The organism is Nocardioides sp. NPDC057772, from assembly GCF_042798075.1.
Lineage (GTDB): Bacteria > Actinomycetota > Actinomycetes > Propionibacteriales > Nocardioidaceae > Nocardioides.
On the sequence record NZ_JBHVKN010000002.1, the window covers coordinates 1 to 56,211 of the forward strand.

At 65.6% G+C, this 56,211-nt stretch carries 55 protein-coding genes (1 of these 55 only partly in view); 15 read left to right on the plus strand and 40 right to left on the minus strand.

The annotated features are described in order from the left end of the window. Positions 1–237: 237 nt before the first annotated feature. Both ACFVJS_RS00555 and ACFVJS_RS00560 read right to left on the minus strand, forming a co-directional pair. On the minus strand, positions 238–1,011 hold the full coding sequence (locus ACFVJS_RS00555) for a hypothetical protein (protein WP_378876355.1): 774 nt from the start codon (positions 1,009–1,011) through the stop codon (positions 238–240). A gap of 337 nt (positions 1,012–1,348) precedes the next feature. Then, positions 1,349–1,708, minus strand: a complete 360-nt coding sequence (locus tag ACFVJS_RS00560; protein ID WP_378876357.1) for a hypothetical protein — start codon at positions 1,706–1,708, stop codon at positions 1,349–1,351. Between the two features lie 148 nt (positions 1,709–1,856). Here ACFVJS_RS00560 and ACFVJS_RS00565 point away from each other — a divergent pair, with 148 nt between their 5' ends. After that, on the plus strand, positions 1,857–2,243 hold the full coding sequence (locus tag ACFVJS_RS00565; protein ID WP_378876359.1) for a hypothetical protein: 387 nt from the start codon (positions 1,857–1,859) through the stop codon (positions 2,241–2,243). A 40-nt stretch (positions 2,244–2,283) separates the two neighbouring features. Here the strand turns inward: ACFVJS_RS00565 and ACFVJS_RS00570 are convergent, their stop codons facing one another. Continuing rightward, positions 2,284–2,883, minus strand: coding sequence for a hypothetical protein (locus ACFVJS_RS00570; RefSeq protein ID WP_378876362.1), 600 nt, complete (start codon positions 2,881–2,883; stop codon positions 2,284–2,286). A gap of 94 nt (positions 2,884–2,977) precedes the next feature. Here ACFVJS_RS00570 and ACFVJS_RS00575 point away from each other — a divergent pair, with 94 nt between their 5' ends. Further along, on the plus strand, positions 2,978–3,322 hold the full coding sequence (locus ACFVJS_RS00575; protein ID WP_378876364.1) for a hypothetical protein: 345 nt from the start codon (positions 2,978–2,980) through the stop codon (positions 3,320–3,322). Between the two features lie 183 nt (positions 3,323–3,505). On the opposite strand, the gene ACFVJS_RS00580 is transcribed toward ACFVJS_RS00575, so the two are convergent. The 12 genes from ACFVJS_RS00580 to ACFVJS_RS00635 all read right to left on the minus strand — a co-directional run bounded on the left by ACFVJS_RS00580 (position 3,506) and on the right by ACFVJS_RS00635 (position 17,934). Then, positions 3,506–3,643, minus strand: a complete 138-nt coding sequence (locus tag ACFVJS_RS00580) for a hypothetical protein (protein WP_378876366.1) — start codon at positions 3,641–3,643, stop codon at positions 3,506–3,508. Between the two features lie 255 nt (positions 3,644–3,898). Continuing rightward, positions 3,899–4,579: a DUF2290 domain-containing protein gene (locus ACFVJS_RS00585; RefSeq protein WP_378876368.1), complete on the minus strand. Its 681-nt coding sequence runs from the start codon at positions 4,577–4,579 to the stop codon at positions 3,899–3,901. Continuing rightward, positions 4,563–6,722: a DEAD/DEAH box helicase gene (locus ACFVJS_RS00590; protein ID WP_378876370.1), complete on the minus strand. Its 2,160-nt coding sequence runs from the start codon at positions 6,720–6,722 to the stop codon at positions 4,563–4,565. The genes ACFVJS_RS00585 and ACFVJS_RS00590 overlap by 17 nt, the downstream gene beginning before the upstream one ends. 444 nt (positions 6,723–7,166) lie before the next feature. Then, complete coding sequence (locus ACFVJS_RS00595; RefSeq protein WP_378876372.1) at positions 7,167–8,993, minus strand: type IV secretory system conjugative DNA transfer family protein; 1,827 nt, start codon at positions 8,991–8,993, stop codon at positions 7,167–7,169. Continuing rightward, the gene (locus tag ACFVJS_RS00600) at positions 8,990–9,445 is read right to left on the minus strand and encodes a hypothetical protein (protein WP_378876374.1); all 456 of its coding nucleotides are present in this window, start codon (positions 9,443–9,445) and stop codon (positions 8,990–8,992) included. Before ACFVJS_RS00600 ends, ACFVJS_RS00595 begins: the two co-directional genes overlap by 4 nt. Beyond that, positions 9,442–10,527, minus strand: coding sequence for an ArdC-like ssDNA-binding domain-containing protein (locus ACFVJS_RS00605; protein ID WP_378876376.1), 1,086 nt, complete (start codon positions 10,525–10,527; stop codon positions 9,442–9,444). Before ACFVJS_RS00605 ends, ACFVJS_RS00600 begins: the two co-directional genes overlap by 4 nt. A gap of 158 nt (positions 10,528–10,685) precedes the next feature. Continuing rightward, complete coding sequence (locus ACFVJS_RS00610) at positions 10,686–10,946, minus strand: hypothetical protein (protein ID WP_378876378.1); 261 nt, start codon at positions 10,944–10,946, stop codon at positions 10,686–10,688. Between the two features lie 24 nt (positions 10,947–10,970). Continuing rightward, entirely contained in the window at positions 10,971–11,546 is a 576-nt protein-coding gene (locus ACFVJS_RS00615; protein ID WP_378876380.1) for a DUF2716 domain-containing protein, read from the minus strand. Positions 11,547–11,568: 22 nt separating this feature from the next. Beyond that, a complete protein-coding gene (locus tag ACFVJS_RS00620; RefSeq protein WP_378876382.1) occupies positions 11,569–12,018 on the minus strand; it encodes a hypothetical protein in 450 nt (149 codons plus the stop codon). Continuing rightward, positions 12,015–16,787, minus strand: a complete 4,773-nt coding sequence (locus ACFVJS_RS00625; protein ID WP_378876384.1) for a putative T7SS-secreted protein — start codon at positions 16,785–16,787, stop codon at positions 12,015–12,017. The genes ACFVJS_RS00620 and ACFVJS_RS00625 overlap by 4 nt, the downstream gene beginning before the upstream one ends. Then, the gene (locus ACFVJS_RS00630) at positions 16,787–17,440 is read right to left on the minus strand and encodes a WXG100 family type VII secretion target (RefSeq protein WP_378876386.1); all 654 of its coding nucleotides are present in this window, start codon (positions 17,438–17,440) and stop codon (positions 16,787–16,789) included. Before ACFVJS_RS00630 ends, ACFVJS_RS00625 begins: the two co-directional genes overlap by 1 nt. Then, positions 17,440–17,934 (minus strand): hypothetical protein, encoded by a 495-nt coding sequence (locus tag ACFVJS_RS00635; protein ID WP_378876388.1) that lies wholly within the window; start codon positions 17,932–17,934, stop codon positions 17,440–17,442. The genes ACFVJS_RS00630 and ACFVJS_RS00635 overlap by 1 nt, the downstream gene beginning before the upstream one ends. Before the next feature lie 95 nt (positions 17,935–18,029). Between ACFVJS_RS00635 and ACFVJS_RS00640 the strand changes: the two genes are divergently transcribed. Beyond that, on the plus strand, positions 18,030–18,584 hold the full coding sequence (locus tag ACFVJS_RS00640) for a hypothetical protein (RefSeq protein WP_378876390.1): 555 nt from the start codon (positions 18,030–18,032) through the stop codon (positions 18,582–18,584). 121 nt (positions 18,585–18,705) lie between these two features. On the opposite strand, the gene ACFVJS_RS00645 is transcribed toward ACFVJS_RS00640, so the two are convergent. Beyond that, the gene (locus ACFVJS_RS00645; RefSeq protein ID WP_378876393.1) at positions 18,706–19,353 is read right to left on the minus strand and encodes a TetR/AcrR family transcriptional regulator; all 648 of its coding nucleotides are present in this window, start codon (positions 19,351–19,353) and stop codon (positions 18,706–18,708) included. 512 nt (positions 19,354–19,865) lie between these two features. Between ACFVJS_RS00645 and ACFVJS_RS00650 the strand changes: the two genes are divergently transcribed. The 3 genes from ACFVJS_RS00650 to ACFVJS_RS00660 all read left to right on the plus strand — a co-directional run bounded on the left by ACFVJS_RS00650 (position 19,866) and on the right by ACFVJS_RS00660 (position 21,678). After that, entirely contained in the window at positions 19,866–20,648 is a 783-nt protein-coding gene (locus ACFVJS_RS00650; protein ID WP_378876395.1) for a GntR family transcriptional regulator, read from the plus strand. Beyond that, positions 20,645–21,193, plus strand: a complete 549-nt coding sequence (locus ACFVJS_RS00655; RefSeq protein WP_378876397.1) for a GNAT family N-acetyltransferase — start codon at positions 20,645–20,647, stop codon at positions 21,191–21,193. Before ACFVJS_RS00650 ends, ACFVJS_RS00655 begins: the two co-directional genes overlap by 4 nt. 86 nt (positions 21,194–21,279) lie before the next feature. After that, the gene (locus ACFVJS_RS00660) at positions 21,280–21,678 is read left to right on the plus strand and encodes a hypothetical protein (protein WP_378876399.1); all 399 of its coding nucleotides are present in this window, start codon (positions 21,280–21,282) and stop codon (positions 21,676–21,678) included. Between the two features lie 664 nt (positions 21,679–22,342). Here ACFVJS_RS00660 and ACFVJS_RS00665 read toward each other — a convergent pair. Further along, entirely contained in the window at positions 22,343–23,614 is a 1,272-nt protein-coding gene (locus ACFVJS_RS00665; protein ID WP_378876401.1) for an ATP-binding protein, read from the minus strand. Between the two features lie 200 nt (positions 23,615–23,814). Continuing rightward, a complete protein-coding gene (locus ACFVJS_RS00670; RefSeq protein ID WP_378876403.1) occupies positions 23,815–24,222 on the minus strand; it encodes a hypothetical protein in 408 nt (135 codons plus the stop codon). Between the two features lie 324 nt (positions 24,223–24,546). On the opposite strand from ACFVJS_RS00670, the gene fxlM (ACFVJS_RS00675) reads away from it, so the two are divergent. Together fxlM (ACFVJS_RS00675) and ACFVJS_RS00680 are read left to right on the plus strand one after the other, a co-directional pair. After that, positions 24,547–26,256, plus strand: coding sequence for a methyltransferase, FxLD system (gene fxlM / locus ACFVJS_RS00675; protein ID WP_378876404.1), 1,710 nt, complete (start codon positions 24,547–24,549; stop codon positions 26,254–26,256). Between the two features lie 350 nt (positions 26,257–26,606). Continuing rightward, on the plus strand, positions 26,607–27,149 hold the full coding sequence (locus ACFVJS_RS00680) for a hypothetical protein (RefSeq protein ID WP_378876405.1): 543 nt from the start codon (positions 26,607–26,609) through the stop codon (positions 27,147–27,149). 415 nt (positions 27,150–27,564) lie between these two features. Here the strand turns inward: ACFVJS_RS00680 and ACFVJS_RS00685 are convergent, their stop codons facing one another. The 5 genes from ACFVJS_RS00685 to ACFVJS_RS00705 form a co-directional block, all read right to left on the minus strand. Further along, positions 27,565–28,380, minus strand: coding sequence for a hypothetical protein (locus ACFVJS_RS00685; RefSeq protein WP_378876407.1), 816 nt, complete (start codon positions 28,378–28,380; stop codon positions 27,565–27,567). A gap of 153 nt (positions 28,381–28,533) precedes the next feature. Beyond that, the gene (locus ACFVJS_RS00690; protein WP_378876409.1) at positions 28,534–31,317 is read right to left on the minus strand and encodes an NACHT domain-containing protein; all 2,784 of its coding nucleotides are present in this window, start codon (positions 31,315–31,317) and stop codon (positions 28,534–28,536) included. A 228-nt stretch (positions 31,318–31,545) separates the two neighbouring features. Next, a complete protein-coding gene (locus tag ACFVJS_RS00695) occupies positions 31,546–32,991 on the minus strand; it encodes an SCO6880 family protein (RefSeq protein ID WP_378876411.1) in 1,446 nt (481 codons plus the stop codon). Further along, positions 32,988–34,274: a conjugal transfer protein TrbL gene (locus tag ACFVJS_RS00700; protein ID WP_378876413.1), complete on the minus strand. Its 1,287-nt coding sequence runs from the start codon at positions 34,272–34,274 to the stop codon at positions 32,988–32,990. The genes ACFVJS_RS00695 and ACFVJS_RS00700 overlap by 4 nt, the downstream gene beginning before the upstream one ends. 13 nt (positions 34,275–34,287) lie before the next feature. Then, entirely contained in the window at positions 34,288–34,599 is a 312-nt protein-coding gene (locus ACFVJS_RS00705) for a DUF6112 family protein (RefSeq protein WP_378876415.1), read from the minus strand. Positions 34,600–34,731: 132 nt separating this feature from the next. Between ACFVJS_RS00705 and ACFVJS_RS00710 the strand changes: the two genes are divergently transcribed. Both ACFVJS_RS00710 and ACFVJS_RS00715 read left to right on the plus strand, forming a co-directional pair. Next, positions 34,732–34,968 (plus strand): DUF6933 domain-containing protein, encoded by a 237-nt coding sequence (locus ACFVJS_RS00710; protein ID WP_378876417.1) that lies wholly within the window; start codon positions 34,732–34,734, stop codon positions 34,966–34,968. A gap of 43 nt (positions 34,969–35,011) precedes the next feature. Further along, entirely contained in the window at positions 35,012–35,221 is a 210-nt protein-coding gene (locus ACFVJS_RS00715; RefSeq protein ID WP_378876419.1) for a DUF6933 domain-containing protein, read from the plus strand. Between the two features lie 4 nt (positions 35,222–35,225). Here the strand turns inward: ACFVJS_RS00715 and ACFVJS_RS00720 are convergent, their stop codons facing one another. The 8 genes from ACFVJS_RS00720 to ACFVJS_RS00755 form a co-directional block, all read right to left on the minus strand. Beyond that, positions 35,226–35,513 (minus strand): DUF6112 family protein, encoded by a 288-nt coding sequence (locus ACFVJS_RS00720; protein WP_378876421.1) that lies wholly within the window; start codon positions 35,511–35,513, stop codon positions 35,226–35,228. A gap of 101 nt (positions 35,514–35,614) precedes the next feature. Then, positions 35,615–36,766, minus strand: a complete 1,152-nt coding sequence (locus tag ACFVJS_RS00725; protein ID WP_378876423.1) for a M23 family metallopeptidase — start codon at positions 36,764–36,766, stop codon at positions 35,615–35,617. 9 nt (positions 36,767–36,775) lie between these two features. Further along, positions 36,776–37,444: a cell wall protein gene (locus ACFVJS_RS00730; RefSeq protein WP_378876425.1), complete on the minus strand. Its 669-nt coding sequence runs from the start codon at positions 37,442–37,444 to the stop codon at positions 36,776–36,778. 53 nt (positions 37,445–37,497) lie between these two features. Then, entirely contained in the window at positions 37,498–37,932 is a 435-nt protein-coding gene (locus tag ACFVJS_RS00735; RefSeq protein ID WP_378876427.1) for a hypothetical protein, read from the minus strand. 42 nt (positions 37,933–37,974) lie between these two features. Next, complete coding sequence (locus ACFVJS_RS00740; RefSeq protein ID WP_378876429.1) at positions 37,975–38,307, minus strand: hypothetical protein; 333 nt, start codon at positions 38,305–38,307, stop codon at positions 37,975–37,977. A gap of 113 nt (positions 38,308–38,420) precedes the next feature. After that, a complete protein-coding gene (locus ACFVJS_RS00745) occupies positions 38,421–39,398 on the minus strand; it encodes a ParB N-terminal domain-containing protein (protein WP_378876431.1) in 978 nt (325 codons plus the stop codon). Further along, a complete protein-coding gene (locus tag ACFVJS_RS00750) occupies positions 39,391–40,281 on the minus strand; it encodes a serine/arginine repetitive matrix protein 2 (RefSeq protein ID WP_378876433.1) in 891 nt (296 codons plus the stop codon). The genes ACFVJS_RS00745 and ACFVJS_RS00750 overlap by 8 nt, the downstream gene beginning before the upstream one ends. 337 nt (positions 40,282–40,618) lie before the next feature. Then, positions 40,619–41,551: a bifunctional DNA primase/polymerase gene (locus tag ACFVJS_RS00755; RefSeq protein WP_378876435.1), complete on the minus strand. Its 933-nt coding sequence runs from the start codon at positions 41,549–41,551 to the stop codon at positions 40,619–40,621. Between the two features lie 861 nt (positions 41,552–42,412). On the opposite strand from ACFVJS_RS00755, the gene ACFVJS_RS00760 reads away from it, so the two are divergent. Next, positions 42,413–43,207, plus strand: a complete 795-nt coding sequence (locus tag ACFVJS_RS00760) for a hypothetical protein (RefSeq protein ID WP_378876437.1) — start codon at positions 42,413–42,415, stop codon at positions 43,205–43,207. Positions 43,208–43,453: 246 nt separating this feature from the next. Here ACFVJS_RS00760 and ACFVJS_RS00765 read toward each other — a convergent pair whose 3' ends face one another. The 9 genes from ACFVJS_RS00765 to ACFVJS_RS00805 all read right to left on the minus strand — a co-directional run bounded on the left by ACFVJS_RS00765 (position 43,454) and on the right by ACFVJS_RS00805 (position 51,589). Further along, entirely contained in the window at positions 43,454–43,912 is a 459-nt protein-coding gene (locus ACFVJS_RS00765) for a dCMP deaminase (RefSeq protein WP_378876439.1), read from the minus strand. After that, complete coding sequence (locus ACFVJS_RS00770) at positions 43,909–44,559, minus strand: RibD family protein (RefSeq protein WP_378876441.1); 651 nt, start codon at positions 44,557–44,559, stop codon at positions 43,909–43,911. Before ACFVJS_RS00770 ends, ACFVJS_RS00765 begins: the two co-directional genes overlap by 4 nt. 23 nt (positions 44,560–44,582) lie before the next feature. Next, a complete protein-coding gene (locus ACFVJS_RS00775) occupies positions 44,583–45,305 on the minus strand; it encodes a multiprotein-bridging factor 1 family protein (protein WP_378876443.1) in 723 nt (240 codons plus the stop codon). A 234-nt stretch (positions 45,306–45,539) separates the two neighbouring features. Continuing rightward, the gene (locus tag ACFVJS_RS00780) at positions 45,540–46,460 is read right to left on the minus strand and encodes a phosphotransferase (RefSeq protein ID WP_378876445.1); all 921 of its coding nucleotides are present in this window, start codon (positions 46,458–46,460) and stop codon (positions 45,540–45,542) included. Then, entirely contained in the window at positions 46,460–47,746 is a 1,287-nt protein-coding gene (locus ACFVJS_RS00785; RefSeq protein WP_378876447.1) for a helix-turn-helix domain-containing protein, read from the minus strand. The genes ACFVJS_RS00780 and ACFVJS_RS00785 overlap by 1 nt, the downstream gene beginning before the upstream one ends. Positions 47,747–48,070: 324 nt before the next feature. Beyond that, positions 48,071–48,745 (minus strand): acyltransferase, encoded by a 675-nt coding sequence (locus ACFVJS_RS00790; protein ID WP_378876449.1) that lies wholly within the window; start codon positions 48,743–48,745, stop codon positions 48,071–48,073. Continuing rightward, complete coding sequence (locus ACFVJS_RS00795; RefSeq protein ID WP_378876451.1) at positions 48,742–49,530, minus strand: alpha/beta hydrolase; 789 nt, start codon at positions 49,528–49,530, stop codon at positions 48,742–48,744. The genes ACFVJS_RS00790 and ACFVJS_RS00795 overlap by 4 nt, the downstream gene beginning before the upstream one ends. 5 nt (positions 49,531–49,535) lie before the next feature. Continuing rightward, complete coding sequence (locus ACFVJS_RS00800; RefSeq protein WP_378876453.1) at positions 49,536–50,339, minus strand: glycosyltransferase family 25 protein; 804 nt, start codon at positions 50,337–50,339, stop codon at positions 49,536–49,538. Further along, complete coding sequence (locus ACFVJS_RS00805) at positions 50,336–51,589, minus strand: hypothetical protein (protein WP_378876455.1); 1,254 nt, start codon at positions 51,587–51,589, stop codon at positions 50,336–50,338. The genes ACFVJS_RS00800 and ACFVJS_RS00805 overlap by 4 nt, the downstream gene beginning before the upstream one ends. Positions 51,590–51,791: 202 nt before the next feature. Here ACFVJS_RS00805 and ACFVJS_RS00810 point away from each other — a divergent pair, with 202 nt between their 5' ends. The 4 genes from ACFVJS_RS00810 to ACFVJS_RS00825 form a co-directional block, all read left to right on the plus strand. Continuing rightward, positions 51,792–52,502, plus strand: coding sequence for a TetR/AcrR family transcriptional regulator (locus ACFVJS_RS00810; RefSeq protein WP_378876456.1), 711 nt, complete (start codon positions 51,792–51,794; stop codon positions 52,500–52,502). A gap of 544 nt (positions 52,503–53,046) precedes the next feature. Then, on the plus strand, positions 53,047–54,288 hold the full coding sequence (gene fxlM, locus ACFVJS_RS00815; protein ID WP_378876458.1) for a methyltransferase, FxLD system: 1,242 nt from the start codon (positions 53,047–53,049) through the stop codon (positions 54,286–54,288). Between the two features lie 71 nt (positions 54,289–54,359). Then, on the plus strand, positions 54,360–54,539 hold the full coding sequence (locus tag ACFVJS_RS00820; RefSeq protein ID WP_378876460.1) for an FxLD family lanthipeptide: 180 nt from the start codon (positions 54,360–54,362) through the stop codon (positions 54,537–54,539). A 92-nt stretch (positions 54,540–54,631) separates the two neighbouring features. Next, positions 54,632–56,211, plus strand: the 5' portion of a protein-coding gene (locus tag ACFVJS_RS00825; RefSeq protein WP_378876462.1) for a lantibiotic dehydratase. It continues 1,273 nt past the right edge of the window; only the first 1,580 of its 2,853 coding nucleotides appear in the window; it begins with the start codon at positions 54,632–54,634; its stop codon lies off the right edge, out of view.

Consider the following 56,211-nt stretch of genomic DNA (forward strand, 5'->3'; position numbering starts at 1 on the left):
ATCGCCCGTGGCTTCCGCAACCTGGACCACTACCGACTCAGGATGCTCCTCATCGCCGGCGGCCTACGCCACCCCCACCTCAGGTAGGAAGAGCCCCTTTCCCAACTCGTACAACGCTTTCACTGTCGCTGAGTGGTAGTCGCGCGGGCCCCTAGCCATGACGGTGAGCGTACTTTGCGCCAACGTCATGGCGCGGAACATGTACCGCGTGGACCGCCTCGGCCAGGCGGCGCGAGTTCAGGAGACCTTCGTGATGTGGCAGCCCGCGTCGAGCGGCGCTGGCACGAAGTCGTCGAAGCCGACGTCCCACGTCGCGCCTTCGCGGGTGCGGTGCAGGCCCCGGTGCTGGCCACTCAGCGAGCAGTTCTGGACTTCGACCTGGCCGTCGATCTTCACATGCAGGTACGCCTGACAGAACGGGTCGTAGGAGCCGGGCGGGTTCCGGAAGCCCTTGCCCTCCGCGACCAGCTCGGCGCATCGAGGGCACTGCCCCGCCGTTCGCGGGTCGTCGGCGGGCACGAACTCGTCACCGAGGACGGCGCGCATGTGCGACCTGCCGCAGGCTGCGCGCGGTCCGCTGTTGATCGGACCGCCGAAGAAATGGACGGCGCCGGGCACGACCTCGCCGCTCCACGGGTCGCCGTCCCAAGTCCCGACCAGGTCCATCGCGTGTATGAGGCCTGGGCTGGCCAGCAGCCGCTTCTCCCGGTTCCTGGCCGCGTCGCGTCCGGCACCAACCCGCTCGTGGGCGACTCGCATGACGTGAGGCTTGGGCTTGCGGACAAGACGGGAGGCCGTCGGCTCAGCGTCCGACTCGGCGGTGAACGCTGCGGGCGGCCTGGGCCGGGCCGCCCGTATCTGGTCGCCGAATACCGTCTCGAAGCAGGTGATCGTCGGCGAGGGGACGGCGGTGTCGGGCTTCGCGTTCTTGAATCCGATCCTGTCGAGCGCACGCACCATGAACGCTTCGCTGACCCCGTAGTGCTCGGCTACCTCGTGAACGGTCATCATCTGGCACCACCTCGAACGTGTGTTCTCAGGGTAAACGAGGGCACCGACAGTTCTGGGCAACACGAGACTCACCTGTGGAATGGGCTCCGTACGGAGCCTTTGTCCGTGACACTGAAAGTTCCTGGTGAGGAACGCCGCGTACCCCGTACCAATCTGTATGCGGACCATGCCGTCAGCTCAACGACTCGTTCGCAGATTGAGTCACACCGCCTCGAGTGACTGTCATGCCGGAACACGCCACGCGGTGCTGCCGGCAACTCAGATGCCGAGTTTCCGATGGCGGGTCGGCGGTCAGCCACCTGCCAGCGGCGCCGAGATGCGATAGTGCGGGCCAGCCTCAAGTCCCGCGAGTGAGTCGGGTGTGAGCCTCTTCGGTCCATTCCTCGACTACGCCAGTGGACAGGTCGAGCCAGTAGGACGGTACGACCTGGTTGGGGGTGAAGCCGTGAGCATCGACGGCGCTGGCGAGCACGATGTCCCAGAGGAGGTCAAGCGCGGCGAGCTCGCAACCGTCGAAGGTGAGGATGTCGAGGGGTGCGAAGCCGGGGTCGGGGTGGGTGAGAGCCCCTGGTTTCGGGTCGAGCATTGCGAGAGTTTCGGGACGCACGCTCAATTTCCACGACCACCTGGGCTGCTCCTGGCGGGCATGGGCGACGAGGTCCCGGACTCGCTCCTGTGTCCAGTCGTTGGTGGTCATGCTTCTCATCGTAAAGCCTTGTCACGGGTGTCAGCGGCGCTCGCGAAAGCGGGCCGGTCGTCATCCACAGGCGGCGAGACCGGGGAGGTTTTCCACAGGCGCCAGGTGCAGGCCACTGAGCGTGGGCGATCTGGGGTTCCCTAAGGACATGGAAGACATCAACACGAACGAGGCTTTGACCATCTGCCGGCGGGTGAGCTCCCTTCTCGTGGGGCTCGCGGATCACGCCGACGAGGCCGGGCTGGGGGACCTGGCGGTGTATCTGATGACTGCGCGCGCGGAGTTGGTGCTAGGACCTTGGCGCGCGCCGTGGGCCGAGCAGGTTCCTATCAAGGGGCTGAGTCTGAGTCGGGGGATTGCGATGGTCCTTGACCTGCTCGATGGTCTCCGGGAGGAGACCGAGGACATGGACGGGATCGTTGCGATCGCGATGGCTCGGCTGTGGGTGGTCGACGGGGTCAGGTGGCTGGACGGTGCGGCGCGGAAGATCGCTGAGGCTTACCGGGACAGCGTCGTCGAGCAGTGGCGGAAGTGACTGCCGACGGTCCCCTCGCAATGACGGCTCGGATCCGGACCTAAAGGGCGACTCCGCCCCCGCCGGTGGTTCGACGGTAGTTGATCGCCTTGCGGAAATCGGCGCGGTTGATCGCGGCGACTCCGGGCGGGGCCATCCGGACCGGGTCGGTGCGGAGGTAGCGGCGCGCGACGGCGACCAGTGGCGTACGTCCTTGGTGCTGGAGGGGTTCGAAGATCTGCCGTGCCAGGTGGGGTTGGAGGCCGTCGGTGGGGTCGATGCGGGGGAGGGTGTTGCGCACGAGGTAGATGCGTGTGTTGAAGCCGTGCTCGATCGCCCGGTGCAGGGCGTTGTCGACGTGGCGGAAGAGTTTGTCGAGGTTGCGGAACGCATCGACTTGGACGGGATCACCGACGGGGATGGTGACGAGGAGTCGTACGGCTTCGGCGCTGTGCGCGGTGGCGTCGGCGCCGGTGCCGGCGAGTCCTCCCGCCGTGCGGGCGGCTTTGGAGACCTTGGCCAGGTTCTGCTCTCGAGTGCGGAACTGAGCGGCCTGCTTGTTGCGGCCGAGCTTCCGGGTGAGTGGCGTACGACGGAGGTGCCGGTACGCCCGGATGGCTCCGTGTCTGATTCGGAGATGTCTGGATCCGAGTGCCGACAAGTCACTCGCGAGCTGACGGACGAAGCCTCACGATGGGGTGCAGCCGACGTCAACGTCGAAGATGCTTGGGCCACGCCCCGACGGCGCGATGTTGTTGAAGCAGGAGATCGCCTCCGACCGTGCCCTTGAGCCTGGTCGTCTCGTCGAACTCCTTGGACGTCAGGTCAACGAGTGCAGCGATGTCATCGCTGTCACCGACGATCTCACAGTCGAGTCGCACATGCGAGCCTGTGACCTGGGTCGCGGAGAAGTCGGCATACAGATCGTGCAGTCATGGACCGCGAGCAGCGGCAGCTCGGGCTCAACGCGGTTCGCGTACATCGGCCGGGGACACATCCTGATCGTTCTGACGCTCACCGCCGAGGATCTAGGCGGTTCGTGTGAGCACGGTGTCTTCGACCACGCCGCCGCGGCCGCTGTGGCAAAGATTGCCCGATAAGACGTTTAGTCGGCACGCGTTCTGCGCGTCTGACAGCGGAACGCCAGCTCGGTTGTTTCTCTGTCTCGCGCGATCCACCGCAGCCGTCTGTGTTCCCGCGTGCAGCCGGCATGCTCATGTGGAGGTGGGTGCGTGGCTTGAATCTGGACTGGCGCTAGCTCTGGTGACCAGTACGAACGCTGGTCACCCGGGCGCGCCGGAGATCCGCACCCGGTAGGTCCAGCGTGCCTGTTCGAGGTGGCTTCCGGCGACGGCAGCTGTCACGACGGCGGTGGCGCGGCTAACGGTCTGGTCCTCGTCGTCGGCATCGAGCTCGAACACGAACCGGACCTCAGGCAGTGTGGCTGAATCGGTCGCAGCGAGCCGGATGGGCGGGTCTGCATGCACCAGAACTGCTGCGGCGGCGAGCGCTGCGCGGCGATATCAGCGAGACGCGGGCTGTGTACTGAACTCAGGTGGGTCCAGCGCTACCAGGCCGCCCGGTTCGTTCGACGTCGTGGCGACGAGAGGTGGGGAAACGCCTCGATGGCTGATCTGCCGGCCGTCGTGGACGCCACCCCACCCGATTCCAGCTGGTCAGGCTGATAGCAGCTTCGAATGTGTGTCCCAGGCGACGTGGAGTTCTTGGCGCTCGACGTCCGTGATCACGGCTGGACCAAGGTGTCGGGCTGTGGCTGCGCTAAAGAACGGCTGGTGAGCGACCCAGAGTTCAGCGTAGAAGTTGCGGAAGACGAAGTCCGCGAACCGCAACGCATGGACTGGTGCAACGGCTGCGATCCGACAGTCAACACCGTTGAGCGTCATGTGCGCCGCGGGGTGCCCGGCCTTGCTAGCTTCAGGGTCGAAGTCGAAGCGAATTGGGCTGCGTAGGAGCGCGTCGCCATCCCGGTATATATCGATGATGTCCGCGAGGGGTTCACCTGACGCGAGAAGATCGGGGTCGACCGCGAACGGACAGGGTATGTAGGCGAGTCTGTGACCCGTGACTTCGCCGCCCTCGAGGGTGTACGTGAACTGAAGCAACGCGCCGTCAAGGAGGACGGCTGAGTATGAGCCGGACGTCACCCACGCCATGTACTGATCGATTCCTGGATGCTCTCGGTCGATCAAGAACGCCGCATCCGGCTGGTAGCGAGTGAACGTAACACGGCCGGGGGAGACTGCCACGGCGGTGGTGTATAGCGCGAGGTCAGCCTCGATCAGGTAGTCCAGAATGTTCTGGACTGAGTCGGCAATTGCCCTAGCGGTCGTCGTCATCGGCCCCGGTCTGATCATCGACCCGGAGGCGGGTCAATCGGGTTCTGATGTCTGGGGGAAGGTCGTAAAGGTCCATATCGCCCCGCTCGAGGGCTTCCAGGAAAGTGGAGACGCCCTCGGTGGCTCGGCGCACGGCAACCTCGGTTCCTTCTGGCCGATCTCGATGGATATGGCGAAGCTGGGCCAACTCGGGGGCCGTTGGGATCGTGAAGCGTAGCCGATATCCGTTGGTCCTAACCGCAGTCACCTCGTCCTCGACAAGCTTCATCCGATCGCCGTAGCCCGTGACGCGTACCCATGCCCGGCTACGTGTGATGGCTGTGAAGAGCTTGTTGCGGTTGGTGACTGCGTTGAAGCTGGCTGCCGTCTGGTGCGCATCGATCGCGTAGACCATCGGCGCCTCGTTGCCCTTGGCCCGGTAGATGTGGGCAATCGCCACCGAGTCTGGCTGGAAGATCTGATCCGTGCTGGTGTTCACGCCGGCCAGGTGGGAGTCGATCCCCCGGCGTTCGAGCTCACGCTGTAAGCGTGGCGCCCGGGTCTTCGCACGGTACGTGTCAGGAAGGACGATCAGGATGTCGTCATAGTCCAGTTCGTCTTGGGTGATGTTCCTCTTGATCTGGTCGGCAACCCAAGCGTCTTGCGCGTCCCGGTCCTCGAAGGACCGGACCACAACTGCATCATCTGGGTTCAGCAGGTCCGGAAAGTACGACGGATAGCTCTCCTGCGAGCGCTCGAGAGTGACGCTCTCGCCCGGCGACAACTGGCCATGCACGACGCTGTAACCGATGTCAGACCAGAGTTGTGGCTCGTCGGGGTGCTGGAGTAGCCCCTCGTCCCGGTAGACCCCAATTCCGAGCGCATGTGCAGTCGCGAGTGCCCACGGTGTGTTTCGGTAACAGACAGGCAGGACGATGTCGCGCTGCGGACCGTCGGGCGGTGCCTCCAGGCTGATGAGCTGTTCGCCGTCGAGTCCTGTTCCGAAGAGTTCCGCCGTCGATGGCATTGCCGCCTCCGAGAGACGCTGGAGTTCGTCGTATCCCCACACGATCCTCTTCGGGTCACGGGTGAAGCGGTAGACGAGTTGAAAGAACTCGGGGGGAAGGTCTTGGGCCTCGTCGATCAAGACAGCGTCGAAGATCGGCTCGACAGATCGCGTCTTGGCTAAGGACAGTAACTCCCGGCAAACACCCTGGAACGCGTCTTCCATCCCGTACTTGCCTCGTGCATACGCCCAGTCGCGCGGTGTTTCACCCAATGCCACGGCGATCATGCTGTAGACGCCCGGGCGGCCGCGTGAGCCCCACGAGTGAATGATCCGGAGCCGCTCGGGGTCTGGCCTGTCATTGCCGTGCTCAAACGTGAAGCGCGTAACCAGATCGTCGATCTGCTGGTAAAGGGCCCGCGAGTGGAAGGTGAGAGCGATGTTCCACTCGGGATGGGTGGTGTGCCAGTACGCAGCCTTGAGTGCGAGTACCACTGTCTTGCCCGAGCCAGCGAGGCCCCGGATTCGCTGTGGACCTTCAGGGCTCTCGATGGCCGCCATCTTCTGCCAGCGGTCGAGGTTGGCGATCCCCTTCTCGATCTCCTTTAGTACAGCACCGCGTGAACCTGCCTTGGTGACCGTAGACCGCTTCTTTGTCGGCTTTATGGTTGTCACCCTCTGGAGGGCGGCGTGGAGGTTCAGTTCCAATCGCTCAGTGATCGGCTCGAGATCGGCCAGCCAATCCGTTAGGTCCCCAAGTTCGCCATAGAACCCCTCTTCTGCTTCACGTAGGGCCGCAGGCGGGGGCGATGGGAAGAGTGTGGCTGTATTCGGAACTAGCGCGAGGGAGCGTCCCTTCCTCAGGCCCTCATGGCGGCTCAGGTAGCCCTCCAGCACGGCGAACAGCCGGTCCTGGGAAGCGATGGCATCCGACTGGGACTCTGGCGAGGTAGGAACATCGCCAGCGACAAGGAACGCGACCAGCCCATGGGTGCGGCTGACCAAGAGTGCATCTACCTCAACGCGCTCGTCGGCAGTGGCGAGCACCGGATAGCCGAGGTAGACGGTTCCGTCCTCTATGACCTCGCCCAGCTGCTTTGCGAGTGCGCGGGCGGCGTTGCGGTTGCGACTCGCGCCGTGCACGACTTCAAGTGCCATCTCTACCTACCCCCACAGTTGTTGCGACCGGCGTACGCATCTACCGATCGCCCAGACACTAGCGCGGGCGTGTCGCGTTACGCTGATCATCCCAGCAGAATCGCCTTGGCGCCCGCCGTCGATCTGTCACCGCAGGTCGCTTAGCCCCGTTCGTCCCTGGTCAGGCATGGGCGGCGGATACGCGCCCCGTAGCCGGCGTGGTCCATGCGGATGGGGTGTGTCTGTTCTCGGGCTGGAACTGGAACGCGTGTTCCGCCAGCGGTGCAGGACGATCCCTGGCCCGAGGTCTTGCCCGGCCTGGAATGTGACGAGATCGCGCGGCGGGACGCCGAGCGCTGCTAGCCATACATCTCCGCAGGCATCGACGAGCGCCTTCATCGCCGAGCTGGTCCGGGTGTGCTGCGGCGGAGTGCTCGGTCGATGTCGCGAAGCGTTCCATCCGCGTCAACGGTCACGGGGACTCCGTGACGATGGTCGCCGGGGCAGTCCAGGACCGAGCCGAGTCCAGGCGGTATCGTGACAAGGACTTTGGTGTGGGTATGGAAGGCCGCATTCGGAGCGATGCGCAATCCGGTGATCGAGTTCGCCGCGATCAGTCCAGCGGCGAAGCTCCGTGACGATGGGTGGAGTGCTGCGAAGGAGGATCAGCCCAGTCCCGAAGGGCAACGTCCGAATCGTCTCGGGCGGCATGACGGGGACCCTGCGCACAGATCGCTGCAGTGAGCGCGAGCCGTGATCGCCAATGATGAGCGTGTCAGTGTCCTCGTCGCGTTCGCCGATGAGGGCGGAGAGGTCTTGGAGGTCTTTGGTGGCCGAAGCGCCGCCGAGGATGACTTTGGTGATTGCGGCATCCCAGATTGCGTTGGCGGCGTGGTCGCCCCACTTGTCGCGGGCCTGGGCTAGGGACTGGAGGACAGGCATGGTGGTGATGCCGGTGCCGCCTCCTTCGGCCATCAGCACGGGCATCGAGGGCAAGGGGGAGAGGTTGCCGATCTCGTCAAGTGCGAGGAGGAGAGGAGGGTCGAGTCGGGCACCAGGAGAGCGGGCGGCGAGGTGGCGAGCGGTCTCGACGAGGTCTTCGATGAATGCGGCAACCAGGGGCCAGGCCGCCCCGGCGCCGGCCCCGGTAGCGAGCAGGTAGAGAGTGCCGTCGCTCGTGAGGAAGTCTGTCGGGTCGAACTCCTCGCCTTCGCGCGGGGTGACGGTGTCGAGCACGCGGGGGTCGGAAAGAGATGAGAGGGCGAGTGAGACGCCCATCCAGATCGAGTCACGAGTTCGTGGGTCGGCGCTGATCATGGCGTCGAGGGACTCGCTCCATCCGTCGGCGGCGGTCGGTGAGCTGCGCAGGATAGCGACGGCGTCGGTGGCCGAGGACGGGTTGAGTGTCCAGGCGTAGAGGTCGCTCGCGCTGCGGTGGTCGAGGGCCGCGGCATGGAGCAGGGCCTGGAGGGCGGTGCGGGTCTTGCCCTCCCAGAAGCCACCGCTCTCAACCCCACCCGCGGAGAGGCCGGTGGCGGAAGCGAGACCGGTGGCTCGAATCATCGCGGTTAGGGGGTCCTCGCATCCACGTACGGGGGACCAGCGAAGCCCGGATGAGGTGGCCCTGGTCAGACCCTGCGGGTCGAAAACCGCGACGGGTCCGACCTCGGCACGGGCGCTGATCGTCGCGGTCAGGTTGTCGGGGCGCGTCGACGTGGTGACCACGGCACCTGGCGCGTCGAGGATCGCGTTGATGACGAGGTGGAGCCCTTTGCCCGAGCGTGGCGGGCCGAGGACCAGCATGGAGTCTTCGACTGAAGACCAGACGCGGCAGTTGCGGGACCTGCCGAGCTCGTAGCCGACGTCCTTGGGGCGAGGATTGGCGAGGCCGGGGCGCAGATTCGCGGCACGCTTGAGTAGCGCGCGGCTGGAGGATGAGGCGCGTACGTCTCTGGCGGTGGCGATTCCGGCGAGGCGTCGAGGGTCTCTGGAGGTTCGGTGGCTGGTGAATCCGATCAGCTTCCATCCGAACCATGCGCTCGCGCCGAGGATCAGGACGCTGATGGCGGTGATCAACCAGTATGCGAGAGGGTGCTGCCCGGCCGGGTGAAGTGGGTCTGCGAGCACGTCGAGGCCAGTGGAGAAGCCGCTGCCGTGGGCGATGGCGCCGGTGAGGTAGCCGCAGGCTTCGGCTGCTGCCCACAGGATCGCGAACAAGCCTGCGAGCCCGGCGACGAGCAGGAGTCCGAGGTTGACCAGCGCGTCATCGATGGGTCGGGCGTTCGGGTTCACTGCTTCGTCCCGAGAAACGTGAGCGTTCCTGACGAACGCCCAAGGAGCATCAACGAGCTGCCGTGTCGAGCAAGGACGGCAGCTGGTAAGCGGATGTTGCTGGTGCCGTCTTCGGAGGCGGGATGTTCGCTGAGGATTACCGCGACGGCGACCAGTTCTCCTGGGAGAAAGCCGGATGCGTATGCGTTCGTGTCGGTCGTCGCGGCGGATGTGCTGTCGGCATCGCCGGCGAGGAGAATGTCGCTGTAAGTGCTCCCGTCGGTTTCGACGATCTTGACTCGGATTGGTCCGAGGTCGGCGCGGATCGCCTCGAGGATGTCGCGGATAGATGCCCGTTCGGGTGGGTAGGGGCCGCCCGGTGGCACGTACTCATCTTCATCGAGGGTAAAGGTGGGGACGCCGGATCCGTCGAACTGAATACGTAGGAGGGGGAGCATCTCCAGGGTGCTCACAGCCCGATCGCCTCGCTCGGTTGGACTCTGGTCACGGGACGGGTGAGGTCGGCCGAGTTGCTCGGAGGCGACTGGGGGCGCTCGAGTCCAGGAGGTGCGCCGTCGCTGACCTTCGCCGTCTCGAGTCCGTCGAGGATGCCGAGTGCAGTCCTGCGCACGCGCTCCGCGGTGGCCTGGACGACGTCAACCGGGGAGACACCGGGAACGGTGGTTGCCCAGTAACTGACATAGGGGACGGTGAAGTCGGTGGTGTCGAGACCGTGGGCAGCGAGCACCATCAATGAGGTCCCCTGGGCCTCGGCTTCCCGTACGCCACGGTGTGCCATCGCGTCCGCGCTAGCCTCGGGGTTCTCTGGGCCGTGGAGGATGCAGTGCGCGAGCTCGTGGCTCAAGGCGGTGACCTGGTTGAGATCGTCCATGTCGGTCCGGATCGAGACCTGGCGGGTGAGATAGTCAGTCAGCCCGTCGGACCCGCCGAGCGATTCGGCGTTCGAGACCAGGCGTAGCTCGAACCCGCGAGCGGTGATCTGGTCAGCCAGCCCGTCCCAGAGCCCATCGGGTGCGCTGCCGGCCAGCGGTGCTGGTCGCGGGAGGGTCGGGATCGGGGCGCCCTCGGTTTGGGAGATGTCCCAGACATACGCCACTCGGACCCCGACCATCCGGGTCCGCGCCGTCTCGCCAGCCTGCGGCTTCTCGTTGGTTGCAAGCCGCCGCCAGGACGCCTCGACCGACGGCGTCGCCGATGCGAACCGGGCCGTGCTCGGCGCGAGAATCTGATAGCCCGCTTGCCCCTTCACCACAGTCCGGCCCAGGCCGAGCCACTGCTTGAAACCGGCCACGTAGGTCGGGACCGGGCGGGGCACGCGGCCCTGCTCGTAGGCTTCGGAGTGCTGCGCCGCGATCAGCATGGTGTTGCGAAAACTTCTGCTTCGGAAATCGGCCGAGAACTCCAGAGCACGACGCCAGTCCTCGCCTGTCACCAGGCCCTCCACGGCTGACGTCAGGCGTTGTTGGAGGGCTTCGAGCTTGGCTTCGCGTTCAGCTTGCTTGCGCGCTTGTCGCTCGGTGGGTGTTGTCGACATCGTCGCCTCCTGCTGTGCTGTCGAACAGCAGGTGCGCGCATCCGACCGTGCCAGGTGCTTCTATGCCTGCCTGGCGCCGAAGAGCGCCTCGTCCACATCAGCCTGGAAAAGGCGGCCTCCGCCAGAGGTCTAATTCGATGACGACGAGTGCCTAGCCGTCAGATTGGAACTGATCCACTGTCTACCGCCTCGAGGAACTCCTTGAGCGGGAGGGTCTCGGTGATTGTGGCATCGAGCACGTCGTAGACCGATGCGGTGTGGGAATCGAAGTCGAGCTGGATCTCGATCACGTTGTAGGTCAACTCCTCGATCCCAGACACGCGCCGTTGCGGGACGGTGAGGATCCGGGACCGTTCGGGCTCACCGAGATCAGCCAGAAACCGGCGCAACAAGGGGTATTTCGGTGTCTCCGGACTCATGCAGGCATCCTCCCGTGAGCCCGCTCAGACGCGGCTCTGGTCGTGTTTCGGGAGCCAGGTCAGCAGGTCGGCGCCGAGAGTGGCGATGAGTTCACCGCCCCACAACGTCAGCGTCTGCTGCCAGGGATGGCCAAACGTTCCCCACGCGAGGTCGGCGGGCATGTGGGCGTAGTAGTCGCCATCAGGGAACACGGAAGTGGCGTATCCGGTGTTCGCGTCGACCTGGACACGGGGCGAGTAGCGGTAGGTGGGATGCTGCCAGTCGATCGCGAAGATCTCGCCATCACCAGCGAGGTCCGCGAACGCCTGGAATGCTGCCTGCTCGAGGCGATCCTCATCCGCAGCGCAGCGCGCAGGCGAGCCGCTGCAGATTGGTGCCAGGTCGATCACGAGACAGCCAGGATCCAGCCGGATGGCAGGCCGACTCCGTTCGTAGTAGTTCGCCTTGAAGGCGAACCGCTGGTTGAAGCGGGCCCAGATGGCGGCGTCATCAACGACCTCGTGCCAGACATCGATCGTCGAGAGGTGAGGAGCTTCTGGTTGCACGTCGTAGGACCCCGGTGTCCTCGCGGGTGACGGCTCATCTGACTCGACGCTCATTTTCGTGCTTCCCACCGAAGCATCAGCAGATGTGTGCTCGCAGCCTGGTCAGCAGGCCTGCCCAGTCTGCAGATTGACGTCGAGCGTCGTCGAGGGCAACGGAGACTCCGTCGCTGTCCGCCACACCATAAATCTGGCGGGCGGTGTCGGGGGTCAGCAGGTGGTCGAAGTGAAATGATCCTTCGAAGCCGAACCACGCGACGACCGCACCGGCGTCGACGGCGCCAGATAGCCAAGATTCGACAACTGTCTCGAGGTCGTCCGGAATCGCGGGGTAGACGAGGTCGATTTCCCGGACGCGCAATCCATCCAGTACGCCATCAGGAGCATCCAAGTCGTACTGCCGTACTTCGCTAGGGGGTGTTCCGCCACCCAATGGCTGAAGCGAGTTCGTCGCGTTGGTCACGGTGAACAGACACAACTCGACGGCCGTGACGCTCCACGTCAGTGCCTCGGTGAGCGCATTGGTCATAGTCCCCACTTTGCTATCTGCCCGGCGTCTGGCACCACTGCGGACAGGACTTTACCCTGGTGCGGGCCTTCCTTGGCCACGAAGAGCACGACCTGGTCTCCATCGCGGGTGGTCCCGGCGAACGCCCGTGCTTGGGTGTCGCCGATCTTCCAATCGAAGCTCTTCTCCGGGGTCGTGAGTACGTCCCGGGTGAGCTGTCTGAAGTTCTCGACTTGGGACTGGAGTGATCCCTTGTTCGGAATCAATCCTTCGTCACGAAGGTGCCGAATGGCGTGCCCACCGCCCTTGTTCATGTCCTGGTACGCGGAATCGACGGCGTCATTGGCGAAACCCGGAGGACGGCATGGCGCGAGACCCAGCGGGTCGATCGCAGCAGTCGGGTTTGCGACGTACGTTGAAGGGTTGGGTGCGGGAGCTAGCCCAAAGGGGTCTTGAGATGCGTAGCGCCCCGTTTCAGGGTCGTAGTAGCGCAGGTAGTTGTAAGACAGCCCGGTCTCTGGGTCGGCGTACTGTCCAGGGAATCGCAGTGGGGTGAGCCAATCGGCTGCGTTGGCAGGGGTACCCCAGAGGGTCCGCTTAGCGTGCCAGGCGAGGTTGCCGTCGGGGGTGATGAGTTCGGTGGGGGTGCCGACGAGGTCGGTGATGATGGAGTAGAAACGAGCGTCGACGTCATCGTCGGACAGTTCGAGCTGGGCGACGGGACGGAGTCCGTCATGGGTCCAGGAGCGTGACCCGCCTGAGGTGGTCTCTTCGATGAGGGTGGTGCCGTCCCATGCGAAGACGATCTCTTCGGCTACCTGGCCGGTGTCGTCGAAGCGGTGTTTGGCGATACGTCGGCCGAGGATGTCGTAGAGGTAGCGCCAGTGGGTGCCATCGGGGGTGCGCACGCTGGTCATACGATCGTCGGCGTCCCACTCGTACGTCCAGGTCTCCGGTTTGCGGGAGAGCCGGATCTTGGTCCTTCCGACCAGCCGGCCTTGGTCGTCGTAGCGATACCGGTTGCGGCCTGAGCGGGTCAGCAGGGTTCCGTCGTATTCGCGACGTTCGCTATCGGCGGTGCCGTTTGTAAGAGACCGGGTGATGTTGCCCATCGGGTCGTAGGCGTAGACCTCGGTCCAGTCGGGGCCGGACACGGAGGTGATCCGGTTGGCAAGGTCGAGCTCGAAGCGGCGGGCGCCGGTGAGTTGGTCGTCGATCCAGATGAGGTTGCCGCCGGCGGCGTAGGTATAGCCGCGTTGCTGCAGGACCCGCGGTCCGGCACCAGCCGAGAGTCCAGGGACGGAACCGCCCAGTCCGCCGAGGCGGTCCGCGAGCGAGTTCCCGGCGGCTTCGGCTTGGGGAGTGGTGGTGAGGGTCTGGCTGGTGAGCTGGCCGAGCTGGTCCCAGGTCTGGTCGAGGGCGGCGCCGCCGAGGTCGCGGCGTACTTCCCGGCCGAGGAGGTCGCGGTCGATGCCGAGGTGGTGCCCGTTGACGGTCACGCCAGTGGGCTGCGGAGCGGAGCCATAGGTCCAGGTGGTCTGGACCCCGGCGGGCGTGGTCCGGGCAAGTCGTCGGCCCAGCTCGTCATAGGTCGAGGTAACGGTGCGGCCGTTGATGGTTTCGGCGGTAATCCGGCCAAGCGGATCGCGCTGGAGGACGAGCTCGACCTTTGGTCCGGTCGCACGTAGCAGCCGCCCGAGTGGGTCGTAGGCCATCGTCGTCGTGACGTCACCGACGTGCTGGGTCGTGATGTTCCCGAGCTGGTCGCGCTCGTAGGCGATGACCTCGTCGGCGCCGTTGATGCGGCGGGTGAGCTGTCCGGCGCGGTCGTAGTCGTAGCGCAGGGTTCGGCCGTTGTAGTCGGTCTCGGCGACCAGCCGGCCGGCAGGGTCGTAGTCGTAGGTCCAGGTGCCGCCCTGAGGGTTGGTGACCTGCCGCAGGCGCAGTTCGGGGTCGTAGGTGTAGCGGGTGGTGGTGCCGTCGGGTGCGGTGACCGCTGACGGGAGGTCGAAGTGGGTGAACTCCGTGCGCGTGATGCGGCCTGCCGGGTCGACGTGTTCGACGGGGTTGCCCTCGCCGTCGTATCTCCAGGTCTCGGTGGTTCCGTCGGGGAGCGTGCGGGAGGCGAGCTGGCTGTCCGGGGTCCAGGTGAGGGTGACGGTTGCTCCGAGTGCATCGGTGATGGTCGTGACCCGGCCGAAGGCGTCGCGCTCGCGGCGGGTGGTGTTGCCATCGGCCTCGGTGATGACGAGCGGGAGGCCGGCCGGATCGGTCTCGATAGTGCGTACGTTGCCGAGCGCATCGCTCATCGCGGTCAGGTGCCCGCGCTGGTCGAAGGTGAAGGTGGTGGTCGCACCGAGCGGGTCGGTGGCGGCGGTGCGGTTCCCGTTCTCGTCGTATTCGAAGACCCACACGGTGCCGTCGGGCAGCACCGTCCGGGTCGGCTGCGGCCGGCCACCGAAGGCGGCGTACGCCACCGTCTGCTGCAGTCCGTCGGGCCGGGTGATGGCGACCAACGTGCCGTCCGTGTCGTAGGAGAACGAGGTCGTCCGACCCAGGGGGTCGGTTCGGGACAGCAACCGGTTGCGCTCGTCCCAGACCGAACGGGTCTCACCACCCAGGGGGTCGGTGACCGAGAGGACCTGGGACCGTTCGTTGATGAGGAAGCGCGTGGAGTGTCCGGCCGAGTCGGTGACCAGGGTCTCGCGCAATGTAGGACTGATGACGGTGTAGGCGAAGGTGTTGGCCATGACGCCGTCGGTGCCAGCCTGATCGACACAGCGCCCGGCTTCGTCGTAGCGGTAGGTGTAGACGGTGTCGTTACGGTCGGCCCACTCGACCAGCCGCCCGATGTCGTCGTACGCGAACCGGAGTGGGTGACCGGAGGCGTTGATGACACCGACCAGGTGCCCGGCATCGGTGTCGCCGAGCCCGTAGACGTACTCGGCGACCTTGACGGGAGCTGCCCCTTGTTGGGTGCCGTCGTCGCGGACCACGGTGAGGGCGGTGATGCGGGAGCCCTGGGTGTCGATGAGGATGCGGTAGCCGCCGGTGTGGCGGATCTCGACCGGTGCACCGTAGGGGTCGCGCGCGATCATGTAGCGGTGGCCGGTCGGGTCGGTCAGCGCCGCCATCATCGACCGGCCTTCGACCGGGGGCAGGTAGTGACGTTGCTGTCCCGTGGTCAGATCGGTGAGCGTGTAGCCGCCGACCTCGCTGACGCTCAACCGGGTCCCGCCTCCCGCGACAGGTTCGGTGGGCTCCTCCGGCGTGGGTTGAGGGAAGACCTGTGCGGTGGCGTCGGCCCGGACCACGACGACGTGTTCGCCGTCGTCGTCGAGGTCGATGCGCTCGTCGAAGGTGGAGGCCCAGGTGCGGCCGAACCAGAGCCCGTAGGTCCAGTCCGAGGAGTGCTTCCGCGTCACCACGAGGGGGAGTACGCCGGGGAGGTGGAGGTCGGTCTGCTCGAGGAACACCGCGCCGGTGGCGACGTCGACCGGGTCACCACATACGTTCTTGCATTCGTCTGGAACTCCCCGCCGGGCGGTGTCGGCGGCGTCGTCGCCGATGCGGGCGGCGTCATCGGCGAAGCGGCTCGCGTCATCGCCCAAGCGCGCGAGGTCGTCGAGGGCGCCGGCTCCCTTCGCCGCGGCGCCGCCACCGGCGGTGAGTGCGGTGATGATCGCATCCGGTGCCAGGCGACCGGCGGCTTCGGCGGGGTCGGTTGTCCAGCCGGACCCGACCAGTGCGGAGGCGAGCTCGCCGGGGTGGGCGGTGGCGTAGACGAGCCCGGCGGCGGTGTTGGACAGCGTCTCGGTGTACTCGGCCGGGTGGAGCAGGTTGTAGGGGTCGGTCGGGTTGATCGACCGTGCGAATCGGGCCATCCCGGCCAGGCCCTTGAGGGCGCCGCCGGTGAAGTGCATCTTCTGGGTCTGTCCCCAGGCGGCCAGGTCGGTCGCGTTGGCGCTCATCCGGCCCACGAAGTCGGGGGACTCAGGGGCGGTCGCGGCTGCCGAGTTGATCGTGGAGGCGGCCTGGTCGCCGGCCTCGTTGCGTTGTCGGCGGGCTTCCTTGAGCGTCTGCTGGGCGGCCTCGAACAGGGCGGGCCCGGGGTCGACGAACTCACCGGGCGCGGTCGGCTTGGTGCCGGGGTCACCACCGGCGGCTGCGGTGGCGTTGTAGCGGTCCACGGCCGCGTTGTAGTCGGAGACCTTCGCGTTGTGGGCATCCAGCGCTGCCTGCTGCTTGGCCTCGGCCTCCTTCCACTCCCGGATCGCCTCCGCGGCCTGGTCCTGCGCCCACGTCACCGTCGACGAGTACGACTTCAGCGCACCCGAGGCCTTCTCGCACGCGGCCTGGGCACGTGCCCAGTCGGCGGGAGTCTTGGACCATTGCGCGTCGTACGCGTCGCCGGCCTGGCCCTGCCAGCTGCCGGTGTCGATGCTCGACATCCCGGCTGACACGTTCCCGAACGCTTTGGCCAGGTCATCGAGGTGGGAGACATCCTCGTCGATCTTCCCGGTGTCACCGTGGACGAGCTGCTTGGGGTCATCGGTCTCTCCCAGCTGCCTCTCGCCGACATCGGCTCCGAGGTGGTCGGCCAGCTGGTCGCCGTGCTCGCGCACCCAGTCTGCGGCGGACTCGGCGCCGATCGCGTTCAGCCCGTCCTCGGCGACGTGGGAGAGTTCCTCGACGCCCTCGCCGAGAAGCTCGGCGCCATCGTCGATCGCGCCTTCGACCGCCTCGCCGACATCGTTGGCGCGGTCTCGCAGCCAGCCTCCGATCCCCATCAGCGACCACCCCGGTCGACGTCGCCGGGGTGTCCGTCGATGGAATCCTCGCCGGAATCCTCGACTGGTTCGGTGCCCTCGGGCGGTCCGGTCACGCCGTCCCAGGCCGACTCGACCTCTTCCTGGGCATAGCCCAGCGGGTCAGTGAGCTTCTCCTGCTGGGTCTCGACCCAGTCGTCACCGACCGTGCTCCAGGTCTCGCCCATGCGCTCGTTGGCCGCGATCTGGGATTCGACGGAGTAGTCCGGCTTCCAGTCGTCAAAGTTCTCGCCCCACGACTGTGAGGTGATCTCAGCTTCCGACAGGTGTGGGTTGCCGGCGACCGAGGTCGCGATGATCTTGCCGGCGTCCGCGACGTACTGGTCCTGCTCGTGGAAGAGCCCGGCGGCCATACCCAGCGCCTGCGCCATCTGGTTCGCATCCTGCACCAGAGCCCGTACGCCCCAACCCCACCGCTCACAGAATCCGCCGAACGCATCGGCGAGCCCGGAGTGCCCGGCCTCCATCCCCGACAGCGCCATCGACCCGAACCCGCGTCCGTGGCTGCCCGAGCCGAGCATGCCCATGTCGTTGAGCTCACCGATGGTCGCGTTGATCCCCGACTCGGCGCGCTTGAGCGCTTCAGGGTCGACGTTGAGATTCTCGCCACCCATCAAGCTGCCCCGTCCACGTCACCGGCTGCTGCGTCATCGGCGGCGCCCGCCTCGGCCACCGGTAGCGATGGGACAAGCATCGGAGCGCTGCTGCCGATGTCGAGGGCAAGCCCGGTCGGCAGCCCACTCGCGGCGGCCAACTCCGGTAGCGCGGCGTCGAGAAGCCGGTCCGCGCGCACGGTCATGAAGTCGACAGCGGCCGTCTCATCGGCCCCTCGCATCGTGGCGTACCTCGCCAGGTCCCGGATGCTGGTGAACGCGTACAGCCACCGCACGCCGTCCTGGTCGCCGGTGAGCAGTTCGGTCTCGCTCCACCGAAGCACGTAGAGCACGCTCTCGCGCAGCGAACGGTCGAAGCTCGAGGCGTCACCCACCCCGCCCCGTACGAGTTGGATCTCGGTCCGCAACGGCGCATTCCGACGATCGATCTCACGGTTCGATGCGTCTGCTGGGTTGCTGACAGCCGGCTCCTGCTCCAGTTGATCAAGCGTCATCGTGGGTCCCTCCCGATCGGGGCGAACGACATCGTCCTAGAGGTCTTACCTCGAACCCGGATCCTTAAACTATCGAAACAGTAAAATCTCGTGGCGTGGACATGCCCGCGCGACGCAGCACCCTTCCGGTGGCCGAGCGACGGTATCCGCTGGTGGTGCTCACTGGGGCCTCCGGTGCTGGCAAGTCCACGATCGTCCCGTTGCTGATCGAGCGCCTCGCCGGGACTTGTGTCGTCTTCGATGGCGACTGGCTGATCGACCCACTGCGCGGGGCCTCGCCCGACCGCGGCATCGAGTGGGGCGCGTTCCGCGACACCTGGCTCCACGTCGCTGCAGGCCTGGCACAGAACCGGATGCCCACGATGCTGGTCGGCCCGTTCATTCCGGAACACCTCGAAACCCTGCCCGGTCGAGAACTCCTCGGCGAGATCGCGTTCGGCGTGCTCGATTGTGCTGACGACGTGCGCCGGAAACGGATCGAGGCCAGGCCTTCCTGGCGTCTGCGCGACATCGACGAGCAAGTTGCGTTCGGTGCCTGGTTGCGTACAAATCTCACCCCAGTGTTCGACACGGACACGGCGACCCCAATGGCAACCGCAGACACCGTCGCCGAATGGATCCGAGAACTCCAACCCGAAACCGGGCGGTAGCCCAGTAAGCGGCGGCGCCGAGGTGACGGCGCGGTGTCGGTCGGTTGGTCGAGTTGGTGCCGCGCCTCGTCGGCGGTCGGCGGGTGCCCATCCTGGGTAGGCGTCGTAGCCTCGCTGGGAATCAAGTCTCCAGAGATCCGACCAGATCGCCTGCCCTGGCGGCGGCCTTGTCGATGCGTGACTGGTCGGCCCGACAGGCGTGCAGACATGACGTAGCGATGATCGACTCGATGTTCTGGTTGATGCGGTGCCCGTTGGACCGCATTCCGATGACGACCTCGACCATTTCGAGGAGCAGGTCACCCAGGAATTCGTCGGCCGAAGGGGCGCTCGTCGCTGCGTCGCCCTCGTTGATGACCTGAGCTCCAAGCCGCGCATAGGCGTCCGCGAGGTTCTGACGCGCGGTCCCGAATGGTCCGAATACGTCCTTGCATTGGACCTCTGGAAGGACTGCGAGGACACCCGCGTTGTGCGGCGCTTGCGCCAACGTGCGTACATCGAGTGTGACCAGGAGATACAGGAGCACATCGGGTTCGGCGCCGGTTTCGGCTCCCAGTGCCTCGAGTTTCTCGATCTTGTCGAGAGTGGGTCGGATCGAACGCTGCAACAGATCGGCGAGGATCTCGTCCTTCCCGGACGGGAAATGATAGTAAATCGAGCTCTGCCGAATGCCGACCGCGTCGGCGATATCCCGGGTCGAGGTCGCCGCGACACCGAGGTCCACGAACAACCTCGCCGCAGCGTCAAGGATCTCCTCGCGCGGCTCCATCCGTGACCTGTCCGCGATCTGCGGAACGAGGCGGGGTCGGCCCGCCCGACGTACCGGCAGTCGTCGCTGGAGACTCATCGTGCCCACATCGCTCACCACGCCACGGCTCCGTCATCCAAGCGGTGAAGACCGTTGAGAACCGCCTGCAGTAAGGCGGGGTCATGCGCCAGGGCGAGCGGGCGGTCTGGGGAAGGGCAGCCAGACGAACCCGCAGTACGCCGCGGCAGGACCGCCGCCTGCTGAGCGTGCATCTGTTCGTGCTCCGTGTCGAAGAAGAGCTCGGTGGAGTGATTCACGTCTGGATGCTCCTGCGTCGTCACTGTCCTGGGTCCTTCCCAAACCCGCGGCCATGCAGATGGTTGTGGTGCGCCTCCAGATCTGGCACGGGCCAGACCTGGAGGCTTTCCCCACCCGCACACAACTGGCTTGAGCCAGTTGGCCCGATTGACGCTATAGTGGCTTAAGCCAGTTGTCAACGACTGGCTCAAGCCAGACTGCGATAGGTTCGAACAGTGAGCGATAGAGCCCCTCAGGGACCGGAGACCGCGAGCCGCAAGATCGCCGCGATCCTTCGAGCCGCGATCGACCGAGGAGACCTCCAGCCCGGAGACAAACTCCCGTCCGAGCGCGAGCTAGCAGCGACGCACGAGGTCGCCCGCAACACCGCACGAGAGGCCGTGCGCCAACTGGCCGAGACAGGGCTGGTGGTGGCTGAGCACGGGCGGGGCGTCTTCGTGCGGACCAAGCCACGGCTGATGCGCTTCGGCCAGCGGCGCTACTCGAAGAAGCTCCGCGATGAGACCGGCGTGTCACCGTTCCACGCCGAAGTGATCGCTCAAGAGCGAACGCCCAACGCCTACATGACCAGCATCGATCAAGTCGTTCCGCCACCGGAGATCGCTGAACGGCTCGGGGTCAGCGACGACACCCCAAGCGTCGTATGCCGCGAGAACTGGTACTTCGCCGATGCTGAACCGATGCAGCGTGGGGTCACCTACATCCCATGGGACATCGCCAAGGACAGCGTTCTCGGACGCAGCGATGACCTTGGCCCCGGCGACCTCTATGCCCGGCTCGAGGACAAAGGACACCTCATCACCTACACCCGCGAAGAAGTCACCGCTCGGATGCCCACACCTGAGGAAGTCGCAGGGCTCCACCTCCCGGACGGCGTCCCCGTCCTGGTCGTCCTTCACACCGGGCTCGACCAGGACCGTCGGCCGTTCGAGGTCACCGAGTTCGTCATGCGTGCCGACTACACCGGCCTGGACTACACCATGAAGGTCGACGAATGAGTCCAGTGAGTGGCCTTGATGTCCGACCCCGCCGCAGCGAAGACCTCCCCGAACTCGCCGAAGTGCTCGTGAAGGTCCACGCGCTCGATGGGTATCCGGTCGAAGGCGTGGCCGATCCCATCGGGTGGCTGACCCCACCGAGGACCTTCGGCGCATGGACAGCCGTCTATGGCGGCAGACCTATCGGCCAAGCCACCATCACCCGTGCAACTGCCGACGACGACGCGGCACGCATCTGGCACGAGCACACTGGGGAAGATCTCGACCAGCTCGCCATCCCCGCGAGGCTCTTCATCGATCCCGACCACCGCAAGAACGGTGCCGGCGGCGCACTGCTGGCTGTCATCCGGAATCACGCCGAGAACCATGGCCTCGAGGTCGCCTTCGACGTAATGCTCAAGGACCGAGCGGCCATTCGGCTCTACGAGGCATCCGGATGTACACGGATCGGACTCATCGAGCATCACCACGGGGATGGAAAAATCGAGCCCGCCGCGGTCTATGTCGTTGACCGTCCCGGTCCAAGAGGCGGACGGATTCAGTGACCGAGCGTACCGAGCGATGGGCCGCCTTCCGAGAGTAGTTAGCCGTGGCACAGCCGTATCCGCCACACGGTCAGAAGGAAGCTAACGTGACACTGCAGAGGAAGTCCTGGGAGCCCAAGTGGGAGACCCCGGTCGACCGCGCGTACCTCCGTGACCTCGTCGCGCTACTCGACGACGTCTATGTCGCTGCAGGGTTCTTCAGGAGCGGCATCTATCGACTATCGGTTGCGCGGCCCGACGATCCGGACGACCTTCTCGACGGCATTGCCGCCTGGGAGCGCCACACAGAAGAGTCCAACGACCGCCACACGTTCAACGGAGCCTCCGTCTTCGGAAACGGGCTTGTCCACGTCTCACTCGACGAAGGCCGAGGGCTGACCCTATTCGCCGACGACCGCACTCCCGTTCAGCACTTCGCAGCCGTGGTCGCCGAGTTCATCGCGATCACCGACGACGACTGCGCGACGGTCGTCGCTCAACGTTGACTCTGTTGGAGATGGGCATTCTGGCGAGAACAAGCTCTGAACACTGACGCCCCATCGGTTCTGCCCGGCAAGTTGCAGGGTCGCTGGGCATCAGGTGGACAAGTGTCGACGTCGCTGGATGTCTCTTCAGAGGCCGAGTGCGTCGGGCCGACTTGGAGCAGGACGTTCACTGATGGACCGCGGTTCCGCGAGGCGGGTCCTGCGGGACCTGCGGGTTGCGTCGTGGGCGGCGTTATACCTCGTCACAGCCAGGGTCAGCGCATCCCGAAGTGCTGCCGCGGCCCGATCTGCGCTACTGACGGGCACGTCGAGTGCGTGCGCGACCTCGCGAGTCGATAGTTCTCGGAGCGGTGTCTGAGGGCTAGTTGGCGACATCGTGAGTTGGTCACCAGTCACGCGGAAGCTCACGCCAACACGTTGGTCGGTTGGGTACGCGCAGATGAACGCGCCCCGCATTGGGGCGTGCAATCTGTCACTCCAAAACCGGAAGAAGTCCCACTCGACGTGGTCCGGCGCGAATCCGGGGAGACCTTCGATCACGTCGAGGGCCTCGACGACAGGAGCGTTCCAGGACAGGGAAGGCCCAGCGAATCTTGGCAGCGACCCTTGGGGTTGTCCGTGACTATGTTTCATACCCATGAGGTGTCCTCGATGGTCCGGCCGGTCAGCGTGGTGACCGCATCCTGGCGGCCGTATCGAACAGGGCCAGCTCGGACGGGTGTAGCTGATGTTGCGTCAAAAATCCTCTCTCTTTGATCCGCCACAGTCCCTGCCCGGTGCCCAGCGTGGGTAACAGTTCCTGCTCGGTCGAGGTCAGACCTAACGCCGCAGCGGTGGCGCCGATCTGGTCAGACTCCTGCCTGTAGATAACTCGGGTCTCGGCGTTGGCGAGCAGAGATGAGGCTAGGGATCGCATGGCGGAGCCGGAGTCACCGACGTTGTCGAGGTCGCTGAGCTTGTGGAAGATCAGCATGTTCGCGATCCCGTAGTGACGAGCCAGACGCCAGTGGGCGTCCATTCGCCGCAGTAGCGCCGGGTAGGACATGAGGCGCCAAGCCTCGTCGTACACGACCCAACGCTGCCCGCCGTCGGGGTCGAGGAGCGCGGACTCCATCCACGCTGAGGCGCACGTCATCAGGACCGAGATCAGCATGGCATTCTCGGTGACGCGGGAGAGATCGAGGGAGATCATCGGAAGCGTCGGGTCGAAACGTACGGTCGAAGGGCCGTCGAAGAGGCCAGCGAGGTCACCGGCGACAAGTCGGCGAAGTGCATGGGCGACGAGTCGGCCGTCTTCGCTGAGTCGGTGATCGTGATCGTCGGCGGGGTCGGGGGAGAGGAGTCGGTCGACCACGAGCGGGAGGACGGGCACGTCGGAGGAGCGGACAGTGCGGTCCAGAGCGACGTCGATCGCCGTGTGCTCCAAGGGCGTGAGTGAGCGGTCGAGCACGGTCTCAGACAGCGCGCCGAGGAGATCCCGACGCCGAGCAGTGACCTGGGCTGCCCACTGGGTGTCGTCGATGTTCGCCGGTCGATGGCCCTCGTCGAGAGGGTTGAGGCGGGCCGGCATTCCGTGGCCGAGTGAGATCGCTCGCCCACCGACGGCTTCGGCGACCGGGGTATGTTCGCCTTTCGGGTCGCCTGGGACGTACACGCGTCGTCCGAACGGGATGGATCGGCTGTAGAGGCTCTTGGCGAGGGAAGACTTCCCGGAGCCGACGATGCCGGCGAGCACGACGTTGGGCGCGGTGATCTGGCCGCGGGCATACAGGACCCAGGGGTCGTAGACGAAGGAGCTCCCCGAGTAGAGGTCTTGGCCGACGAAGACACCGTCCGAGCCGAGGCCGCCTTCGGCGAGAAAGGGGTACGCCCCGGCCCAGGTCGCGGAAGTGTCCTGGTGCTTGGGGAGACGAAGCCGACCGGGCGTACGCAACACGGCCGGTCCAGACTCGCCGGACCGGCCGACCACGGGCTGATTCCGAGCCAGCTCCACCTCTGTTCTATCCGCGTCGCGGATCCGCACAGACCGGCCATCAGCGAGCATTCGGGCGGTCGCTCGATGCCGCTTCCTACGGTCTCGGGGGCGCTCGTGGGCGGGAGCGACCAGGGTGGCCGCGTGCAGACGCTCGTCCCAGGTCACAGCGAGATCCCGTTTCTGGAAGTCGCGTTGGCTCGTGCTGTGGGCTCGACGGGTCGTGAGTACGCGATCCGGGCCTCGAGTTCGTGAGCATGGTCGACCGCTTTGCCGACTTGCCGCGTGATCTCGGCAGCTCGATGGAGTTCCCAGGACACCTGGAAGGACGTGGCGTACCCGGATTGGGCGCTGTCGGCGACGACGGGACGAAGGTCTCGTCGCTTGAGGCTGTCGTGGAAGGCTGCGATCTGGTGGAGCGTCTGCTCCATCGAAGCGATCGTCTGCGACAAGGTGCCGAGCAGGTTGTAGACCGATGCAGGGTCATCGATCTCTCGGGTGGCATACGCGAGGCCGCGCAGTGCTTGACGGGCCTTCTCGGCATCTTTGACCGGGTCGTTGAAGGTCGGCATTGGTCCTCCTGCTGATTTCGATGGGCGTCAGCAGGCAGGTGTGACCAAGGAGCCACCGGCAGATGGAGGAGTTCGTTGTAGGTGCCGGTCTGGACGAGCGGCAGCGGTTAAAACCGTGAATCCCTTCCACCCCGCGCAGGGTCTGGAGGCGGGGCAGCGGAGTCCGGGTCCGAGTCCGCTACGGAAGTCTCACGGACTATCGGACTGTCTAGGACGGCATTCTGGACGAGGACAGATTGCCGGAGCCGTGCTACCCCGATGCTGACGCCGTACGCCGTAGCCTGCTGTGTCCCGAGAACGAGTTGCGAGCAAGGAGCTGCGTAGATGTCCGTCATTCAAGTCACCACCAACGGACCGCGCGAAGAGGCGGTACGTACGGTCCCAGCAAACGTTCATGGTGGGCGGCACTCGGCGCGCGCCATCTTGATCGACGACTCAGGGCGATTGCTGTTGATCAAACGAACCAAGCCAGGACAGGCACCGTATTGGACGACGCCCGGTGGCGGTGTGGAACCAACCGATGCCTCGGTTGAGGACGCGCTTCATCGAGAGCTCGCCGAGGAGCTCGGCGCTACTGCTGCTGGAGTTGGGCGGGTCTTCCTCCACAGTTCGCGCTCTCCGGACGGCGTACGCATCGAGCACTACTTCATCGCTCGTCTCGTCAGCCTGGATCTGAGCCGCCGCACAGGGCCCGAGGTCGAGGACCCGTCCCGGGGGACGTACGACCTCGATCAGATCGAGCTCGGAGAGGGCTCGTTGGATGCCATCGATCTGAAGCCCCAGGCGCTAAAGTCCTTCATCCTCAGCAACAGCGGTGCACTGCTGGGCGAAGTTGCCGCGCATGGCCTCCGAGACGCTCGCACCGCGATGGTGGGGAAGATCGCGTCGCGCGGACAGGTGACGTCGCCCGCCGTTCTGGGCGCGCTACGGACGGTGCCACGAGAAGAGTTCGTGCCGGCGGGCACGCCGCTCTCCCAGGTCTATGACCCCGACGACGCGGTCATTACCCGCCGCGATGATCGCGGCGATCCACTCTCCTCGGTCTCGGCTCCTGGATTACAAGGTCGGATGATCGAGCAGGCCGCCATCACGTCTGGTAGTCGTGTGCTCGAGATTGGATCTGGCGGTTACAACGCTGCTCTCCTCGCCGAAGTCGTCGGCGAGGATGGCGTGGTCCTCACCGTCGACATCGATCCCTGGGTCACTGACCGGGCCCGAGAGTGCCTGGCCGCGACGGGCTACCGCGACCGGGTCGAGGTGATCACCGCCGACGCCGAGGAGCCGTTGTACGGCCACGAGGCCTTCGACGCGATCATCGTGACGGTCGGGGCCTGGGACATCCCGCCCGCTTGGATCGATCAGCTGGCGCCCGCCGGGCGTCTTGTCGTTCCGCTGCGGATGCGGTCGATCACGCGCGCCATCCGGTTTCGGCGCGACGACGATCATCTCGTCTCTGAATCCGCGGAAGTCTGCGGGTTCGTGCCGATGCAGGGGATCGGGCGGCACGACGAGCTGGAGGTTGATGTGAAGGGAACTGACGTCGGCCTGACGCTCCGGTTCGACGAGCAGCTTCCGACACAGGCCGACGAGCTCACCCGCGCCGTCGACTTCGCCCGGGTTGACGCATGGGCAGGTGTCACGGTCGGTCGAATGGTCGACTTCTCGGGGCTGTACCTGTGGTTCGTCTGCAGCCTCGAAGGGTTTTGTCGCGCCATCCCGGCAGCGGACTCCACCTTGGCGTCCGAGCTGGGGATCCGCTACTTCCCGTTCGGCGCAGCAGTCGGTGGATCGTTCGCGGTCTTGAGGATGCGGCAGAACGGCGAGGAGTTCGAGTTCGGTGCGACGGGTTTCGGGCCCGATGCTGGTCGCGTTGCTGCACACGTCGTCGAACAGATCCAGGCCTGGGATCAGCGTGGTCGACCTGCAGAGCCCAAGTTCACGTACTGGCCACGACGCACCAAGGCGCACACCTCGCCATCCGGAGTTACAGAGCTGCAGAAGAACCATGGCGTGCTGACCATCTCGTGGGCCTGAGATCCAAGGACCAGTGGTTCCGGTCGCCCCGCATCCAGGCAGTAGCCGGTCGCACGCTCCAGGCATGGACACCAACCCGCTCTCGGTGCTGCTTCCCAACGATTTCGATCCGAAGCAGTACAAGGTGCACTTCGCCGTGAAGAACGAACTCGGCACTCAGCCCCTCGACGTGCTCGTGAGCGACCCAGCTGAGTGGGAGGGCTGGAATTCCTGGCGGAGCCGCAACGACGACTTCAACCGCCAGTTCATCTTCTCCTTGGCTCAGGACAAGCACGACCCGTCACTGTGGCTGTTCGGTGGCATCTGGGAGGTTCTCGAGCGCGGCCGGAGCAGAGGCGCATTCCCACAAGGTGAGTCTGCGCGAGGACCTGATGCGTCCGTTCAGCCGCCGTCTCTACCTCCGGATCAAGCTGACCGGCCGAAACATCCGTCGATCCATGGAAACTGTCATCGACGACATGACGGTGTCGTCCCTCCTGGAGGAGCCATTCGGTGGTGATCCGTTCCCCGGACATGACCAGATCAACCACCCGCTCGCGGACCTGCAGACCGTGGTTGCCCAGAACCGACCCGACTGGCGCATCGCGCTCGAGTCTATGAAGGCGTCTACGTCATCCACGACAAGGAGACGGGCCGCCGATATGTCGGATCCGCATACGGGGACACGCGGCATCTGGCAGCGCTGGAGCACCTACGCCATGACCCTCCACGGCAACAACGTGGGCCTCAAGGAGTTGCTGGCTGAGAAGGGTCGGGACGCCTGCCGCTCGGACATGAAGCTCGCACTCCTGGAGTATTGGTCGATGCGAACTGACGACGATCACGTGCTGGAACGCGAGTCGTACTGGAAGGGAGTCCTCCACGCCCGCTCGCTCGGGCACAACAAGAACTGACGTCACCCGACGCCGCCGTTGACGTGCCCCCTGGAGCTTTCCTGTCCGTAAGTCCACCGTTGGCGCGCCGCTCACCACCATCGGACTTCGGACGAGTCGGTGTGCGGTATGTGGCTGGTGACTAGTGTTCGCACCTGCGCGGGACTGATCGGCTGCTCCGTGATTTTTCCGACTAGGCCGCTCGGACTCAGAGCCTTCGCTGAGCGGGAACTCGGGGCGGACCTCTGGGCCGAAGGCCCGAGATCCGACGTGTATCGCGGGGCCTGGATCACTGCTCGATCGGCAGGCAGCGATGGGGCCTTCTCGAGGTCTTGCTTGTCGGGCGCATTGATGGCGATGGGTAGGCAGTGTCGAGGATGGCACTGCCGCTGTTGCCGGTGGAGGATCCGGGCACGTCAGCGAATGAGCCTGAGCCTCAAGACCGGAACTTGGCGGGAAGGTTGTCGTAGATGGCGTCCGCAATCTGTGCGGGTGAAACCTCCCCTACACGCCCCGGATGGGCCTCCAGGAAGGGGCGGCGTCGCTCGTTCTGGCCGGTCGGCTCGTCTTCAACAGCTCGCTCGCCATTGCGTTGCACGTCGAAGTACTTAACCAACCACCAGCCTCGACGCGACGTCACGGTTACGTGCACGCGGTCTGTGAGGTCTGCCTCCAAGATCACCGCACTGTCATCTTGGGTGTCGTCCTGGACTGGTCCCAGATACCAAGAGACGTTGGCGTGCTTGCTGGTCAACATGATGCCGAGCTCATGCTCAAGCGAACCGACCCCGTAGGTCACCGGCGGCATCTCCACCCTCTGTTTTGTCTTACGGGCCGCGGGTAGTGTCGCGTGGCCGACGTTCTTCGGTGCCTCCGCGCTTGCAGGAACGAACGTTTGGGTGGACGCGACCGGCACGTTGGGCAGCGCGGGCGGTTCTGCGACAGCAACTGGATTTGGCCGGTCCCAGGACTCAACGCGGCCAGATGGCCGCTGCCTATGGACAGCATTCACGAGTAGCGCCACGGGAAAGAGTAAGAGAGCGAAAGCCCAGTACGCGACCGTCAGAAGGATCGGTTCGCCGATGAACAACATGAACAACCCCAGAAGCAGGCTGCCGTCAGTGGAGACGCCGATGAGCGGCATGGTGCCACCGAAGAATCCGACCCAGATGCACCACAGCCCCCAAAAGCCGGCCACCGCGGCACAGAGCCGGACCAGAAGCGCGAGCCAGGCCGGGAAGTCGTCGTCCATCGAATCCCTACTCTCGAGGCTGGGCTGCCCGAGACCGCAGCGATTATATCTACGGCTGATTCGCCGAGTAACGACAGCGGAGTGCGTGGACAGCATACTTGGAAGTCACCTCCGCGCCAGGTTGCTCGCGCTGATTTCAGCCTCGGCTGGGGCCTATGCCCGATCGTCAAATACGCGCTCTCGCCAGATGGGCGGTAGCACGTTGTCGCGCAGCGTCTCCACGAGGAGCGGTGATCCTTCCGCGACCGGTCCGAGTGCTTCGTCGAGGATGAGGGCCATGTCGGGGTCTCTGAGGGTGCCGTGAAGCTCTTCGGTCCACTTGAGCCCAGGCATGAGGGCATTCACCCCAGAGGCAAGGTCCTGCATCAGGATGCCGAAGTGCTCCAATGCGGCATTGTTGGTGTCGTCGGCGTACGCACTCACGGTCTCCCAGAAGGTTTCCCAGTCGGCATGCGGATCGGGCTGTATCGGCCGCGCGGGGTCTCTCTGTATGGCGTGGAGGACCCAGATATTGGCGCTCTCCTCATTGTCGACGTTCACGAATGAGCCGATGGTGTCTTGGACTTGCTCTGTGGTTCGGCGTGCCTGCTGCGACCCACTCAAGGCTGTTCGGATCCCGTCGGCGATCCGAGTGCGCGCGTCCTCGCTGGCCGCAGCGATGCGCACCAGCGTGGCGACGAATCCGGGCAGATCCGCGGGAGGGGGGCCGTTCAGGATGGTCAATGCGTGATCGAGAAGCCGGTTGACGTGGACAGGTTTGGTTGCCATACCGTCGTCGAGGATCTCGAGGGCCAACTGGGGCCCGACCTTGACCACCGATCCGAGCCGCTCGGGTGCAGCCTCGTCGATGCCGATCACCAGGTCGGTGATTGCGGTCTGTTCGTGGGGCTGGGGTGTGGCGAAGTATCTGCCCGTGGCGAACAGGAGCGTGTTGCGCCAGTGCGGAGATGCGGCGATCTGCCGTAGCCGAGGTTCGACCTCATCGAAGGGGCCAGTTGTCAGCGCAAGTGCCGCCATCAATTCCTGTAGGGAGCGGACGTCGAACCCGAACCCACCCTCCGGTTTCGGGGCGAGGAGAACGAGCCTCGTGGTGGACGCAGCCATCAAGTCATCCAGCAGACGTCTGCCTTTGCCCGCCGGGTCGTATCCGGCGTCTTGGAGGACTTGCCAGGTGATTTCGCGCAGGTCATCGGGAGCGAGGACGGATTCGGCGCCGTAGGAGGTCTCAGCGAGGCGCTGCAGGTGCAGGCCCGCACGGCGGTGCAGGTCCAGTACCTCTTGGGCGTGTTCGCGGATCAGGCGCGACTGTCCCATGGATTTGCGCTGCTCGCGCTGCTCGATCGTTTGATAGTAGCCCCAGAAAAGGGCGTACCTGCTGGGTGAGAACCGGCCCGCGGACTCGGCGATGATGCTCATGATCAGCACCTGCAGCGGGGTACGCATCAGACGCCGTAGCGTCGTGTCCGCCGCAGCCTCTTCCAGCAGGGCGACGACGCGCTCTCGGCGAGTGGAGTCGTTGCGGATCCGGACGCTGGCGACCTTCTTCCCATAGGCAAGTGCGTCGTCCACGGTTAGATCGGCTAGGTCAATGCGCTCGAACATGCTTGCTGGCATGTCGTCGGCGTAGCCGGTGGGGCGGGTGGTGACCACGATGAGCATGTCGCAGTCTTTGGACTCGGCGTCGGCGGCAAACGCTTGCACGTGGTCGATCACGGTGCGCCGGACGGCCGGTTCGGTGACCTCATCGAGGCCATCCAGGATCAAGAACGAGGGCCACGCCTGCAACCACGGCCACAGCGCCCACCGAGGCACGTCCTTGCCGCCGACGTGCGCCGTGATGCGCTTGGCGATCCAGTGCATCAGTGTGTAGTCACTGTTCGATGCCTGCTCGACGGCGAACTCTGCCAGATCTACCCGCATCGGCCAGCGCCGGTTCGCGGGCGCTGGACACGCAAGTGTGGCAAGCGCCTCCTCAGCGGCTCCCACTGCAGACTGGTGTTCATCACCGAGGTCCACGCTCCCGGTCACGAACGTGGCGCGGTAGGCGTGGGTGAGGAACTTCGAGAGGGTGGTCTTACCGTTGCCCGGCGCTCCCACGATCACCAGGTGGCGGGGCTTTCGTGCGATAGTCAGGCTGGGCTTGAGCAGATGCTCACCCCGCTCCATGACGCTGCTGATGATGTACTCGGACGCCCCGGGGCGATCTGTGGCCGCAGACGAACGGGCAGTCTCCCTGGCGGCGCTCGAGGTGAGAATGGGCAGGTCGTTGATGAGCGCGTACCTGGCATGTTCACCGAGCACGGCGCCGAGCTCTCCTGCGGAGACGTTGGTCGACAGGCCCGCGAGGACGTCACCTGCTGTCAAGAACGCATCGAAAGCTCGACGTACCTCGCTGTGGGCCGTCAAGAGGGCGTTGATATGGTTGCCGTCCCAGACCCGCCAGGTTCGCAGGCTCCTCATCCGGTTGCGACGCTCAGCTGAACTGACCCCTTGGTCTGCGTTGTCGCGGACTCTTGCCAGCCAGTCGGTGATGTTGCGCTCAATCGTGTCGTATCCGCCTGAGTCTTGCGTCGGAGTGAGGGGCACGTTGGTGATGAAGACCAGATAGTTGGGGGCCTCGCCCCGCGTAGACGTTGGAGAGGCCCACTCGTCGAGTTCGCTCTTGATCTGGCTCCATACCCAGGTCGCGTCCTGGCGCGGGCTCGTCAGGGTGTCCTTGTGCTTGGCCTGGAAGACAGTGCGTCCGTCCCAGCGTTCGCCTGTCCCGGATTGGTCGCTATTCGACCAATCGATGGTGCCCTCGCACAGCATGTCCCGGCCGCCATCGCGTCCGCGGCCCATTGCATGCACATGAGCGCCGAGTGCTTTGATCGCTAGAGCGGCGGCAAGGTCTTGGAAGCCCACCGGCCCCAGGCGTTCTAGATCGAATCTCACCATGCTTAACCTTCCCTGCACACGCATCGTTCTGTGGATGCATCGTTCCGTACCTGGCACCGGTCCGCCTGGAGCTTTTGCACGTGGCGGCAACAATCTGTGAAGGAAGGGTCAGAGAACTGCGGCAACGCACCGTGTTGACACCGCCGTGCCCATCAAACAGCGATCACATCGCGACAGGAGGTCCATCGTCGTCATCACCTCGTCATCGGTCCTCGGGAATCAAACTGGTCACGCTCCGAGCCGACGGCCGAGAGGTAGGGAGGCAGCGAAGCTCTGGGCTTGCTGGCCCCAAAGGCGACGTGTCTCGCAGGAGGCTTGGATCGCGGCTTGCTCGACGGTGGCGATCGCCTGCTCGAGTTCGTGCTCGTTGGGGGCGCTTATGGTGATGAGACCGATGGTGCGGAGGAGGCCGTGGCCGGCGGTGAGTTCGGCCTCTTGTTGGAGGACGTCACGGTACTCGGCGCTTTGCTGGGCGTCTTCAATCTGGCCGATCTTGGCGCGTTGAGCAGCGTCTGAGACGTACTCAGTCTTCTTCCGGCGAATGTCCCGTGCCGCGGCGTCGGTACGGAGCGGTTGGAAGAGCATGGTGAGGGTCCGGCGCACACCAGGGGAGAGCAGGAGTGGGGCGAGGAATCCCGGGTAGACCTGCGAGCGTGGCCATTCGCTGATCCACAGGACGGCGTGGTGGGCGGAGTCGGAGCGGAGGGATCCCCAGGTCTCGGCGATTGCGAGGGGGCCTGCGTCGGTGAGTTCGCGTCCAAGGACGGGATGGCGTTCGAGGACGGGCGCGGTGTCCGGGTCGTAGGCGGATCGGAGCACCACGGCGAGATCGGCAGGGGTGAGCCATCCGTTTGGGATGAGATCGGCTGAGCGCAGCGCGGCGGCGATGGTGCTCATCTCCTGGCGGAGGACCGCGGCGGCGCCTTTGCGGCCGCCGCCGGCGGCTCGGATCGCTCGCGATGCGGCTTGCATGTCGAGGCCGATCGAGATGGTGGTCGCGTGGCGTTCGGAAGCTGGTCCCGCTCGGTCGATGAGTTCGGTGTAGGTGCGGGCGGCCCAACTGTCGTCGTGCGTGCCGTGGGCCGACCACCACTCCGTGAGGCCCTTGCCGGAGTCGGGCAGCGTACGTTCGGTGACCTGCACAGTGGCGAGGCGGCCGGAGCGACAGGCCGAGGCGAGTACGCGACCCCAGCCGGTCACACGGCGCTGTTGGTCTGCTGGGTCGAGGAGGACGAAGGCTGGGTGGGTGACCGACACGATGGCCGTGAGTGTGGCGGCATGTGGATCATGGACCATCACGGCTCCGGTCTGCGTGTCTTCCCATTGCTGGAGGCGCGCGGCGTCGCCGGGGAGCGCAAGGGTTCCCGCTGGTCGTGGTCGGCTGAGGTTGCGGCGGTAGTCGAGTTGGCCGGTTGTGGAGCGTTGGAGCCATACGGCACCGATCGGAAGCCATGTCACGACTGGTCGTCCACCGACCTTCAGGAACGCGATCGTGGTGCAGCCGCCGATGACCGGTACGGCGATGGCCGTGGCTGGGGTGCCGCCGGCGTACAAAGCAACCACGAGCGTGATCGCGCTGATCCCGAGCGCGGAGAGCTGGCCGGGGGAGAGGCCGAGGAGTACGCCGCGGCGGGAGAGCCTGGAGAACTTGACCGGTGCGATCTCGGCGGTCATCGCTGCTCACCCGGCGTTGGGTCGGCGACTTGTGGCAAGGGCGCAGATCGAGGAGGGTCGTCGGCTGATGCCTGCTCGCCTGCGGCTTCGGCGATCGTCTGGCCGGTCTTTTGCCCTGCCTGGGCGGATGACTCAACGAGCTTGGCGCCCATGACAGCGACCGCCGCCGGGCCTGCGTTCGCGGAGGACATCTCCGGTGTCGAGCTCGGTGTCGGTGCTGCCGTTTCCTTGGGCGGCTCATGAGCAATCGTTGAACTCCCGCTGGGCGTGGGTGGGCGACTCACTGGTGGCGTACTGCTCTCTTCTTGGCCGGAGTCGTCGAGAACCTTGCGGGGCTGGATGCCGGGGCTGCGGGCGGGCAGAGGGAGTGGCCTGTTGAGTGCGTTCTTGGCCTCCTGCTCGGCCGACATCGCGTGGTACATGTCGAAGCCGATGAAGCTGATTGCCTTGTAGGCGATGTAGGGCGCGAACCCGGCGACGAGCAGGAGCACGATGCCCGAGAGTGGCTCGCTCAATGACTTCAGATCCGCGTCGATCGGGGCTGAGACCTGGGTGCTGGCGATCAGGAAGATCACCACAATCACGAGTTTCGACAAGATCAGTGCGATCACGAACGACGCCCATCGCCCGGCCCAGGCGCGTGCGTGGTCCCACGAGGAGCCGGCGAGGGCGACTGGCGCAAAGACGATGGCGACGAGCAGCAGAGCTTTGCGTACGAGCAGGCTGATCCAGATGAAGAACGTCGCTCCAACCGCGAGACTGGTCAGGAATACGCTGGCCAAGGTTGCGGCGCCGGGATTGGCGACTCCCGCCACGGTGCCGACCGCCACCAGGACGGCGATCCGGTCCCCGAGTTCGCTCATCGTCATCCCGGCAGCGCGCACGATACCGAGGCAAAGTTGGTCGGTGATCTCGAGCGCGGTTCCCACCAGGGCGAGGGCAACGAAGGACCCGAGGACCGACTTCGCCATTCCGAGCGCTGCTCGAGTCAGCCCGGCGGGCTCGCGCCGGATCATCGCGGCCATGACCTGGAGGAGGAAGAAGCCGAGCATGAGTAGCAGCGCGATGCCGAAGATGAGGTTGTAGACCTTGGTGTAGCCGCTGGAGGTGACGTCGACGTACGTCGTGTCGTCGAGCACCTTCCAGGTCAGCTCGAACATCATCTTGGCCAGTTCGCCCATGGCGTCGGCGAGCCAGCCGAAGGAGCCCTCGATGGCGCTTGTGGTCGCCTCCGTGGCTTGGTTGCAGACCTCGTTGATGCCGGGTGCGTCGCACAGTCCCATCGTCGTCTCGCCTTCAGACGGCCTGGCCGACTTGCCAGAAGAAGTTGACGAGGCTGACCGACGCGCCGCACACGATCGCTGCCCCCAGCGCAATCAGGACACCGAGCTTGCCTCTGCCAGCAAGGTGAGGATTCGAGGTGTTCGACCCGAGAGCCCACACGACCGCGGAGATGATCAACGCAAGCACGGCGAGGATCAGGCCGATCGTCATCGTCGCGCCGACGATCTCACGCAGTTGAGCGATGCCGGGCAGGCCGTCGGAGTTCGGGCTGATGTTGATCTCGGCGGCGAGCGCAACGTAGGTCGTCTGTGCGTGAATGCTCACGGATGGCTCCACTGGTGAAGAGGGGCGGGACGCCCGCTAGGTGTCTTCACTCACCCAGACCGACCAAGCCTTTGGCCACGAGCCGCGGCGAGATGATCGTCGGGAGGCGCTGACGGGGGGAGGATGACCTGCGTGCTTGTGCTACGCGCGACGAAGAAGCTTCGCGACCGCATCGACGGGCCTCCTCCCGCCCCTGGCGAGATCTCGACGACCTTTCTCGGCGACTGGTACGCGAACCTGCTGCCCTGGCGTCCCCAGGCCGCGATCCTGGTCAATTCGCGCACCCGCTTACCCGTGCTCACGCCTCTCGCTCCCGCCAAAGGTCTGCCGGGCCGGGTCGCCGACGTAATCGCGATGGCGCCTGCGTGACCAGAACGTCCCCGAGCAGATAATTGCCGCCGAGATCGAGCAGATGAAGGACGTACGTGTCGGTCCAACTGCCGACCGGAGCGTCGTCGGGTCGATGAACGACTTCATCTTCCTCGCCGACCACCGCCGGGATGGAACGCCTGATCTGAGTGAGCTGTCGCAGGCGCTGGCTGGTGTCCCGTGCGGGCCGCTCTCCAAACGGCATGTGCGACCAGATGCGGAACTGGCGGCATTGATCGCGGAGTATCGCTGATCGTTCAGAGGCGTGCGCCGATGTCGATGAGCCAGTTCGCCCAGGCGAGTGTGCTGCCGGTGAGGACTGCGCCGCCGAGCGCGACGAGTACGCCGACCTTCGCGCGCGTGGTGCCGTGCCAGCTCCCGGCACTGGACGCGACAGCCCAGGCGATCGAGCTCACGAGCAGCATCGTGATTGAGATCAGCAGCCCATAGGTGAGTAGCGCTCCGACGATCTCACGCAGATCACTGGTGCCGGCAATGGCGCCGAGATCGGGTCGGACCTGCCGTAATAAGAGGGGAGCGCTCATGAACACGAGGTGGATGCTGCGTCCCGGGGTATGAAGAGCCCCGCTGGCGTCTCGGGTCACCAGCGGGGCGTGAAGATTCTGCAACATACCCCCAGGGGTTGTCAGCAGTTTTCTGAGGATTCCTTCGGGGAGAAGGTCGGCTGGGTGGTTGCTCTGTGCTCAACCAGCCAGCGGTTGGCGTCGGTGGGTGTGCCGTACGCGCCTCCGCGCCGAATTTCGAAGTGCAGATGGGGGCCGGTGGACTTGCCGTCAGTGCCGACGTCGGCGATGTGCTGGCCTGCAGAGACCCGCTGTCCTGCGTGAACGTGGATGCCGGTCGCGTACATGTGGGCGTAGCCCGAGTGGACGGAGCTGCCGTTCACGGTGTGCTTGATGAGGATGAGGTGGCCGTAGCCGGAGGACACGTTCCCAGCGAACACCACGCGGCCGTCGGCGGCGGCGAGGATCGGCGTGCCCGCCGGTGCGGCGTAGTCAGACCCGGTGTGCAGCGAGTGCGCGCCGGTGACTGGGTCGGTGCGCATCCCGAACGGGCTGGTCGGGGTCCACGATCCTGCGGGAAGAGGAAAGACGACCTGGCCAGTCTCGGGGACGTCAGCGTGGCTGCGATCCGCTGACTTGGTCAGCGCTGTCACGATGCGCTCGGCGACCGGCTCGAAGCGGGCGTACCGGTCGGGAAAGGCGGAGACCTCAACAGCTTGGGCTGCCGCACCTTTCGGGAGGCTGCGCCAGCCAGGGATGTCGAGGAGGCCGCGCGGTGAGCCGTGGTTGGGGCCGTTGGGGCCGCCGAAGAAGGCTCGCGCCTGGTAGGTCGGGTCCATTAGTTCGGTGACCGTGCCCCAGCCGGTGAGGGGGCGCATCTGGAAGAGTCCGAGGGAGTCGTGGTCGCCCCCGTTGCCGTCGTTCGGGAGCTGCGCTGACTCCGGCCAGGCGCTGGTGTTGGCGAGCATCCGCAGACTCGACTCGGTCAGCGCGGCCATGAGCGCGACGAGGACGCCCTCGCGTCCGATCCTAGGCGTGCGGCCGCCGACCCTGATGATCGTCGCAGCGTGCGCGAGCTGCTTACGGTCGAGCCGGATCGTGACGCCGTCGGCAGTGGTCGCGGTCAGGCTGGCGGGGATCGGGCCCAGGGCAGCGAGGCCGCAGGTTGCCGTCGATGCTGCGGTGAAGGTCGCGGCGAGAGCGACGCCAGTGCCGTACGTGGCTGGGGTGAGCAGGAAGGCGACCAGGACAAGGAAGACCACGACCTTACGCATCGGTGGTCCTCAGGGGAGCGGGTGGTCGAGCCGGGAGAATCGAAGGAGATAGCAGGTCGGGTAGCGGGGACGGCAGATGGTGAAGACCGTGAAGGTCACCTGATGGCGGGTGGCGACGCGATCGCCGTTCCAGGTGCCGGTCCGGTGGCGGATGCCGGTGATCGTGTACGCCGTGGTGCCACGCTCGAGGCCGAACGCCTCGCCCTTGCGGGCGGTCGCCTCCCAGGTAGCGGGAACCGTCGCCGAGGTAACCTCGAGACGCTGACGCGTCCGGTACTCGCGCAGCTCAAGCCACGCCTCGGGGGAGGGGACATACGCGGTGAGGTCGGAGACCAGTCCGTCAGACTCGATGCCGCCCGGATCAGCGATCGCGACGACTCGAGCAAGGTAGCCGTCCGTGTTGGTGCTGGTCGTCGTGTCCCACTCGAAGACCAGTTCCGCTGCCGCGACCGCGAACCGCCGCGGATCGCTCTGCTCGGTTGACGCAACGGCCGGCGCCGGTGAACTGGGAGCCGGCATCGGCGTTGGGCGTTGGTTGGGTATGTCCTCGCGCTGCCTGGCTCCGTCGGTCACGATCAAGATGCCGCTAGCCGTGAACAGCGCGGCTGCGAGTACGCCGACGAGTAGCGCGGCAAGAGTGAGCCGCCTGCGGCGGGATGTGTAGGTTCTGGTCCGCATCACTTCTCCTGAGCTGGGCGTCGGAGGAGAGGTGCGAGGCCGCCGCCGGAACCTCAAAGAGTGGGGGTGTCACCCTGCGGCGAGCGTTTCTCGTTGGTGCGGCGGCCCCTGGACGCCAGGTGCTCCAGATCCATTGCGAGGACCTGGAGTTCGTCGGAGTTCATGTACGCCGCTTCAGCCACTCCTCGCCGGAACAGGTGTTGGTTCTCGGACTGACCGCCGCGCATCGTGTGTCCGTACGCCTCGCCGGCCGCGGAGACAAATGACACCAGCGTGGCGAGCGCTGCGTGCGCGTCGACGGGGGCGCCAACGCCGGAGTAGAGATCGGTCCCGATCACTGGCCCGTCGGGAGAGTCGGTGTCGTCGACCTGATATCGGTAGCAGCGCCGGACCCCACCGTCTTCATCCGGACTATCGCCTATGTAGCGGACGCTGAGGTGGAGGGATCCAGCTGACCCGGATGCGCGGTCTGTCGAGGGTGCGTTCATGCCACCAAGGTGTCCGCGATCACCACCCCGACGGAGAGGCGCTCAGGCGAGTTCGCGCCAATTGCTGTTCGCCTCCTTCACCAGGTCGGCGAGCTCACGGCGGGTGCGGTGGCGATCGGCGCGGCGTTCGGCGCGAAGGCCAGCGCCGTCGTGGCACATGCTGCAGCAGCAGGACATGGTGCCGGTGAAGTGCATCGTCCAGTAGCAGGACGAAGCAGCACGAAAGCCGCCGGTGAGGGCGTACGAAGAAAGGTCCTCGCGGACGTCGGCGGGAAGGTCGCAGACGCCGTCACGGTGGTCGTGGACGGCGGTGCGGGCAAGGGTGCCGTCCCACAGGCGGACGCGGTACGGCTGGGTCTTGTCGGTACGGGACATGTGACGCTCCGGGCTTCTGCGACGGCGTCCATCCCACGGGATTGCAGGTAGGTCACCGCCGCCTGGGTAGGAGCCCGGCGTCACGTGGTCTGCGCATCAACATGCTCTGCATCCTAGGACGCCGTCGCGGCCGTCGGCATCGTGGTTTTTCGCGCATCCCTGGCCTCTTCGACGAACGCCGTGAGGGTCTCGTGCATTCGCTTGAGGAGTTCCCACTCGGCATCCTTGAGTTCGGTGCCGATCTCGGCAGCGTCGTAGTGGGTCCACCAGCCGTCCATGTCGGTCCACATCAGGACGAAGGACCGGGTCGACCACTCAGACTTACGTGGCGTGCCCGAAGGGTTGGTGCGTCGCGTACGTGGCTCGCAGATCCGCTTGAGCGCTTCCTCGGCGAGGGCGTCGAGGTCGGGCAAGGATGGGTCTGCCTCGGCCTGGCGAGCGAGGTCCATGACCCGCTCGTAGGTGGAGGAGACGGGAGCTCCGTTGTTGATCTGATCGAGTGAGTCACTGGCCAGTTTGCGTACGTGCGCGGGGCGGGTGGGGTCGTCGGCGACGTCCTTGATCCGGCCGATCCGTTCAAGCCGCTGGTGGGCGTTGGCGCCGGTAACCAGAATTGCAGCCTGGTCTCGCGCATCGCCAGGTCGCGACGGTGCCGATGAATCATCGGCACCGTGGTTCTCCCCGTTGCCCTCGGCCGCGCCGGCGCCGAACTGAGTCGCCTCCTGACGTTGGGCCGCGTCCTCGGCGAGCACCTTTTTGAGTTCTCGGTAGAGGGCCTCGGACTCGATCGGGGAGAACGGCTTGTGCAGCAGGTTCTCGTCCTGGAGGGCCATCAGGCCTTTGAGGTCGTCGGAGATCCCGGAGCGCACCCAGACACGTACGCTCCGCCAGCCAAGCTCCTTGACGGCCTCCAGGCGTCGACGGCCGCACAGCAGTGTGCCGTCAGGTGTGATGGTGATGGGCTGGAGCAGGCCGAGGTTCTCTATGGACTCCTTGAGCGCTTGAAGGTCGCCGAGGTCCGTGCGGTGGCGTACGCCGATGGTGATGGAGTCGATGGTCCGCTCGACCTCGAAGTGGCCGGGGTCAGACATGAGATCTCCTGCGGCGTACGTAGCGGGCTGATGTCACGAGCGCCCGGCGGAGGGAGGGATCGGCGAGGACTTGCTCGGCCTCGTGGCCTTTGCAGAACCGCCACCACATGCCCTTGCCGGTGAGGGTCTTGGCGCGGTCCGGGTCGGGCGACCCGAGTACGGCACGTAGGAGGGTGCCCCAGACCTCCAGGTCGAGGTCGAACCGGAGCCACGGCTGCCGCTCGCGGCGTAGCCGTTCGTATGCCGCTTGCCGAGATCCCGACAAGGTCAGACGCGAGCCGATGTACTCCAGCGCCCCACGCGCGGTCGGCTCCGGCCATCCGAACCCGACGAGCACGTCAACGATCTGGTCGAGCGCCATGAAGGCGTTCGGTGTTCCCTTGTGCTGTGGCTCGGGATCGACTTCGCCAGCTTCTTCGCGGCGGGCCTCAGTCTTCTTCTCCCGTTGTGCGTCGAGGACCAGGACCGCGAGATCCTGAGCAGGCGCTTCCTGAAACGCGGGGTGGTAGTCGGCCAGAGAGTTCTCCCGGTCGCTGAGCCGCTTGGCGTCGTGGAACCCGGCCATGTCCGCTCGCCGAACACGCGAATCCGAGCAGAGCATCCCGGCCGCACGGTCCTCAGCGATCATCGAGAGTTGGACCGCATGGGTGACCACCGCCCACGGATCCTCCGCCTTACGGACCGGTCGGGTGCGAAGAACCTCGTACGCTGCAGCCGCCGCATCAGCAGGCTCGAACCCGTGCCGCCGGGCCAGCGCGCCGTACTTCTCCATCGTGTACGTCATGAGTTCGGCAACCTCGGGATCGTCGCGCCAGGCATTGGGGCCGGCGCCGTAGAGCCGGTAGAGCAGTGACCGCAGTCCTTCGGAGTCGACAAAGCTCATCGCGCGATCCCTCCCTCATGATGCTGGGTGGCATTCCGTTCGAGCTGCGACCTGGCGATGCGGGTGCGCGCTATCGCACGGCTTGGTAGGTTTCGCACCTGACGCACAGCGGCCGCGTTCGCATCGACGACCTGACGTACGTAGCGGTTGGCCACCATCGTGGGCAGTTCGCTCGGCCGGACCCATCTGATCGAGTTCTGATCCCGCTGTGGATCCTGCTGCCAGGCGATTTGGGACGGGTCGCCGTGGACGGCGAGCTTGGAGACTTCCGACGGGGGAGTGTCGACTGGTTTCTGGCTCGGGGGCATCGCGTGCCGCCGATAGAACACTGCGTTGTTCACAGCGCCACCGCCTCAGTTGTCGTCGCCGTGCGGGTCTGGGTAGGGCCCAGGCGGCTCCCCGGTCCCAGGCGTGATGCGATCCGGTAGGCCGATCGGATGGTCGACTCGACCTCACGATCGCCCAGTCCGGCGGACTTGGCCGCATCTCCGAGAACCGACAGCGTCGCGTCGTAACGCTGCCCGTCCTCGGCCATTCGGCAAGCCGCCCAGAACAGTCCACCGTTCCGCGTGCCCTCTGGACGATTGGCGAGCCAGGCCGCCAGACGGTCCGGGCGAGCGCCGGCGGCGGGCATCCCGGTAGGTCGAGGGATCTGGCGAGGCGGGGTGAGGAAGGCACGGAGACGGTCTGCGTCCAGCGGCTTGCCGGGGTGCTGTGCGATCGCGATCAGCTCGTACGACCGTGACCTGTAGTCTGCTGCGCTCACCTGTGAGGGCGGCACGACGACGTACCCTCCTTCACCACGAAAGTCGACGTGGGTGCCGTTCGCCTGCCAGTTCCTCTGGCCATCGTGGCCTGGTGCGAAATAGGCGTGCAGACCGCCCGACGGTGTGCGGACCAGGAAGGACCACTGAGACGTGAGCCCGGCTCGTTCGGTCCGTGCGAAGGCAGCGAACCCGCTGCCTCCGGAGTGGACATCGACATCGACGACCACCAGGCCGGAGGCGGCCCCGGTCGGCATCCCGATGTTGGCGGCGGGGGAGCGGAGCCACCACCGGGCGACTTGGCGAGGGTCGGTGGTCGCGGCGAGGAAGCCACTGTCGGTCAGTGGCCGCTTCCCGCGCGGCACACACGGGAACACGGGTACGCCGGCATCAGCGAGGATCAGTGCAGCGTCACGGAGTTGCTGCGTCTGCGCCTCGCGCATCGCCTCGGCGACCCGCTTCGCGGTGGGTGTGGATGGGACCTTCATGTCCTCCACGATGGACATCCCCCATCCCCCGACTCCTACCTCCAGCCACGGGGATGTTGGGGGAATCTCGTGCGTTCTCGCAGGTCAGATGGCATCCCCCAAGAGACTGTCGCCCGGTCTGTGATGTCTCAAGACATCGGTGACAGTTTTGCCTCACGACTCTGGTTACGGTTGGTGTGTCTCGCCCGCGACCGCCGATGGATCCGACGGTGTCGTTCGCTTCGGCGGTCGAGTACTCCCCGGCGCCAGTAGCCGCGCTGAGAACGCTCAAATTGGAGGTTGCCGTCGGTGCTGTGCCCTCGACCCTCCGCAAGTGGAGCTGACTACGCCGCGGGGGCGCGACAACGGAACGCCCGCGGTGAGCCAGGCCCGTGTATCAAAGCGGTCGGCCACCACCGCTTTGCCGAGTGCTCGAGGGCCCCTTGAGCCTGTTTGCCCGACCGTCGACCAGGAAATGACCGAGCGCGACACGCGTGTTCGATCCGGTCGAGCCATCTTGGTCGACCTAGTACGGTGGGTGCGGGCAAGGAGTTCGGGAGTGCGCCTGAACCACCGCCGGTCGATCTGCGGCACGGAGCGTTGGACTGCACCTGCGCTACCGCCGACCTTCCATCATCGTTCGCTACTTCAGGTTGGCGCGCGCACTTGGGCTGTGTGCCAACCGAAAGGGTGTTACCTGAAGTGACTATCTATTCCCACCACGCCCACCGGGGCAGGGTCCAGATCCTGGCGACGTTCCGAGGACCGTCCGGACTCACGTCATCCACGGTCACGAGCGTCGAATCCATTGGGCTCGCGGAGCCGATTGTGGACGCACTGAACCGGGCCTCGGCAAGCGCGACCATGCCGGTGAGTACGTGGGACACACGATTCGGACCTGTGGACGACTACCCGCGTGACCACCTCGATGCAATGTCTAATCCGAAGGAACGCTCCTTCCTTCTCGAGGGGGCTCACAGCCTCTGGTACGTCCTGGCGACATGGCGTCTTCACGATGCGCTCGCCGACCTCGACAAGGCCCTGGCTGCGGTGCCTCCGCCCGTGCGAACGGCGGTCGAGGCCGAGCTCGCAACCGAGGCCAACTGGCTCCAGGTAGCTCTCGCGGAGGCCGAGGGCGAGGAAACGTCAGACACAGAAGGCCGGCGCCTCTGGGAGCACGGCGATCCGTTCATCTACGCAGAAGACCTCGGGCTCTCCGAGCGGGACCGAGAGCACCTCGAAGAGCACGACGACTACGACACGGATGCAGACCGGCAGCTCGCCGCCGACGATCTCCGGATGATGCTCGACGCGTACACGCGATGTTCGCCGGATGCGCTCACATCCTTCAGCCTGGAAGGCCTCGACTTCTTCATCGATCCGTTCGACTCCGAGTCCGGGGACCACGACTTCTATCTCGAGGTCGGGCCCAGGATGTCGGAGAACTTGTTCGGCGCGCCCGGGTGGGGAATCTCGATCGGCCGGTGGGAAGTTGACGAGGTCGATGACGACGGCGAGGCCATCGGAGCGACGGGCTCGACGTTTCTGGACGCGACATTCGCAGAACGGCCTGGAACGGCCGACCTCACCGCGTTGCTAGAGGTCAGCCACAGTCAGATCGCTACATGGGCAACGGCTGATATCGGCGACACCCTCGACGGAACGAAGCTTGTCGTGGCGCAGCGCATGAGATAGGAACACTTGACCCGGTCAGCGTCGCCCTAGGCCATGGGCGTCGCTGGCCCCGTCCGGGTCTACCGCTGGGGCCGGACCCTGCGTCGCCTTTGGCTGCGGCACGCGCCAGACCTTGACGAAGGTGACGGGACCTCGGCAGTCGAATTCTCCGCCAGGAAGGCTCGCCCTCTTGGCGGCGGTGAGCTCGAATGTTTGGCAGCCGGCAGGGATGCTGCATCTCCCGTCACTGACGTACGTCATACCCGCTCATTGGTACCCGAAGAGGTGGAGGTTGGGCTCACGTGCTGCCTCGGTCAGCTCGGGGACGAAGATGACATCGCGACCGGCTGCGCGGAGCAACTCGTCCCCGATGCAGTCGACGAACAGAGACGGCTCGCGCCAGGCGTAGACGATGCGGGGGATCCCGGCGATCAGGATGTGCTGGGTGCAGCTCACGGGTCGCGAGGCGCGTGTGCTGCACGGCTCGAGGGAGGAATAGATCGTGGCTTCTGCCAGCAGGCTGGGGTCGGCGACGTCGGCGAGTGCGGCCTCTTCAGCGTGCACGTGGGGGTCACTCTTGCGGGACCAGCCTTCGCCGAGCACACGTCCGTCGGCCATTGCGATTAGGGCACCGACGGCGAACGCCGTGGTCGAGGGCGGGCAGTTGTCGGCGAGCGAAATCGCGCGCAAGAGGAGTGCCCGGTCGATGTCGGTAAGTCCACTCATGAGCGCTGAGGAAGGTAGCGGAGGAGCACGCAGTCGCCGATCTGTCGGGTCTCGACGAGTTGCATCCGGTGGTTGGGGTCCTGGGGGAAGTCAGCAGAGTTGACGAAGCTCGGGGCCGCGGCGTCGCCGACGAAGAACGGTGCGAAGACGAGGTGCAGTTCATCGACTACACCGGAGGAGAGGAAGAGCGTGTGGATAGTCCCGCCGCCTTCGACCATCAGTCTTTCGACGCCGCGATTGGCGAGGTCATCCAAGAGCGCCTCAGCCGTCACCGAGTCGCCCAGATCTACGATGGTCGCGACCGCGCCAAGCCTGGCGTTGAGGTCCCACGCGGCTGCTTGTGTCGTGTAGACGATCTTGTCGACCTCGCCGGTTGCGAAGAACTTCGCTGATGGGTCGAGTTCACCGCCGCTGCTGATGGTGACCTTGACCGGAGTTGGTGGCTGGCCATCAGCAATGCGCTTCTCACGGCGGTCGTCGGACCGAACCATGAGGCGGGGATTGTCAGCACGGATGGTGTTGGCGCCGACCAGGATCGCGTCGACTCCGGCGCGGACCTCGTCGACCCGGTCGAAGTCCTCGTCGTTCGACAGCAACAGCCGTTCTGTGGTGGCGTCATCGATGTATCCGTCCAGCGACGCTGCCACGGAAAGGAGAACGTAGGGACGGCTCACAGGAGGGTTCCAATCTCGTTCATCGTGCGCTCGACGAGCGCAGTGAACTGGGTCGGCGTCGTACAGGTCATGAGTTCGGCAACATACCTGTCACCGGTGTGGTCGGCTTTGCGCATGGCTTCGAGCGTTCGGGCGGCTGTTCCGCCAGTTGGTCCGAAGGGGAGCACGGGTATCCCAAGAGCTTGGGCGATCGCGACCTCGGCAGCTGTGCCTGAGGCGCCGCCGACGACGATCATCAGGTCCCCTCCGTGGACCACGTTCTCACGACCGAATCGGGCGGCGCTCATCGCGAACCCGGCTGGCCGGAACTGGTCGGCGACGTAGGTGACCACCTCGATCCCAATGCCGACAGGCCCGTGGTTGACGGTTACGCCGGACACTGCGATCAATCTGGCAAGAGCGGCCACTGTTTCGTCGAGGACTGCCGGGTCGTATCCCGGCACACGGCTCCCACTGATGACCACGCTTGCGGGCCGAGCAACGATCATCTCCGGTTCGCCGGACCCTCGAGCGGATCCGTCTTGGAGGATCTCGTCGAGTTCATCGGAGTTGATCTTGAGGAGGGCAGCAAGCTTCGGGCGGAAGGTAGCCAGTGGCGTTGCATCGCCAGATTCCCAGCGTGCGATCGTGCTGCGGTCGACCTCCATGGCGTAGGCGAGGCGCTCCTGGGAGAAGCCGGCGACCTTTCGTCGGCGCACGAGCTCCGTACGTCGCGGCATACATCCTCCCGAGCCAGATCGGACTTGTTGGCAGTGCGGCACGCGCAGCGGCGAGCCACAGATGCCCCAACAGTGCGACACCGATGCCATGGGCGCCGCTCCTCAGTTCCCGGTTGATTGGAGATCGACTGCGAAACCAGCGGTCACCGGCCAGATCGGAGATACGAGAAGCCCATGCCCAACGCTAGCGCAAAGCCTTATCAAGCGCGCCGTTCCCGTTGCTGGTATCAAGCGTCATCTGTATGTCGTCCATCGTGCATCGAGGTCCCCGCTGCGGAAGGTGTCGAATCGGTGGCGCCACTGTTCCCGGACGCCCGGGTTGGTGGCCAGGACGGGCAGCACGCTGCAGACGAGCTGCAGTTCTCGTAGCCGTCGGAACACGGGGAAACCCGTCCAGGTGAGGATGTCGACGCCGTAGGACTCGGCGAGCTGGCCATGGTAGTCGAGCGGGTACCGGAAGCGGAGTCGCCCGACCGCGGCCGGCGTGAGGTCCCACTCCCGGGGCCCGAAGGAGGTGGAGTCGAAGTCGCACAGTATCGGGCCGTCCGGGCCAGGGATGAGGTTGCCGACGAAGGGATCGCCATGGATCGGCCCGGGCTCGAGGAGGTACTCGACGTCCTCGAGGTCGATAGCGATGGCATCGGCCGTTTCTGCGAGGAAGGCCAGCTCGTCCTTGGTCAGCACGTTGGTGGTTTCTAGGCGGGAGCGGATCAGGCTGAGAGTGCTCCACGGTGGTAGGTCGTCGGGAGCATCGGGGAGCGAGTGGAAGCGGTGCAGGATGTGCCCGATATCGCGGCCGGTCGGGGGGCGTCCGGTGTCAGGGACGAGCTCCCAGATGCTGACGGCGTGACCGTCGATGTCGAGTGGTTGCGCCAGTCGGGTGGCGAGCCGCACGGTGGGCATGTCGTGGGCTTCTAGCCATCGGGCGACGTCAACGATCTTGCGTGCGCTCTGGCCAACTGCGCTCGACCCGGCGATGCGGACCGCAAGGCGGCTGTTCGGGAGGGCGAAGACCGCGTTGTTGGTGAACTTGATCAGCCGGGCGTGCGACGCGTCCGCGCCGATGCGCGCACAGGTCTCGGCGAGAACGACGTAGGGCCACGAGTCCCGGTTGGGCGTGCTGCCAGGAGTGGGGGTGGGTTGCAGGTGGGTCATCAGGCGCTAGCTCGGAGGGTGGCGATGTCGTGGGCTAGGTCGCTGGCGTCGCTGAGGCCCGCGACCGTAGCCGTGGACTGGAGTGGTTCGAGTCGGTCGATCGTGCGGACGGAGCGGACCGCGGAGGCGTTGTGGAGGGCTGCGCGGCCGACGTCGAGAGCGCGGTCGTGGTCGCCGACCTGCAGCGCCGCGACGCTGAGCGCGGTCAGTTCGAAGGTGAGGCTGCGTGCCATCGCGGGGCCGCGGGCTTCGACACAGGTGTCGAGGTGCTCCATGGCGCGTGCCATGTCGGTCTCGGTGGACGAGGGAAGCGAGGTGAGGGTGATTCCGGTCATGGCGTCGAGGTCGGAGGCGCCGAAGAAGGCGACCCACGAGGCTGCCGCGGTGGTGTCGGCGTCGGCGAACTCCTCGTGTGCGGTCAGGAGGCAGCGGGCCATCTGGGGTTTGTCGTCGAGGTAGGCGTAGGCCCATGCCTCGTTGGCGCTCAGCATGGCGGCGGTGGTGCCGCAACCGGTGCTGCGTGCAAAGACTTGCCCGAGCTGGAAGAACCGGAGTGCCTCGCGGTGGAGGCCGCGGTGAAGGTGGAGGCGGCCCATGCGGTAGAGCACGTTGGCGGTCAGTGAGTCGTCCTCGGCTTCGCGTGCTTGCTCGATTGCGCGTGCGAAGTGACGTCGTGCGGTGGAGTACATCCCGACGTCGAAGGATGACCAGCCGGCCAGGTTGTGGAGGTCAGCGAGCGCGACCAGCAGCTGGGTGCGTACTTCGGCGCTGCAGTCAGCAGTGAGCAGCTGCTCGGTCCATCGCGACTGCGCCGCGACGGCGTCGCGGCATGCTCCTCCACCGTGGGCGTAGTCGATTCCGCGCATTGCGGCGGTGAGGTTGATGACGTGCTCGACATCAGTAGGCCCGATCCGCTGGGGTGCGGGCGCGCTGACCTGGTCGATCGGTTCGCCCCACGAGCTTGCGAGCCCCGACTCTAGGTCGAGGGTGACTTCAGCGGCGTGGCTGAGCAGGCGCCGGGCTTCAGCGCGTTCTTCTGCGTCAGGAAGCGCCTCGCGCGAGGGCGGGGCTGCCGTCCAGGCGTTGGTGAGCAACGCAGAGACCGCGCCTATGGGCACCTGCAGCGCATCGGCCAGAGGCCGGTGCGCCCAGAGACCCGGCGTGGTTGCTCCTGTCTCCCAACGAGCGACGGTCGTACGCTCGACCTCGAGCTCGCGGGCCAATGCCTCCTGGGTCAGTCCAAGAGCCTTGCGACGTGCGATCAGCTGATCTCGCCTGGCGTCCATGAGCGCTCCCAAGAAGCTCGAGTCGGAGGTGCGCTCCCGCGGCGCAACGACCCCTACACGGTACGACGGGCTGCGTGATCAGAACCAGCGTCACGACGTGGTTGCTACACAGGTGCTACAACGACCGGCGCCCAGCGGATGCGACGAAGATGCAGCGCCAGTGCGCTACCGGCTGTGACCTAGGCGACCGTTTGATGGTGGGGTGATCGGCGCGACGCAGGATCCGAGGCCGCCTCGCGTCGATCACTTCCATGATCGGATCCTTTCGGCCCGAGCGGTCGGAGGGATCGCGGGACCAGAGCTTCGCGCTGGTCGGCGGCCCCATCACGGAGTCGGGGTGCTCGGCTTCGACTGCCAGTGGCGGATCAAGCCCTGGAGACGGTCGCCCGTCCAGCGGTCCGCCGGGGTGTGGATGTTGACGCCGGTCACGATGTGTTCTGGCGGTACGTCCTTGGTGACGACCGCGCCCGCGGCGACGTAGCTGCGCGGCCCGATGTGAACACCGCCCACGACGTGTGCGCCGTAGCCGACCACGGAGTCGGCTTCGATGACTGGCGGGGCTTCGTCGACACCCCACCAGCCCTCGTGCGGTTGGGTGTACTCGTGGACCAGTTCGCCCATCACTGTGGAGCGGTCGCCGATGGTGGTTCCGTCGCAGATGAACCCGGCGACGGTTGCGTCTGCTCCGATGGTGACTCGGTCGCAGATGTAGGCGCCGTAGACGATGCGCGTGCGCCTCCCGATCGTGCTGTCGTAGCCGATGCGAACCTGGTCCTCGATCACGCAGCCGTCATGGACGTCCACGCCTTCGTGGATGATGGCGTGGTTGCCGATGAGGCAGTCCGCGCCAACGGCGACCGGCCTGCCGGCTGCGGCGGAACCGGGCTTGCGCTGCTCAGCGCGAAGTCGGTCTTCTTTCGGGTACCCGATCACGCAGTGTCTGCCGAGGATGGTGCTGGCATTGATGTCGGTGGGGGCGTAAAGCTGCTCGATGTTCATGCATGTTTCCTGTCGCTGTCGACAAGCCATTCGATGGTGGTCGAGACTGCCTCGTCTTCCCGCTGGCGAGTGTCGAATCCGTGGTCGGAGCCACCGACCGTGTGGAAGTCGGTGTTCGGTCTGGTCGCAGCCGCCTGTTGGGCGATCTCGTAGGAGACCGCGCTGTCGCGATCGCCGTGGACCACAAGTGCGGGGATCGGGCTCGCCGCCAGGCAGGGGAGCGGTTGGTAGTGGCGAAACTCCTCAAACAGCACGCGTCCGGCTTCGAACTCGTCGTCGATCGTGAGGAATCCCTGACTGCTCAACAGACTCTGCTGCGCCGCGCTGTAGTTCTCCTGACCCCAAGGGAGTTCTGGGTTGAGGAAGGTGTGTTTCAGGTCAAGGACAGGGTTCCACAGCACCAGACGGTCCAGGCGCCCTTCGAGCCAGGGAAGGGAGAGTGATGTCGAGACTGCTCCGAAGCTCGATGCGACGATCGTCAAGGGGCCGGGAAAGCGATCGGTCATGTAGTCGACGGCCGCCTGCAGATCAAGCATCTCGCCTGCGATCGTCACGCCACGCTGGGTCCCGCCGCTCATGCCGTGTCCCCGGAAGGAGAACCTCAACACGTTGAAGTCGGCCTCCGCCAACTGGTCGGCGAGCCGTACGAACATTCCACCCTCGGTCATATCGGCATTGATTCCATGAGCCTGCACGACCACACCTCGGCTGCCGTGTCCCTTCGCGGCATGCCAAGCGGCATCCAGTCGAATGCCATCGACCGAGGGCAACTCCAGGTGCTGCATCCGAACTACTCCCTTTCACCCGCGGTGGCTGTGTGAGCGAGCCAACTGTGCCTGACGGGATCGACGCTGGTGCTCCGCGAGTCATCAGCGACGAAGTCGGAGTCCTCGGTGTCGCTGCCCGCCTCGGTCTTCGGCCGTTGGTAGACGATGGGCGGGTCGAAGGCCAGGGCGGTGAGCTGGCGAGGGAAACGAGCGCGAAGATCCGCACGTGGATGATCGATGTAGAGCGAGGGGAGGAACTCATCTATCGGGACCACGGCCGCCTCGAGGTGTGTGGCGAGCAGGACGTCAAGTGCCGGCCGAGTGAGTAGATAGCCGAAGGTGCAGTGGCTGTAGCCGGGCGAAACGAATCCGGGTACGGCTTCCTGATCGGGATCCAGCAGATAGCGACCCAGATACAGGAGATCGAAGGGGACGCGCCCATCGAGGCGTTCCAAGGCGCCGAGCAGCTCCTCCAAGAAGGTCGGTTGCAGAACCGCGTCGTCCTCGAGAACGAGAATGTACGGCTCGCCGCCGTTCTGGGCTGCGTGGCGCCAGCAGGCCAGATGCGACAGAGTGCACCCGATCTCCCCGTACTTGAGCGGGCGGCTCCACCACGAGTTGTCGGACTCGATCTGCCAGGGAAAGAGGCTATAGCCAGCCTCTTCGAGGTCGGCTCGGTCGAGCTCGTGACCGTCGAACGGGCCCTCCCAGTCCGAGGTGAAGATGGCTGGCAGCTCCGGGGGAAGCGAGCCAGCGATCCATGCACGCCGATCAGGTCGTCGCTTCAGGTTGATCACATAGGTACGGATGTCGGTGGCTGAGGTCACCGCGCCGTTGCTCCTTTGCTTGTCTTGGTCGCCCGGAGGCCGGTGTAACGCTCTGAGTTGTCGACGAGCGTGGTGAACGGGTCGTTGTTCCGGCGTGAGAGCAGGAGCAGCGGGTTGACCAGAGCGAGGTCGGCAACATCGGTGATGCCACCGATCCGGCGGGCTTCGGTGACCAGAACGAAGTCGTCCTCACCGACCAACTCTGTGACGTAGCGGACGCTGCGTGCGCCACGTCCTGCTTCGAGCAGGCTGCGGGCTGCTCCGAGAACGCCGAGGGTCAAGCAGCCGCCGAGCAAGAACACGGTCGTGCCCTGGGCCAGTGTGAGACGGGTGAACACGGCGAGGTCTTCGAGGAGCTCTTGTCGCTCTGTCCAACGTGGGCCGAGGGTCAGACCGTCCAAGCCCGGTACGACCAAGGGGTCGTCCTCGCCCAGTGGGTTGGGCTCGAAGTAGTACGGCAGGTGTGGAAGGAACTCCCGATAGGTCGCGTTCCACGGAGGTCCGCCGGCGACGACGACAACATCGGCCTGGGTGTCGTAGTACTCCGATGGAGCGAAGTCTCGGACGGTCACTGTCGGGGCGAGTTGCGCGAACCTGGTCCGCAGATAGATGAGTGTGTCGAGGTCCGCGAACTTGGCGTACCGCAGATAGTTCCGATCCGTCGGGGAGGCGTACTCAGGACATTCGTCCTTTGGGATCTCCGAGCAGACGATGTCGACATGGGAGCTATTCGACAACTGCCAGAACGAACGTAGGTCGTCACTCGAAGGGGACGGTTTCTCGCCCATCTGCCGGGGGCGGCCTGTAGCTGAGCTGTCACCGGGAGGCGGCGAGGTCTGTGGCTCAGGAGAGCCTGCATCCCGCCTGAGGAGCAGGTACGCGAGGGTATCCAGCGCCCGATCTGACCGTCGCCGAACGGTCTTTGCGGCGCACTTCTGCTGAAGCGCCAGCGACTCCTGGCGCTCGGTGAGTGTGGAGTAGCGATGCTCAGGGACGAGGTTGAAATCCACTTCCACATAGAGGCGCTCGTCGGCTGACAGACCCTCGATCGCGCGGCGCAGCACCGCCACGAGCTGAGTGACTTCGTCAGCGGAACCCGGTTCGCCCGCTTTCCCGTTGGCGAAATATGCCCGTACGGGATCGGTGAGCGTGGTGAGCAACGCTGTTGGTCGAGCCAAGCCGTGGCCCGCGCGGAGGCGCTTCAGGTCGTTCTTGACCTCGTCGACGGAGAGCGCAGGGCTAGACAGCACCTGTCCAATATATGTCCAGTGGCTCAGGTTGGTGACCAGCAACACGGGGAGTAAAGAGCCTGGCCTGCCATGGCACAGGATCAGCAGGCTTGAGCTTCACCAAGTCAACCAACATTTGGAGAGCCACCGTGGAACGAGCACGCGACGTGCGGACCCACGGCGCCAGCGGCGCCTGGAGGGCTCAAGGAGCGTTGTGGGATCGATGACGCTATCCGCCACAAGATCCGGCGGGCGAGCTGGCCGTCCCCGGGTGGAGGGCCGGCGTAGTAACCTCGCTCCTAGCGAGGAGATCCTTGAATCCGCCGCCCGCCTTTTCGTCAACGAAGGGTTTGCTGCCACCTCCACGCGAGACATTGCGGAAGCAGTTGGGATTCGCCAGGCATCGCTCTATTACCACTTCAAGGGCAAGGACGGCATCCTTGACGAGCTGTTGCAGATGTCGGTGCGGCCGAGTCTGGACAAGGTCGAGAAGATCGAGGCGGAGTGCCCAGCCGAGGTACCAGAAGCGGCGCTGTATCTGCTCGCCCTGGTCGACGTACGCACCCTCGCGAGAGCACCCCACAACATCGCCAAGCTCTACCGGATGCCTGACGTCACCAACAGCGAGGTCTACCAGTTCCAGCCCATGCTCCAAGAGCTGACACGGGCATATGGTCGCCTCGGAGCCCAGATCGCCAGCCCACCGGTTGCGGCGACGATCTCCGCCAAGCAACTCGGCCGCATCTTGATCGAACAGGTCGAGACTGTGATCAGGAGCCGTTCCGACGGCGACAACGTTGGTCACGCCGAGGCTCACGCAATCGCGGCGGGTTGTCTACGAGTGTGCGGAGTTCCTCAGGATCGGATCGACCGGGCCGAAGCTGCTGCGAGTGATCTGATGGCGGACCTCGTCGGCGAGCGTTCCACGCCGTAACCACTCGCTCGCGGCCAACCAGTCGTCGGGTCGTCATACGAGTGGCTGTGTTGGTGGCCCAGCGACACCGATGCAGCACGGATGCGACATCGGTGCCATGTTCCCAACGCACTTTCCCCGTTTGACTGGTGGCCAGACGAAAGTGCCCACGACCGCCTGATTCGAGAGAGAGCCGACATGAACCAAGTCAGTACAGCCGCCGCCCTGACTGACCCGCCGGCGTCAGTTGCTACGAGTCAGCCTCGCGTTCGGTCGCCCAAGGTCTACAAGACCGAGCACGGCGAGTTCTGGCATTTCGAAGCGCTCGGGCGTCGGCGTAGCAGCTATCTGCGGACAGCGTGTGGCCGGCGGCTTGGACGGTGGCACTTGCTGCCCGCCCGTAGGACCGCGTCCACGACCGTCGAGGCGATCTGCACAGGATGTCTACGAAAGGCAGCCTCCTGATTCACGTCAGAGCGCGTCGAGCACGCCGTCAGCCGACGCTCTGGCGACAGAGTGATCCCACTTACCGAATGCCTAGCCAAACCACTATCAGGAGTCTTGCGTGTCCGATCGAAACCTCAGGCCCACAGAGGAGACCTTCACTGAGCAGCGTGCGAAGATGGTCGACCATCTGGTCGCTATTGGAGATGCGCGCACTCCAGCGGTGATCGCTGCGTTGGGCAAGGTTCCGCGCCATCTCATTTCCGGTATCGACCCGGAGCAGGCGTACGACCCGGAGAACGCGCTGGTCACGAAGACCAGTGCGGAGGGGCAGAACCTCAGCTCGGTCTCCGCGGCCAGGATCCAGGCGATCCAGCTCGAGCAAGCAGAGCTTCGACCGGGCCACCGCGTCCTCGAGATCGGGTCCGGTGGCGTGAACGCTGCCTATGTCGCTGAGATCGTCGGCGCCTCCGGTCGCGTCGTCACCCTCGACATCGACGCCGATGTCACCGCCCGCGCGGACCGATTCCTGGAGGCCGCAGGCTACGACCGCGTGACGGTCGTGACCGGCGATGGTGCGGAGGGAGCGGCAGCGTACGCGCCGTTCGACCGGATCATCGTGACGGTCGAGACGACCGACATCCCGCCGGCGTGGTGGGATCAGCTCGCTCCGGGAGGACGGATCGTGGCTCCGCTTCGAGTGCGTGGAATGACCCGGACCGTCGGACTCGCCCGCCATGGGGACCGCTTGGACAGCACCAGCGTCGAGGTGTGTGGTTTCGTCCCGATGCAGGGATCAGGGGAGGACGCCCAACGTCTGATCCTCCTCAACGGAACGTCCGAGGAGCGCGTCGCGCTGCGGGTCGACGGCGGGGATACGTTCGATGCCGAAGCCCTGGGTGCGGCACTACGCATGACACCGGTGACGGAGTGGACCGGTGTCACCATGGGCGGCACAGAGTCGCTGGAACACCTCGACCTGTGGCTCACTACGGCACTGGACCCGATGCCGCTGCTGGTGGCAGATCTTGGGGCAAAGGCCGCAGGGCTCGTGGCCTCCGCCTCGCCGCTTGGTGTTCCGACGTGGGTGGATGCTGCTTCCTTTGCCTATCGCACCGTGCGGGGCACTGATGACCCAGAGGCTTGGGAGATCGGGGTCATCGGCCACGGACCTGAGGCCAAGTCCGTGGCCGACACATACGCCGCGCAGATCCGGGCGTGGGGCACCGCACGCCGCAAGGATCCCCATCTCAACATCGCTCGCCGTGCCGCCGCCCCCGAACCAGACGGCAGCGATGACAACGCCTCTCTCACGCGCACGATTCGGCGCCGGCACACGCGCGTCACGATCTCCTGGCCGTAAGAACTACGCGGTCAGGCTGCCGGGTCGGTCGGCTCGGTGACCATCAATCGATATCTCTGAGGAGAACGCTCATGACGATGACCCACGACGAGCTCGATGTGCTCGGCAACGCCCGGATCGAGGACTACTTCGACCTCGACATCACCACGATCGAGTCTGCGCCCGTGGTGGGGGACATGCTCAACGCCACCTCGGACGGGTGTACCTCGACCTGCCAGTCGGCCTGTTCCAACTCCACGTGCATCCAGTGATCCAGGCCCCTTGACGTTGGCGTGGTGACGCCGCGGGCCGGGTCACCACGCCAGCCCGCCTACCTACCCACACCCGGTGACAGGAGACCAGGATGTATCGAGCACTCGAACGAGGCATCATCCGAAGCGCCCGTACCGAGATCACTGCTTCGGCGCCTGGCTATCCAGGACCGCAGGCATCCGTTGAGGTGACCCGGCGATGGCTCGCCTCGGTGTGGGAGGTGGGCCAGTTCGTGGAGGCGCTCGCGACAGCGAGTGCCTCACTCGAACACGCTGCCGTCGAGGTCATCGACGGCAGCGTGGTTGATGCTCGTACCGTCCGGCGTACGGCACTGTCGGTGTGGCGCTATCTACAGCGGTCGCGGTATCGGTCCACCCCGTTCGGGCTGTTCGCAGGCATCGGCCAGCTGAGCTTCGGTGCCACGACCTTGGTCACTCAACGAGCCGAGTCGATCCTGACTCGACCTGACGCGCTCTGGGTGGACGAGGTCGTCACCCGCCTCGAGGCCGACCCCGCCATGCTCCTGAGAGCGGTGGTCGTCACCGACGAGACCTGTCTACGCCACAGGACCGAGTTGGTCCTTCCGCATCGCCCCGGAGGCGATCGTCCATCTGAGGTGCGACTGCGACTCACCGAGCCGGTGCGCGACATCGTGGACCTGGCCAGGAGCCCGATCGGAGTCTCTGATCTTGTGGCCAAGCTCGACGGCGCCTACCCGGGAGCCACCACCCAGCGGCTGCTGCAGACGATCGCGAGCCTCACCAGCGCGGGCGTGCTTCACAGCGACCTGCGGCCCTCATCCGACGCCCCGGACCCCATGGCGCACATCACGCGGCACCTGCCGAAAGAGTCCCTGTCGGCGTCACCGCCAGCTTTGGCTGTCGATCTGGCCAGTGGCGTCGAGGCGACTCTGCCCACCACGGTGGCCGAGGCCCTGGAACGCTCGCTTGCGGTCATGGCCGGCATGTCGCCCTACCCGTCCGGTGCGCCGGCGTGGCGCGACTACCACGCCCGTTTCCTCGAGGCGTACAGCCTGGGCGCCCTGGTTCCCGTGCTCGACCTGGTTGACCAGCGAACAGGGCTCGGCTACCCGGCAGGCTTTCGCGGTTCCGTCACGGCCTCGCCGGCCCCGCTGAACTCGTCCAGGGACGAGCACCTGCTGGCCCTGGTCCAGGCCGCAACACGGTCCGGCGAGATCGAGGTCGCGATCACCGAACGAGACATCGACGCCCTGAGCGTCGGCCGTGCCGAGCGCGTACCCGCGAGTGTCGAGCTGACTGCCAGCATCGAGGCATCGAGTGCGGCTGACATTGACCGCGGGGACTTCCGCCTGGTGTGCGCGGGGCTGTCTGCCGCGGCCGGGACTACGACAGGACGATTCCTGCCGATTCTTCCCGAGAGCGCGAGGCGTACCCTCGGCCAGACGTTCGCCGACATCCCCGCTTTGGCACAGCACGCGGTCCGGGTGCAGATCACGGCACCGCCACTACGGATCCGCACCGGCAATGTCACGAGGTCCGGGACGATCGGGCTCGAGGTCTTGCCCGTCGGGGAACATCACCAAGCAGCGACCATGGCAGTCAGCGACCTGGCGGTCGGAGCCACGCCTGGGCGGCTTTACCTGCTCCATCTGCCGACTGGCCGACAGATCGAGCCCTTCGTCATGAACGC

Coding starts and splice junctions, on each gene's coding strand:
- ACFVJS_RS00555 (WP_378876355.1), bottom strand. CDS start 1,011: ATGATGACCGTTCACGAGGTAGCCGAGCACTACGGGGTCAGCGAAGCG.
- ACFVJS_RS00560 (WP_378876357.1), bottom strand. CDS start 1,708: ATGACCACCAACGACTGGACACAGGAGCGAGTCCGGGACCTCGTCGCC.
- ACFVJS_RS00565 (WP_378876359.1), top strand. CDS start 1,857: ATGGAAGACATCAACACGAACGAGGCTTTGACCATCTGCCGGCGGGTG.
- ACFVJS_RS00585 (WP_378876368.1), bottom strand. CDS start 4,579: ATGACGACGACCGCTAGGGCAATTGCCGACTCAGTCCAGAACATTCTG.
- ACFVJS_RS00590 (WP_378876370.1), bottom strand. CDS start 6,722: ATGGCACTTGAAGTCGTGCACGGCGCGAGTCGCAACCGCAACGCCGCC.
- ACFVJS_RS00605 (WP_378876376.1), bottom strand. CDS start 10,527: ATGTCGACAACACCCACCGAGCGACAAGCGCGCAAGCAAGCTGAACGC.
- ACFVJS_RS00610 (WP_378876378.1), bottom strand. CDS start 10,946: ATGAGTCCGGAGACACCGAAATACCCCTTGTTGCGCCGGTTTCTGGCT.
- ACFVJS_RS00615 (WP_378876380.1), bottom strand. CDS start 11,546: ATGAGCGTCGAGTCAGATGAGCCGTCACCCGCGAGGACACCGGGGTCC.
- ACFVJS_RS00620 (WP_378876382.1), bottom strand. CDS start 12,018: ATGACCAATGCGCTCACCGAGGCACTGACGTGGAGCGTCACGGCCGTC.
- ACFVJS_RS00625 (WP_378876384.1), bottom strand. CDS start 16,787: ATGGGGATCGGAGGCTGGCTGCGAGACCGCGCCAACGATGTCGGCGAG.
- ACFVJS_RS00630 (WP_378876386.1), bottom strand. CDS start 17,440: ATGGGTGGCGAGAATCTCAACGTCGACCCTGAAGCGCTCAAGCGCGCC.
- ACFVJS_RS00635 (WP_378876388.1), bottom strand. CDS start 17,934: ATGACGCTTGATCAACTGGAGCAGGAGCCGGCTGTCAGCAACCCAGCA.
- ACFVJS_RS00645 (WP_378876393.1), bottom strand. CDS start 19,353: ATGGAGCCGCGCGAGGAGATCCTTGACGCTGCGGCGAGGTTGTTCGTG.
- ACFVJS_RS00655 (WP_378876397.1), top strand. CDS start 20,645: ATGAGTCCAGTGAGTGGCCTTGATGTCCGACCCCGCCGCAGCGAAGAC.
- ACFVJS_RS00670 (WP_378876403.1), bottom strand. CDS start 24,222: ATGCCGACCTTCAACGACCCGGTCAAAGATGCCGAGAAGGCCCGTCAA.
- fxlM (WP_378876404.1), top strand. CDS start 24,547: ATGTCCGTCATTCAAGTCACCACCAACGGACCGCGCGAAGAGGCGGTA.
- ACFVJS_RS00685 (WP_378876407.1), bottom strand. CDS start 28,380: ATGGACGACGACTTCCCGGCCTGGCTCGCGCTTCTGGTCCGGCTCTGT.
- ACFVJS_RS00690 (WP_378876409.1), bottom strand. CDS start 31,317: ATGGTGAGATTCGATCTAGAACGCCTGGGGCCGGTGGGCTTCCAAGAC.
- ACFVJS_RS00695 (WP_378876411.1), bottom strand. CDS start 32,991: ATGACCGCCGAGATCGCACCGGTCAAGTTCTCCAGGCTCTCCCGCCGC.
- ACFVJS_RS00700 (WP_378876413.1), bottom strand. CDS start 34,274: ATGGGACTGTGCGACGCACCCGGCATCAACGAGGTCTGCAACCAAGCC.
- ACFVJS_RS00715 (WP_378876419.1), top strand. CDS start 35,012: ATGAAGGACGTACGTGTCGGTCCAACTGCCGACCGGAGCGTCGTCGGG.
- ACFVJS_RS00720 (WP_378876421.1), bottom strand. CDS start 35,513: ATGAGCGCTCCCCTCTTATTACGGCAGGTCCGACCCGATCTCGGCGCC.
- ACFVJS_RS00725 (WP_378876423.1), bottom strand. CDS start 36,766: ATGCGTAAGGTCGTGGTCTTCCTTGTCCTGGTCGCCTTCCTGCTCACC.
- ACFVJS_RS00730 (WP_378876425.1), bottom strand. CDS start 37,444: ATGCGGACCAGAACCTACACATCCCGCCGCAGGCGGCTCACTCTTGCC.
- ACFVJS_RS00735 (WP_378876427.1), bottom strand. CDS start 37,932: ATGAACGCACCCTCGACAGACCGCGCATCCGGGTCAGCTGGATCCCTC.
- ACFVJS_RS00740 (WP_378876429.1), bottom strand. CDS start 38,307: ATGTCCCGTACCGACAAGACCCAGCCGTACCGCGTCCGCCTGTGGGAC.
- ACFVJS_RS00745 (WP_378876431.1), bottom strand. CDS start 39,398: ATGTCTGACCCCGGCCACTTCGAGGTCGAGCGGACCATCGACTCCATC.
- ACFVJS_RS00750 (WP_378876433.1), bottom strand. CDS start 40,281: ATGAGCTTTGTCGACTCCGAAGGACTGCGGTCACTGCTCTACCGGCTC.
- ACFVJS_RS00755 (WP_378876435.1), bottom strand. CDS start 41,551: ATGTCCATCGTGGAGGACATGAAGGTCCCATCCACACCCACCGCGAAG.
- ACFVJS_RS00765 (WP_378876439.1), bottom strand. CDS start 43,912: ATGAGTGGACTTACCGACATCGACCGGGCACTCCTCTTGCGCGCGATT.
- ACFVJS_RS00775 (WP_378876443.1), bottom strand. CDS start 45,305: ATGCCGCGACGTACGGAGCTCGTGCGCCGACGAAAGGTCGCCGGCTTC.
- ACFVJS_RS00780 (WP_378876445.1), bottom strand. CDS start 46,460: ATGACCCACCTGCAACCCACCCCCACTCCTGGCAGCACGCCCAACCGG.
- ACFVJS_RS00785 (WP_378876447.1), bottom strand. CDS start 47,746: ATGGACGCCAGGCGAGATCAGCTGATCGCACGTCGCAAGGCTCTTGGA.
- ACFVJS_RS00790 (WP_378876449.1), bottom strand. CDS start 48,745: ATGAACATCGAGCAGCTTTACGCCCCCACCGACATCAATGCCAGCACC.
- ACFVJS_RS00795 (WP_378876451.1), bottom strand. CDS start 49,530: ATGCAGCACCTGGAGTTGCCCTCGGTCGATGGCATTCGACTGGATGCC.
- ACFVJS_RS00810 (WP_378876456.1), top strand. CDS start 51,792: ATGACGCTATCCGCCACAAGATCCGGCGGGCGAGCTGGCCGTCCCCGG.
- ACFVJS_RS00820 (WP_378876460.1), top strand. CDS start 54,360: ATGACGATGACCCACGACGAGCTCGATGTGCTCGGCAACGCCCGGATC.